Origin of the sequence: Amycolatopsis sp. NPDC024027, from assembly GCF_040638975.1 — a bacterium.
GTDB lineage: Bacteria > Actinomycetota > Actinomycetes > Mycobacteriales > Pseudonocardiaceae > Amycolatopsis.
The window spans coordinates 66,153-122,575 of record NZ_JBEZYY010000001.1 but is presented as its reverse complement, the minus strand read 5'-3'; the positions used below and the strand labels follow the sequence as shown (position 1 = coordinate 122,575).

At 72.1% G+C, this 56,423-nt stretch carries 49 protein-coding genes (1 of these 49 only partly in view); 23 read left to right on the top strand and 26 right to left on the bottom strand.

What is annotated here, in order from left to right; genetic code table 11:
* A protein-coding gene (locus AB0F52_RS00555) for an AsnC family transcriptional regulator (protein ID WP_360163030.1) crosses the window boundary here: on the bottom strand, positions 1-759 show its 5' portion. 189 nt of this gene lie to the left of the window's left edge; only the first 759 of its 948 coding nucleotides appear in the window; its start codon is at positions 757-759; its stop codon lies beyond the left edge, outside the window.
* Between the two features lie 109 nt (positions 760-868).
* Here AB0F52_RS00555 and AB0F52_RS00550 point away from each other — a divergent pair, with 109 nt between their 5' ends.
* Positions 869-2,218, top strand: a complete 1,350-nt coding sequence (locus tag AB0F52_RS00550) for an MFS transporter (RefSeq protein WP_360163027.1) — start codon at positions 869-871, stop codon at positions 2,216-2,218.
* Here the strand turns inward: AB0F52_RS00550 and AB0F52_RS00545 are convergent.
* The 5 genes from AB0F52_RS00545 to AB0F52_RS00525 form a co-directional block, all read right to left on the bottom strand.
* Positions 2,196-2,603, bottom strand: coding sequence for a hypothetical protein (locus AB0F52_RS00545; RefSeq protein ID WP_103336986.1), 408 nt, complete (start codon positions 2,601-2,603; stop codon positions 2,196-2,198). The genes AB0F52_RS00550 and AB0F52_RS00545 overlap by 23 nt on opposite strands.
* Positions 2,604-2,646: 43 nt before the next feature.
* On the bottom strand, positions 2,647-3,516 hold the full coding sequence (locus tag AB0F52_RS00540; protein ID WP_360163024.1) for an oxidoreductase: 870 nt from the start codon (positions 3,514-3,516) through the stop codon (positions 2,647-2,649).
* 265 nt (positions 3,517-3,781) lie between these two features.
* Complete coding sequence (locus tag AB0F52_RS00535) at positions 3,782-4,495, bottom strand: MerR family transcriptional regulator (protein ID WP_360163021.1); 714 nt, start codon at positions 4,493-4,495, stop codon at positions 3,782-3,784.
* 24 nt (positions 4,496-4,519) lie between these two features.
* On the bottom strand, positions 4,520-5,944 hold the full coding sequence (locus AB0F52_RS00530; RefSeq protein WP_360163018.1) for a serine hydrolase domain-containing protein: 1,425 nt from the start codon (positions 5,942-5,944) through the stop codon (positions 4,520-4,522).
* A gap of 57 nt (positions 5,945-6,001) precedes the next feature.
* Positions 6,002-7,153 carry a glycoside hydrolase family 3 N-terminal domain-containing protein gene (locus AB0F52_RS00525; RefSeq protein ID WP_360164555.1) on the bottom strand — a complete coding sequence of 384 codons (1,152 nt, stop codon included), beginning with the start codon at positions 7,151-7,153 and terminating at the stop codon, positions 6,002-6,004.
* Positions 7,154-7,336: 183 nt separating this feature from the next.
* On the opposite strand from AB0F52_RS00525, the gene AB0F52_RS00520 reads away from it, so the two are divergent.
* The 5 genes from AB0F52_RS00520 to AB0F52_RS00500 are packed head-to-tail and all read left to right on the top strand — an operon-like array spanning position 7,337 to position 12,317.
* Entirely contained in the window at positions 7,337-7,915 is a 579-nt protein-coding gene (locus AB0F52_RS00520) for a LuxR C-terminal-related transcriptional regulator (RefSeq protein ID WP_360163015.1), read from the top strand.
* 9 nt (positions 7,916-7,924) lie between these two features.
* The gene (locus AB0F52_RS00515; protein ID WP_360163012.1) at positions 7,925-9,190 is read left to right on the top strand and encodes an ABC transporter substrate-binding protein; all 1,266 of its coding nucleotides are present in this window, start codon (positions 7,925-7,927) and stop codon (positions 9,188-9,190) included.
* A 6-nt stretch (positions 9,191-9,196) separates the two neighbouring features.
* Positions 9,197-10,102: a sugar ABC transporter permease gene (locus AB0F52_RS00510; RefSeq protein WP_360163009.1), complete on the top strand. Its 906-nt coding sequence runs from the start codon at positions 9,197-9,199 to the stop codon at positions 10,100-10,102.
* On the top strand, positions 10,099-10,923 hold the full coding sequence (locus AB0F52_RS00505) for a carbohydrate ABC transporter permease (protein WP_360163006.1): 825 nt from the start codon (positions 10,099-10,101) through the stop codon (positions 10,921-10,923). The genes AB0F52_RS00510 and AB0F52_RS00505 overlap by 4 nt, the downstream gene beginning before the upstream one ends.
* Positions 10,920-12,317: a GH1 family beta-glucosidase gene (locus tag AB0F52_RS00500; RefSeq protein WP_360163003.1), complete on the top strand. Its 1,398-nt coding sequence runs from the start codon at positions 10,920-10,922 to the stop codon at positions 12,315-12,317. The genes AB0F52_RS00505 and AB0F52_RS00500 overlap by 4 nt, the downstream gene beginning before the upstream one ends.
* Here AB0F52_RS00500 and AB0F52_RS00495 read toward each other — a convergent pair.
* Both AB0F52_RS00495 and AB0F52_RS00490 read right to left on the bottom strand, forming a co-directional pair.
* Complete coding sequence (locus tag AB0F52_RS00495; RefSeq protein ID WP_360163000.1) at positions 12,276-15,905, bottom strand: BTAD domain-containing putative transcriptional regulator; 3,630 nt, start codon at positions 15,903-15,905, stop codon at positions 12,276-12,278. The genes AB0F52_RS00500 and AB0F52_RS00495 overlap by 42 nt on opposite strands.
* Positions 15,906-16,209: 304 nt before the next feature.
* The gene (locus AB0F52_RS00490; RefSeq protein WP_360162997.1) at positions 16,210-19,467 is read right to left on the bottom strand and encodes a BTAD domain-containing putative transcriptional regulator; all 3,258 of its coding nucleotides are present in this window, start codon (positions 19,465-19,467) and stop codon (positions 16,210-16,212) included.
* A gap of 170 nt (positions 19,468-19,637) precedes the next feature.
* Between AB0F52_RS00490 and AB0F52_RS00485 the strand changes: the two genes are divergently transcribed.
* Genes AB0F52_RS00485 through AB0F52_RS00470 form a run of 4 tightly spaced genes read left to right on the top strand, consistent with a single transcriptional unit; the run spans position 19,638 to position 22,148 of the window.
* Positions 19,638-19,883, top strand: a complete 246-nt coding sequence (locus AB0F52_RS00485) for a WXG100 family type VII secretion target (RefSeq protein ID WP_360162994.1) — start codon at positions 19,638-19,640, stop codon at positions 19,881-19,883.
* On the top strand, positions 19,880-20,125 hold the full coding sequence (locus AB0F52_RS00480) for a hypothetical protein (protein ID WP_360162991.1): 246 nt from the start codon (positions 19,880-19,882) through the stop codon (positions 20,123-20,125). The genes AB0F52_RS00485 and AB0F52_RS00480 overlap by 4 nt, the downstream gene beginning before the upstream one ends.
* Positions 20,126-20,171: 46 nt before the next feature.
* Complete coding sequence (locus tag AB0F52_RS00475; protein WP_103337000.1) at positions 20,172-20,774, top strand: response regulator transcription factor; 603 nt, start codon at positions 20,172-20,174, stop codon at positions 20,772-20,774.
* A 48-nt stretch (positions 20,775-20,822) separates the two neighbouring features.
* Positions 20,823-22,148 (top strand): amidase family protein, encoded by a 1,326-nt coding sequence (locus tag AB0F52_RS00470; protein WP_360162988.1) that lies wholly within the window; start codon positions 20,823-20,825, stop codon positions 22,146-22,148.
* A gap of 57 nt (positions 22,149-22,205) precedes the next feature.
* On the opposite strand, the gene AB0F52_RS00465 is transcribed toward AB0F52_RS00470, so the two are convergent.
* The 4 genes from AB0F52_RS00465 to AB0F52_RS00450 form a co-directional block, all read right to left on the bottom strand.
* Positions 22,206-23,375 carry a cell division protein DivIVA gene (locus tag AB0F52_RS00465; RefSeq protein ID WP_360162985.1) on the bottom strand — a complete coding sequence of 390 codons (1,170 nt, stop codon included), beginning with the start codon at positions 23,373-23,375 and terminating at the stop codon, positions 22,206-22,208.
* 118 nt (positions 23,376-23,493) lie between these two features.
* Complete coding sequence (locus AB0F52_RS00460) at positions 23,494-25,488, bottom strand: SDR family oxidoreductase (RefSeq protein ID WP_360162982.1); 1,995 nt, start codon at positions 25,486-25,488, stop codon at positions 23,494-23,496.
* 102 nt (positions 25,489-25,590) lie between these two features.
* Positions 25,591-26,424, bottom strand: coding sequence for a class F sortase (locus AB0F52_RS00455; RefSeq protein ID WP_360162979.1), 834 nt, complete (start codon positions 26,422-26,424; stop codon positions 25,591-25,593).
* Positions 26,425-26,428: 4 nt separating this feature from the next.
* Positions 26,429-27,901, bottom strand: a complete 1,473-nt coding sequence (locus tag AB0F52_RS00450) for a hypothetical protein (RefSeq protein WP_360162976.1) — start codon at positions 27,899-27,901, stop codon at positions 26,429-26,431.
* A gap of 318 nt (positions 27,902-28,219) precedes the next feature.
* Here AB0F52_RS00450 and AB0F52_RS00445 point away from each other — a divergent pair, with 318 nt between their 5' ends.
* A complete protein-coding gene (locus AB0F52_RS00445; protein ID WP_360162973.1) occupies positions 28,220-29,053 on the top strand; it encodes a Bax inhibitor-1/YccA family protein in 834 nt (277 codons plus the stop codon).
* 154 nt (positions 29,054-29,207) lie between these two features.
* Complete coding sequence (locus AB0F52_RS00440) at positions 29,208-29,948, top strand: hypothetical protein (protein ID WP_360162970.1); 741 nt, start codon at positions 29,208-29,210, stop codon at positions 29,946-29,948.
* A gap of 61 nt (positions 29,949-30,009) precedes the next feature.
* On the opposite strand, the gene AB0F52_RS00435 is transcribed toward AB0F52_RS00440, so the two are convergent.
* Positions 30,010-31,230 carry an acetyl-CoA C-acetyltransferase gene (locus tag AB0F52_RS00435; protein WP_360162967.1) on the bottom strand — a complete coding sequence of 407 codons (1,221 nt, stop codon included), beginning with the start codon at positions 31,228-31,230 and terminating at the stop codon, positions 30,010-30,012.
* A 167-nt stretch (positions 31,231-31,397) separates the two neighbouring features.
* On the opposite strand from AB0F52_RS00435, the gene AB0F52_RS00430 reads away from it, so the two are divergent.
* From AB0F52_RS00430 to AB0F52_RS00400, 7 genes are all read left to right on the top strand, one after another.
* Complete coding sequence (locus tag AB0F52_RS00430; RefSeq protein WP_360162964.1) at positions 31,398-32,375, top strand: pentapeptide repeat-containing protein; 978 nt, start codon at positions 31,398-31,400, stop codon at positions 32,373-32,375.
* A 51-nt stretch (positions 32,376-32,426) separates the two neighbouring features.
* Positions 32,427-32,582, top strand: a complete 156-nt coding sequence (locus tag AB0F52_RS00425) for a hypothetical protein (RefSeq protein ID WP_360162961.1) — start codon at positions 32,427-32,429, stop codon at positions 32,580-32,582.
* A gap of 116 nt (positions 32,583-32,698) precedes the next feature.
* Positions 32,699-34,069: a cystathionine beta-synthase gene (locus tag AB0F52_RS00420; protein ID WP_360162958.1), complete on the top strand. Its 1,371-nt coding sequence runs from the start codon at positions 32,699-32,701 to the stop codon at positions 34,067-34,069.
* Positions 34,070-34,312: 243 nt separating this feature from the next.
* Entirely contained in the window at positions 34,313-35,764 is a 1,452-nt protein-coding gene (locus AB0F52_RS00415; protein WP_360164553.1) for a hypothetical protein, read from the top strand.
* Positions 35,765-36,109: 345 nt separating this feature from the next.
* A complete protein-coding gene (locus AB0F52_RS00410) occupies positions 36,110-36,562 on the top strand; it encodes a hypothetical protein (RefSeq protein WP_360162955.1) in 453 nt (150 codons plus the stop codon).
* Positions 36,563-36,994: a hypothetical protein gene (locus tag AB0F52_RS00405; RefSeq protein WP_360162952.1), complete on the top strand. Its 432-nt coding sequence runs from the start codon at positions 36,563-36,565 to the stop codon at positions 36,992-36,994.
* 50 nt (positions 36,995-37,044) lie between these two features.
* A complete protein-coding gene (locus tag AB0F52_RS00400; RefSeq protein WP_360162949.1) occupies positions 37,045-38,202 on the top strand; it encodes a cystathionine gamma-synthase in 1,158 nt (385 codons plus the stop codon).
* Positions 38,203-38,213: 11 nt separating this feature from the next.
* On the opposite strand, the gene AB0F52_RS00395 is transcribed toward AB0F52_RS00400, so the two are convergent.
* Positions 38,214-38,687, bottom strand: a complete 474-nt coding sequence (locus AB0F52_RS00395; RefSeq protein ID WP_360162946.1) for a TIGR03618 family F420-dependent PPOX class oxidoreductase — start codon at positions 38,685-38,687, stop codon at positions 38,214-38,216.
* Positions 38,688-38,768: 81 nt separating this feature from the next.
* On the bottom strand, positions 38,769-39,041 hold the full coding sequence (locus AB0F52_RS00390; protein ID WP_103337016.1) for a hypothetical protein: 273 nt from the start codon (positions 39,039-39,041) through the stop codon (positions 38,769-38,771).
* A 95-nt stretch (positions 39,042-39,136) separates the two neighbouring features.
* Between AB0F52_RS00390 and ilvA the strand changes: the two genes are divergently transcribed.
* Positions 39,137-40,339, top strand: coding sequence for a threonine ammonia-lyase (gene ilvA / locus AB0F52_RS00385; RefSeq protein WP_360162942.1), 1,203 nt, complete (start codon positions 39,137-39,139; stop codon positions 40,337-40,339).
* On the opposite strand, the gene AB0F52_RS00380 is transcribed toward ilvA, so the two are convergent.
* From AB0F52_RS00380 to hppD, 6 genes are all read right to left on the bottom strand, one after another.
* Positions 40,324-41,169 (bottom strand): ferredoxin, encoded by an 846-nt coding sequence (locus AB0F52_RS00380; protein WP_360162939.1) that lies wholly within the window; start codon positions 41,167-41,169, stop codon positions 40,324-40,326. The genes ilvA and AB0F52_RS00380 overlap by 16 nt on opposite strands.
* 2 nt (positions 41,170-41,171) lie before the next feature.
* The gene (locus AB0F52_RS00375; protein WP_360162936.1) at positions 41,172-42,062 is read right to left on the bottom strand and encodes a hypothetical protein; all 891 of its coding nucleotides are present in this window, start codon (positions 42,060-42,062) and stop codon (positions 41,172-41,174) included.
* Positions 42,019-46,143, bottom strand: a complete 4,125-nt coding sequence (locus AB0F52_RS00370; protein ID WP_360162933.1) for a hypothetical protein — start codon at positions 46,141-46,143, stop codon at positions 42,019-42,021. Before AB0F52_RS00370 ends, AB0F52_RS00375 begins: the two co-directional genes overlap by 44 nt.
* Positions 46,143-46,451, bottom strand: coding sequence for a type VII secretion target (locus AB0F52_RS00365; RefSeq protein ID WP_103337020.1), 309 nt, complete (start codon positions 46,449-46,451; stop codon positions 46,143-46,145). Before AB0F52_RS00365 ends, AB0F52_RS00370 begins: the two co-directional genes overlap by 1 nt.
* Positions 46,452-46,461: 10 nt before the next feature.
* The gene (locus AB0F52_RS00360) at positions 46,462-47,001 is read right to left on the bottom strand and encodes a YbaB/EbfC family nucleoid-associated protein (RefSeq protein ID WP_285986180.1); all 540 of its coding nucleotides are present in this window, start codon (positions 46,999-47,001) and stop codon (positions 46,462-46,464) included.
* A gap of 162 nt (positions 47,002-47,163) precedes the next feature.
* Positions 47,164-48,363, bottom strand: coding sequence for a 4-hydroxyphenylpyruvate dioxygenase (hppD, locus tag AB0F52_RS00355; RefSeq protein WP_360162928.1), 1,200 nt, complete (start codon positions 48,361-48,363; stop codon positions 47,164-47,166).
* Positions 48,364-48,471: 108 nt separating this feature from the next.
* On the opposite strand from hppD, the gene AB0F52_RS00350 reads away from it, so the two are divergent.
* The gene (locus AB0F52_RS00350) at positions 48,472-48,948 is read left to right on the top strand and encodes an Lrp/AsnC family transcriptional regulator (RefSeq protein ID WP_360162925.1); all 477 of its coding nucleotides are present in this window, start codon (positions 48,472-48,474) and stop codon (positions 48,946-48,948) included.
* A gap of 53 nt (positions 48,949-49,001) precedes the next feature.
* On the opposite strand, the gene AB0F52_RS00345 is transcribed toward AB0F52_RS00350, so the two are convergent.
* The 3 genes from AB0F52_RS00345 to AB0F52_RS00335 form a co-directional block, all read right to left on the bottom strand.
* On the bottom strand, positions 49,002-49,814 hold the full coding sequence (locus AB0F52_RS00345) for an MBL fold metallo-hydrolase (RefSeq protein ID WP_360162922.1): 813 nt from the start codon (positions 49,812-49,814) through the stop codon (positions 49,002-49,004).
* 48 nt (positions 49,815-49,862) lie between these two features.
* Positions 49,863-50,366, bottom strand: a complete 504-nt coding sequence (gene greA, locus AB0F52_RS00340; RefSeq protein ID WP_360162919.1) for a transcription elongation factor GreA — start codon at positions 50,364-50,366, stop codon at positions 49,863-49,865.
* Positions 50,367-50,561: 195 nt separating this feature from the next.
* Positions 50,562-51,017 (bottom strand): DUF4307 domain-containing protein, encoded by a 456-nt coding sequence (locus tag AB0F52_RS00335; protein ID WP_360162916.1) that lies wholly within the window; start codon positions 51,015-51,017, stop codon positions 50,562-50,564.
* A gap of 134 nt (positions 51,018-51,151) precedes the next feature.
* Between AB0F52_RS00335 and mca the strand changes: the two genes are divergently transcribed.
* Positions 51,152-52,072: a mycothiol conjugate amidase Mca gene (gene mca, locus AB0F52_RS00330; RefSeq protein ID WP_103337027.1), complete on the top strand. Its 921-nt coding sequence runs from the start codon at positions 51,152-51,154 to the stop codon at positions 52,070-52,072.
* Complete coding sequence (locus AB0F52_RS00325; protein ID WP_360162912.1) at positions 52,069-52,398, top strand: hypothetical protein; 330 nt, start codon at positions 52,069-52,071, stop codon at positions 52,396-52,398. Before mca ends, AB0F52_RS00325 begins: the two co-directional genes overlap by 4 nt.
* A gap of 84 nt (positions 52,399-52,482) precedes the next feature.
* Here AB0F52_RS00325 and AB0F52_RS00320 read toward each other — a convergent pair whose 3' ends face one another.
* Both AB0F52_RS00320 and AB0F52_RS00315 read right to left on the bottom strand, forming a co-directional pair.
* A complete protein-coding gene (locus AB0F52_RS00320; RefSeq protein ID WP_360162909.1) occupies positions 52,483-54,975 on the bottom strand; it encodes a polynucleotide kinase-phosphatase in 2,493 nt (830 codons plus the stop codon).
* The gene (locus tag AB0F52_RS00315) at positions 54,972-56,339 is read right to left on the bottom strand and encodes a 3' terminal RNA ribose 2'-O-methyltransferase Hen1 (RefSeq protein ID WP_360164551.1); all 1,368 of its coding nucleotides are present in this window, start codon (positions 56,337-56,339) and stop codon (positions 54,972-54,974) included. Before AB0F52_RS00315 ends, AB0F52_RS00320 begins: the two co-directional genes overlap by 4 nt.
* Positions 56,340-56,423: the final 84 nt, after the last annotated feature.

Genomic DNA, 56,423 nt, shown 5'->3' with positions numbered 1-56,423 from the left:
GAGCGTCCGGCCCACCCGGTCCAGCTGGGCCGGCGCCACCGCCATCCAGAGCAGCGCCTGCGTCGTCACGCCCAGCGGCTCCGGGGCGATCTCCAGGTCGAAGAACACAGTGCCGCCCGCCTGGAGGTCGGCCAGGCGGCGCGCGACGGTTGCCGCCGACCAGCCGGTCGCCGTGGCCAGCTCGGCCAGGCCCGCGCGGCCGTCGCGCTGCAGCGCCGCCATCAGGGCGTCGTCGGCGGCGGTCAGCGGCTTGCCCGGGCCCGCGTGCACCGGCGTGAGGGCCGCGATCTGGGCCGCGTCGAGGGCGTTCGCCCGCCCGAGCCACGCCGTCGGGCCGCCGAAGTAGCGGTGTAGCAGCTGGTGCGCCGAGACCGCCGTGATGCTCGCCGTGCGCGGGATGTCGCGCAGCAGCAACGCGTGGTCGCTCGCGGCCGGCGTGTGCACGTTCACGCAGATCTCCGTGCCGCCCGACATCAGCTTGATCCACGCCGTGTCGGCGCGGCGGGCCAGCGCCTGGGCGAGGTCCTGCGCCGTGTGCGGGGTCGCCGTCAGCCGGACCATCCACTCGGCCTGCCCCGCCCGCTGCGGGTCCGGCAGGCCGACGACGCGCAGCGACGCCTCCGCGCGAAGCCGCCGGTAGCGCCGCGCCACCGTCTGCGTCGAGACGCCGAGGACGTCGCCGATCTTCGTGAACGGCGCCCGGCCGTCGATGTGCAGCGCGTGGACCAGTGCGCGATCGACGGCGTCCAGCGTGGTCATATCTCTCATTGAACCGCATGGAACGGAAGAAATCAGCTAACCAAAGCCAGAATATGGAACGTGGAGCGGCGGAGTTGTCAGGGTGGGCTTCGAACGAAAGGAGCCACCTTTGCCCACCATCACGCGTGACCGGCGGCGCTGGGCCGCACTGGCCGTGCTGCTCGTCGCCGAGGCGATGAACCTGCTCGACGCCACGATCGTGCAGGTCGCCGGCCCGGCCATCCACGCCGACCTGGGCGGCCCGGCCGCCGGCATCCCCTGGTTCAGCGCGGCCTACACGCTGCCCTTCGCCGCCTTCCTCATCACCGGCGGCCGGCTCGGCGACATCTTCGGCCGGGCCAAGGTGTTCAAGCTCGGCGTGGCGGGCTTCGTGCTCGCGTCGCTGGCCTGCGCGGCCGCCCCGGCCGCCGGGCCGCTGATCGCGGCCCGCGCGGTGCAGGGGGCGGCGGCCGCGCTGATCATCCCGCAGACCATCGGCCTCATCCGGGCCCTCTTCGACGGCGACGAACTCGCCAAGGCACTGGGCACCATCGGGCCGGTCATGGGCTTGTCCGCGGTCACCGGGCCGCTGCTCGGAGGCCTGCTGACGCAGGCGGTGTCGTGGCGGGCGGTGTTCCTGGTGAACGTTCCGCTGGGGCTCGCGGTGCTCGTCGCCACGCGGCTGCTGCGGGAGGACCGCGCCGCCACCCGGCCCCGGCTCGACGTCACCGGCACGCTGCTCGTCGTCGGCGGGGCCGGGCTGCTCGTCTACCCGCTGATCGATCCCGCGGGGCTGGACTGGGGCCTGCTCGCGGCCGGGGCCGTGCTGCTGGTCGTGTTCGGCTTCCAGCAGCGCCGCGCGGCCGCGCCGCTGGTCGAGCCGAGCCTGTTCGCCCACCGCGGGTTCCCGGCGGCGCTCGCCGGATCGCTGCTGTTCTTCGCGGTGATGACCGGCCTGATGCAGGTCGTGCCGATGCAGCTCCAGCTCGGGTCCGGCGCCGACGTCCGCACCGCGGGCCTGACGCTGCTGCCGCTCTCGGCGGGACTCGCGGTGTCGTCCTACTTCGCCGGCGCCCGGTTGGTGCCGAAGTTCGGCTCACGCGTGATGTTCGCCGGGCTGGCTCTGCTGGTGACCGGCGTCCTCGCCATGGAAGCCGGCGGGGTGGGCGCCTACCCGTGGGCGCTGGCGCTGTGCGGGCTCGGGATGGGGACGTTCACGGTGCCGTTCTTCACCGCGGCCCTGAGCCGGGTCCGGCCGCACGAGACCGGCTCGGCCGCCGGGCTGCTCAACGCGGTGCAGCAGCTCGGCGGCACCCTGGGCGTCGCCCTGCTCGGCGGCCTCTACCTCGGCACCGGCACGGCGACCGCGGCGCTCGGCCTGGGTGCCGCGCTCGCCGTGGCCGCCGCGGTGGCGGTGGTTCCGCTCACTGCTCGCAAGGGGGGCAACGCCCCGGGACTCAGTAGTCGTCGCGGCCGGTGAACTGCTGCTCCAGCAGTTCGGCCGCGCCGGCGACCAGCTCGAGCGGGTCGGTGAACTCGTTGATGTCGAGGTTGATCAGCGGCAGCGAGTGCCGGAGCACGACGTGTTCGCCCATCACCGCCAGCCCGCCCACGACGATCGCCTCGCCGACCTCGGTCAGCACCTCGAGGAGGTCGACCTCGTCGTGGCGGGCGAACGGTGTGGCGATCTGCACCCAGTCCTCGCGCTGGTCGAGGATCTCGCGGGCGATCACCACGATCTGGGCGCGCTGTTCGGTGTCGGGATCGTCGCCGAAGACGAGGCGGATGCGCAGCTCGTCGGGCTCGTCGCGCACCACCCGGTACGACTCCCTGATGTAAGCGACCAGATCGCCCCACTCCGCCACGGCTTCTCCGTCCTCGTGCCTGTCCGAGCGCTCAGCGTAGCGATCAGGCGGCGCCGATCCGGTCCAGATCGGCGAGAACGTCGGCGGGCAGTTCGAGTTCGGCGGCGGCGAGGTTCTCCCGTAGGTGCCCGGGCGACGACGTCCCGGGGATCAGCAGCATCGACGGCGACCGCCGCAGCAGCCAGGCGAGCGCGACCTGCATCGGCGTGGCGCCGACCCGCGCGGCGCAGTCGTCGAGCAGCCCGGACTGCAGCGGGCTGAACCCGCCGAGCGGGAAGTAGGGCACGAAGGCGATCCCCTCGGCGGCGCACTTGTCGACGAGGTCGTCGTTCTCGCGGTGGGCGAGGTTGTACTGGTTCTGCACGCAGGCGACGGGCGCGATCGCCTTCGCTTCGTCGAGCTGCTCGGCGCTGACGTGGCTGACGCCGAGGTGCCGGATCAGCCCCTGCTCGCGCAGCTCGGCGAGCACCCCGAGGGGTTCGGCGAGCGACATCGGCACGGGGTAGTCGCCGGCGGCGTTGCTGAGCCGCAGGTTGACGACGTCGAGCGCGTCGACGCCGAGGTTGCGCAGGTTGTCGTGCACCGCCTCGGTGAGCTCCACGGCCGACAGCGCGGGCGGCCAGGCCTTGTCCGCGCTCCGCCGCGCCCCCACCTTCGTCACGATGACGAGCGATTCGGGGTAGGGGTGCAGGGCTTCCTTGATCAGGGCGTTCACGGTGTGGGGGCCGTAGTAGTCACTGGTGTCGAGGTGGGTGACCCCGCGGTCGACGGCCTCCCGCAGCACGGCGACGGCGGTGTCGTGGTCCTTCGGCGGCCCCCACACGCCGGGCCCGGCCAGTTGCATGGCGCCGTAACCCATGCGCGTCACGGGAAGTTCGCCGCCGAGGGTGAAGGTACCGCCGAGGTTCGCCATGCCGCTCCTTGCTCCGGGTGCCGTCGCCGGAAAGTCTAGCCGCGTCCGGCTTCCGTTTTTTGTCGGTGGCAACCGGTAGCGTGGAAATCGGGGGCTGCTCACGTCGCCACGCTGCTGTTTCCCTTGTGCCACAAGGGAGTTCGCGATCGAAATCTCTTCCCGAGGTTCACCCGATTCAGCGGTGACGTTCGAACTCGTGTTCGGTAACGTCGTTGGGGTGACTACGACGATTCCTTCCACACAACCGAAAACGCCGCCCGAGACCTCACTGCTCCACCATCAGCCGGGCAAGACGATCCCAGGCCGGCGAAGACCCGCCGGGCAAGGACTGCGCGGCCAGCCGGGCCATGGCCGGATTGCCGGCCGCGGCGGGTTCCGGCCGCCCGGCGAACCAGTTCCGCGTGCGTTCCGCGAGCCCGGGCAGGCGGGGATCATCCGGCGCCCAATCGTAAGCAGCGTCGTGTTCGAGGCAGAGGGCCCGGAATTCGGCGTCCGCCAACAGATCCCGCTTCTCGGCGATCCACCGGGCGGCGTCCTCGGGCGAGGCCGTCCGCATGAGGATCCAGCCGTCGCGTTCCAGGCGCAGGTGGCGCTCGCTGACGCCGAGCTCGCGCAGGTCGTCCAGATACCCGGCGACCTCCGGGGAAACGAAGAGCCGGTCGCCGCCGCGCAGCTGGGCGAGCTGGTCGCGGGTCCGCCGCAGTTGCGCGATGCGCTCCTCGAGGTCGTCGTCGATTTCGGCGATGGCGGTCGCGAGCGTGGCTTCGTCGGCGTCGAGGAGGTCCTTGATCCGGGCCAGCGGCACCCCGGCGGCGGCCAGCGTCCGGATCTTGACCAGGTCGATGGCGTGCTGCGCGGTGTAGCGCCGGTAGCCCGACGAGTCGCGGCCGGGTTCGGCGAGCAGGCCGCGCTCGTGGTAGTGCCGCACGGCTTTGACGGTCACTCCGGCGTAGTCCGCGAGCCGGCCGATCGTGATCATGCGCGCATCCTTCCAGGGCGCCGGTCAAACCCGCCGGGTCAGGCGGCCGCCGCCGTTGCGGAAGCGCGCCCGGCCGTCGCGCAGGTCGTGGTAGGAGACGAGCAGGAGGCGGAGGTAGCCGTCGAACGTCTCCGGCGGGTAGCCGGCGGGCGCGAAGAGCCCGGGGCGGATCGGCACGTAGTACCGCGGCGGCGCCGAGGTCGCCCCACCGGCGAACGCGGTGAAAATCCGCTCCTGCGCCTCGTCCGCCGGCTCGTACGTCATGCGCTCTTCAAGCCGGCCGTCCACGACGCTGACGTCGATGCGGAGCTGGTCGGAGCGGTAGGTGCCCACGTAGGGCGCGAGGTCCACGTCCGGCTCGGGCTCGGTGAGCACGGCAGGCACCGGAACTCCGAGGTGGTCGCGCAGGAGCAGTTGCAGGATCCGGTCCTGCAGCACGATGGCGCCGGGGGTGTTGCCGAAGGCCGTGAAGACCAGGTCGTGCCCGGGCGCCACGCACAGGATGGCCACGCCACCGGGCGAGGCACCCGACATGGCCAGCACGGTCGTGTCGCCGAAGGGGTACCGGACCCAGCCCAGGCCCATCGGCGGGACGTTCGGCGTGGCCATGTCGTGCGACACCCGCTGCATCAGCGCGACCGACTCGGCCGAGAGGACGCGGGCGCCGGCGGGCGACACACCGCCCGCGAGGTGGGTGCGCCCGAACGCGAGCAGGTCGGCGACGGTGCCGATCGGCGTGCCGCCGGCCGGCCCCCAGGTGTCGGGCAGCATGAACATGTCCGTCGGCCGGGCAGTCGTGGCGGCGGGGTCCGGGAAGTGGCCGATCGCGGTACTGCGCAGGATGGCCTGCGCGGCCGAGGTGCCGGCGGCCGTCAAGCCGGCGGGGGCGTAGACGTCGCGGGCCAGGAGCTCCGGGAAGCCCACGCCGGTCACCACCTCCAGCAGCCGGCCCGCGACGATCATGCCGCCGTTGGAGTAGCTGAGCTGCTCACCGGGCTCGAAGAGCGTGCCGCAGCTGCTTGCCAGGCCCTCGACGTACGTCTTCAGGGCGTCGCGGCCCGATCCGCCGGGGAAGTAGAGGTCCGCGTCGATGCCGTTGGTGTGCGAGATCAGGTGCCGGACGAGGATCCGGTCCGCCGCGCCGGGCGTGCGCAGGGCGAATTCCGGGAGGTACTTCGCCACCGGTGCGTCCAGGTCCAGGAGCCCGCGTTCGACCTGCTGGAGGACCAGCGTGGTGGTCAGGACCTTGGTCACCGAGCCGAAGAGGAACCCGGTGTCCTCGCGCATCGGGGCCCCGGTGGCGGCGTTCGCGGTGCCGTGGGCCAAGACGATCTGGTCGCCCGCGTGGTGGATGCCGGCGACGAACCCGGGAATGTGGTCGGCCTCGCAGCGGGCGGCGATCTCTTCGCGGATCCGGGCTTCGATGGTGTGCAGTGCGTTCTCGGTCATGCGAACCATCGTCGAACCCTCCCCCAGGGGCAGGGTCAAGCCGGATGTCCCGGAACTTCAGCAGAGCCCCTTGCCCCGCACCACCCGGGCGACCGATTCCTGCACCCGCGTCTTCGGCAACTCGCCGGCCTGCACGGCCTTCACCAGCCGGTCCAGCACCTCGTCCACCCGGCCCCCGGAGGACCACAGGGCTTCGTCCGCGCCGGCCTGCAGCGCCTTCAGCACCGCCTCCGGCAGCGAGTACTGCGCGGTGATCGCCTTCATCGCCCCGAGGTCGTCCGTCACGATCGGGCCGGTGAACGCGAACTCGCCGCGCAGCAGCTGGTACGCGGCCGGCGAGAGGGACGCCGGGAGGCCGCTGGTCAGGCCCGGTACGTCGAGGTGGCCGACCATCACGGCGACCGGGCCGTAGTCGGCCAGGCCGCGGTACGGCACCAGGTCGACCGCGCGCAGCTTGTCGAGCGGCGGCGTGACCACCGTGCCTTTGTGGGAGTCGCCCGAGCCGTGGCCGTGGCCGGGGAAGTGCTTCAGCACCGGCTGGACACCCGCGTCGCGAAGGCCCTCGGCGAACGCTTTCGCGTACGTCTTCACCCGCGCCGGGTCCGGGCTGAACGACCGGTCGCCGATCACGTCGTCGTCCGGGGCGCCGGTGACGTCGGTGTCCGGGGCGAAGTCCACCGTGACCCCGCGGGCCCGCAGCTGGCGGCCCCGCTCGGCGGCCAGCGCGCGGACCTCGTCGGGCGACTTGGTCGCGGCCATCGTCCGGGCCGAGGGCAGCTCGCCGTCGAGGTCGTCGATGCGCTGGACGCGGCCGCCTTCCTCGTCGACCGACACCGCCACCGGCACCCGGGCCACGGCCTGGACCGCGGCCAGCGAGCGATCTTTCAACAACGCTGTTGCGTTACCCCCGACGAAGATCCCGCCCACCTGGTGATCGCGCACCAGGGACACCGTGGCCGCCGGGTTGTCGCCGGAGACGCCCACGACGACCAGCTGCGCCACCTGGGCGCGGACGTCGAGCCCGCCGACCAGCGGCGCGCAGTCGTCCGGCCGTTCGAGACGCGAGGTGGGGGTGGGCGCCGCGGGAGGAGGAGCCGCCGGCGGAGGAGGAACCGGCCGATCGGAGGTCAGCGGCACCGCCAGCCCGGACACGATCCGCGGTTGCAGGCCCGAGACCAGCAGACACCCGGCCACGATGGAGAACGCCACCCCGAGGGCGGCAAGACTTCGGCGGTTCATCGGTCCCTTCACTCGTTGATGTGTCGCCTCGACCGTAGTCGACGGCCAAACTTCACGGTGTGAAGAATGGGTTCGCCGACGTTAGAGAATTCGTGAAGGCGTCCTCAGCAGACTGGCCCGAGTCAGGTTTCGTCGTGGGCGGGGAGGGGTTCGATGGACCAGGTGCGAGTGGCGGCATGGGCGTCCGACCCGATTGCCCTGACCGGGCTGACCAACCACCTGAAATCCCGCCCGGAGCTGCTGGTCCTGCCGCGCGCCCGCCGGGGTGAGGCGGCGGTGCTGGTGTTCGCCGTCGGGGAGGTCGACCGCGAGGCCGTCGCCGCGCTGCGGGCGGCGTCCGCCGAGTCGCCGGCCGCGATCGTGCTGGTCGCCGGGCACGTCGACCCCGAGCACGTGGGCGTGCTCGCCGACTGCCACGTCTCCGCCGTGCTGCCGCGGACCGCGCTCGACCGGCTGACCGCGAACGTGCTCGCCGCGGCGCGGGGCCGCTCGTCTTCGCTGCGCGAGCAGGTCGAGGCCCTGGCCAACGAAGGCGGCGGGGCGGTACTCACGCCGCGCGAGGTGGATGTGCTTCGCCTGATGGCCGAAGGCTGGGACACTGCCGAGATCGCGGGCAAGCTCTGCTACTCGGAGCGGACCGTGAAGAACGTCATCTACGCCATGACCAACCGGCTCAACCTGCGCAACCGGCCGCACGCGGTCGCGTACGCCGTGCGGGCCGGTGTGATCTGAGGAAGCCTGTTGCGAACGATCGCCCGCCGGACCGCCATCGTGGTCGCCGCGTTGCTCCCGCTCGCCGCCTGCACTCCGGGTGACGCTGGTGACGCCGGGGGGAAGACGAAGCTCACCATCGCGACCTTCGGTGAGTTCGGCTACGCGCCCCTGATCGCCGAGTACGAGAAGCTGCACCCGGACATCACGGTGCAGAACCGCGTCACCGACTTCGACACCCACCACAAGGGGCTCGCGACGCAGCTCGCCACCGGGCGTGGCGCCGCCGACGTCGTCGCGATCGAAGAGCAGTACATGCCGCAGTACCGGAAGGCGAAGGACAAGTTCGCCGACCTCGCCGGCTACGGCGCCCGCGAGCTCGAAAAGCAGTGGGCGCCGTGGAAGTGGGCGCAGGGCACCGACGGCGCCTTCGTGCTGGGCCTCGGCACGGACATGGGCAGCCTCGCCCTCTGCTACCGGCGCGATCTGTTCCAGGCGGCCGGCCTGCCGGCCGATCGCGAAGAGGTCGCGAAGCTGATGCCCGACTGGGCCGCCTACGCCGCCACCGCCGAGCGGTTCACCGCTCAGACGCCGAACGTGAAGTTCGCCGACTCCGCCGGGACCGTCTACACGGCGATGCTCAACCAATCGCCGGAGAACTACTTCTCCCAGCGTGACGACTCCTTCATCGCCGACCGCAACCCGAGCGTGCGCACCGCCTTCTTCCTCTCCGGTGGCCTCGCCGCGAAGGGGCAGACAGCGGCGGCGACCACGTTCACCCAGGCGTGGAACGTGGCGATCAAACAGGGTTCCTTCGCCACCGTCGCCTGTCCCGCTTGGATGCTCAGCCAGATCAAGGAAGCCGGCGGGGACGCCAACCGCGGCAAGTGGGACGTCACCACCGTGCCCGGCAAGAGCGGCAACCAGGGCGGCTCGTTCCTCACCGTGCCGAAGCAGGGCGCACACCAGAAGGAGGCGTACGAGCTCGCGCGCTGGCTGACCGCCCCGGAGCAGCAGAAGAAGCTCTTCCTCTCCGACGGCATCCTGCCCAGCGAGCCCGCGGTGTACGAGGATCCGGAGGTCCTCGCGCACGCCGACCCGTACTTCGGCGATGCGCCGACCGGGCGGATCTTCGCCGCTTCGGCCGATCAGCTGCGCCCGAACTACCGTGGCCTGCGCGACGCCGACGTCCGGCCGGAGTTCGGCCGCGCCCTCGGGCGGATCGAGGAACGGACCGACACCGTCGACCAGGCCTGGACGAAAGCCGTCCAGCAGGCCCAAGCCGCCCTGAAGTAGCCGCTCGTGCAGCACCGGCTCGCCCGTTGGGACCGCAAGGTCACGCCGCTGCTGTTCGTCGCGCCCTTCTTCGCCCTGTTCGTCGTCTTCGGCGCCTTCCCGCTGCTGTACACGGCATGGGTTTCGCTGCACGACTGGAACCTGCTCGAAGGCGACCGGGGCACCTTCGGCGTCGCCAACTACGGCGACCTGCTCACCGATCCGCACTTCTACAACGCGCTCGCCAACACGGTCTCCATCTTCCTGCTGGCCGCGATCCCCGAGTTCCTGCTGGCCCTGGGCATCGCGGCGCTGCTCGACCGGCCGCTGCGGGCCGCGACCTGGTGGCGCACCGGGGTGCTGCTGCCGAACGTCGTGTCCGTCGTCGCCGTCGGGCTGGTGTTCGGGCAGCTGTTCAGCCGCGATTACGGCGTCGTCAACGAGGTCCTCGGCTGGTTCGGCGTCGCGCCGGTCAACTGGCGGGCGACGACCTGGTCGTCGCACCTCGCCGTGGCGAGCATGGTGCTCTGGCGCTGGACCGGCTACAACGCCCTGATCTACCTGGCCGCGATGCAGGCCGTCCCCGGCGACCTGTACGAAGCCGCCGAGCTCGACGGCGCCTCGCGGTGGCGGACGTTCTGGTCGATCACCGTGCCGGGCATCCGGCCCGCGCTGGCCTTCACCGCCATCGCCGGCACGGTCAACGGCCTGCAGCTGTTCGCCGAGCCGCAGCTGTTCGACGCCGGCGGCTCGGCCGGGACCGGCGGCAACGACCGCCAGTTCCAGACGCTGGTCATGTACCTGTACGAAAAGGGGTTCACGCACCTCGACGCGGGCTACGCGGCCGCGCTGACCTGGGTGATGTTCGTGATCTGCGCGGTGTTCGCGCTGGTCAACTACCGGCTGGTGCGCCGGTTCGTGAGGTCGGCGTGACCACGCGGCGCCGGCCGGGCGGCTGGGTGTACGCCGCGCTGACCGGGGTGCTCGGGGCGTCGGTGTTCCCGCTGTACTGGTCGTTCGTCGTGGCCACGCGGGACAACTCGGCGATCGGGGAGACGTCGCCGCTGCTGCTGCCGGGCGGGAACCTGGCCGGGAACGTGCGGCGCGTCTTCGGCACCGTGGATTTCTGGGCGGCCATCGGGAACTCGCTGATCGTCTCGGGCACCGTCATGGTGTCCAACGTCGTGCTGGCGAGCCTCGCCGGGTTCGCGTTCGCGCGGCTCGAGTTCCGCGGCCGCAACACGCTGTTCCTGCTGGTCGTCGGTTCGGCGATGGTGCCGGCGCAGCTCGGCGTCATCCCGCTGTACCTCGTCGTCGGCGATCTCGGCTGGTACGGGCGGCTCGAAGCGGTGATCGTGCCCGCGCTGATCAGCGCCTTCAGCGTGTTCTGGATGCGCCAGGCGTGCGAAAACGCGATCACCGCGGACCTCGTCGACGCCGCGACCGTCGACGGCTGCTCGATCCTGCGCACCTACTGGCACGTGGCCGTGCCCGCCCTGCGCGCGCCGGCCGCGGTGCTCGCGATGCTGACGTTCACGGCCACCTGGAACGACTACTTCTGGCCGCTGGTGGTCCTCGACCCCAACGAGACGCCGACCGTGCAGGTCGCGCTGTCGCAGCTGGCCAGCGGCTACTACACCGACTACGCGCTGATGCTCACCGGCGCGACCGTCGCCGTCGTGCCCGTCGTCGCGTTGTTCCTGCTGCTGGGCCGCCACATCGTGCGCGGCATCCTGAAAGGGGCACCGGTATGACCTTCCCGGCGGGTTTCCTGTGGGGCGCGGCAACCGCGTCCTACCAGGTCGAGGGCGCCGTCACCGAGGGCGGCCGCGGACCGTCCATCTGGGACACGTTCGCGGCGGCCGAAGGCAAGGTGCTCGGCGGCGCGACCGGCGCCGTCGCGTGCGACCACTACCACCGCTTCCCCGAGGACATCGGCCTGCTGGCCGACCTGGGGCTGAACGCCTACCGGTTCTCGGTCGCGTGGCCGCGGGTGATGCCGGACGGCCGGACCACGTCGGCGGCCGGGCTCGCCTTCTACGACCGGCTGGTCGACGAGCTGCTGCGCCGTGACGTCGTGCCGGTGCTGACGCTCTACCACTGGGACCTGCCGCAGGCGCTCGAAGACGCGGGCGGCTGGCCGGAGCGTGACACGGCTTCGCGGTTCGCCGACTACGCCGCGGTCGTGCACACCGCGCTCGGCGACCGGGTGAACCAGTGGACGACGGTCAACGAGCCGTTTTGCGCGGCCTTCCTCGGCTACGGCAGCGGCGTGCACGCGCCCGGCGTCCAGGACTACGACACGGCGCTGGTCGCGGCCCACCACCTGCTGCTCGGACACGGCCTGGCGACGCGCGCACTGACCGCGCAGGCCCGGCCGGGCCACGAGTTCTCGCTGGCGCTGAACTTCGCCCCGGCGATCCCGGACGGTTCCTCGCCGGCGCACGCCGAAGCGGCGCGGAAGTTCGACGGCATCCACAACCGGTTCTTCCTCGACCCGGTGCTGGGCCGGGGCTACCCGGAGGACGTCCTGGCCGACGTCGAGCACCACGGTGGCCGCTTCGCCGCGGCGGTCCGCGACGGCGACACCGACGTCATCGCCGCCCCGATCGACTGGCTGGGCGTGAACTACTACGCCCCGGCGCGCGTCACCCCGCTCGAAGACCCGCAGGCGCCGAGCAACTGCCCGTTGCCCGCGTTGCGCGGCTTGGACGTGCTGCCCGCACCGCCGCCGCTGACGGCGTTCGGCTGGGAACAGGCGCCGGCCAGCCTGACCGGCCTGCTGCGCTGGATCGACACGCGGTCCGGCGGGCTCCCGCTGGTGGTGGCCGAGAACGGCGCGTCCTTTGTGGACCGGGTGGTCGACGGCCGGGTGTTCGACGCGGCGCGGGTCAACTACTTCATGGAGCACCTCGGCGCGGTCCACGACGCCCTCCGCGCCGACGTCGACGTCCGCGGCTACTTCGCCTGGTCGCTGCTGGACAACTTCGAGTGGGGAATGGGCTACACGCAACGGTTCGGCCTGGTGCACGTCGACTTCGAAACGCAGCGGCGGACGGTCAAGGAATCGGGCCGCTTCCTCGGCCGGGTCGCGAAGGCCAACGGGCTAGGAACGCCGGCGGAAGGCGTCGGCGACCCCCGAGCGTGACGGCGTCTCCAGCTTGCCCAGCAGCCGCGCCACGTGCGCCTGGACCGTCCGGCGCGGCAGGGACAGCTCGGCCGCGATGTCCGGGTTGGACCGGCCCTCGGCGACCAGGCCGGCGATGCGGACCTCGATCGGCGTCAGCGACTCCCAGCCGTGACCCGGCCGGATCGGGGAGAACAGCGCACCCCGGCGGACGCCGAGGCGGCGCAGCCGGGTTTCCGCGCGCCGCAAGTCCCAGCGCGCCGCCAGCGCCGTGTACAGCTCGGCCGCCTCTTCGAACGCCGCGTGCGCCGCGTCCAGCCGGCCCGCGCGGGCCAGCAGCACGGCCGCGTCTTCGAGCGCCGAGGCCAGCTCGGGGCGGCGGCCGACCGCGCGGAAGTGCTCGGCCGTGGCCAGCACCGGGGCCGGGTCCTCGTCGATCAGCCCGCGGCACCACGACGCCGCCGCGTGCGCCCGCGCCGGACGTCGCTCCTTCGCCGCTTCCTCTTCGCACACCGCCAACGCCCGGCGGGCGCGGCCGACGTCGTCCTGCTCCATCGCCAGCCGCACGAACGCCGGCAGCCATTGGTGCCGCAGCATCATCGCCGCGTACGTCGGGTTCAGGATCGGCTCGAGGACGGTCAGCGCGCGGACCCGGTCGCCGCGCTGCTCGGCGGCCAGTGCGTCGGCGACCAGCAGGAAGTCGAAGCTCTCGCGCTCGGCACCGGTCGCCGGGGCGTACTCCTCCGCCGCGTCGAGGTGGGCCGCCGCCTGGGCCCGGTCGTCGCGGCGGCCCGCGATCAGCGCCGCGACGCCGTGCAGCAGCAGCGCCGCCGGGCCCGGCTCGCGCAGGCCGTAGAACGTGATCGCCGGGCCGTCCTCGATGACCGTGTCCAGCTCGACCAGGGCCTCGTCCCAGCGGCCTTCCCAGTACCGGTGCACCGCGGCGGACACCTGCAGCCCGACCGGCAGCGCGTGCCGCGCGGCGACTTCGCCCGCCGCACGCAGGGCGTCGCCCGCTTCGGCCAGGCGGTCGAGGTTCTGCAGCGTGAACACGCGGTTGTCGAGCAGGTCGAGGTGCAGGTCGGCCAGTTCGTGCTCGTCGCCGACGGCCTCGATGGCCGCGTCGATGTGGGCGAGCGCGCGGTCGTGCTCGCGGCGCACCGAATCGACCAGCCACAACGACTGCAGCGCGTGCGCGGTCAGGTAAGGGTCGCCGCCGGCGAGCGCTTTCGTTTCGTGCGCCGTCTGCTCCGCGGTGTCCAAATCGGACAGGCTGCCGCGCCGGAAGTTGGCCAGCAGCTGCCGGTGCTTGACCCGCCAGAGTTCCGGCACGGCCGGGTCGTCGACCCACGCGGCGAGCGTCGCGACGGCGCCTTCGGTGTCCCCGCGGCGGTGCCGCAGCGCCGCGAGCACGTGCCGCATCTCCTCGACGGCGTCCGGTTCGGTGGCGACGTCGAGGGCTTGCCGCGTCAGGGTTTCCGGGTTGCGTTCCAGCCGGAACAGCACCTTGACCAGGGCGACCAGCAGCGTCTCGCGGCGCGGATCGGCGGCGGAGCACGCGGCCAGCGCGCGTTCCAGCAGCTCGACGGCGATCAGCGGCGCCCGGGTCGAGACGACCGCGTGGTGCGCGGCGAGCCAGTCCAGCACCCATTCGTCCACTGTGGCCGGTGCCGCCACCAGCTGCTCGGCGACGCGCTTCACCGGCGCGCCGATGCCGGCGAGTGCCTCGGCGGCCTGCCGGTGCAGCGCCGCCCGCGTCCCGGCCAGCAGCCGGTCGTACAGCGCCTGGCGCAGCAAGGGGTGCCGGAACGCCAGCTGCGTCCCGGTGTCGATCAGGACGTTCGCCGCCACGGCTTCTTCCAGGGGCGCCAGCAGGTCGGACGGCCGGGTGCCGAGCACCGCGGCGACGTCGCCGACGGCGAACTCCATGCCCAGCAACGCACCCCAGCGCAGGACTTCCTGCGTTCGCGCGGTCAGGAAGTCCAGCCGCCGGTCGACCGCGGCGACCACCGAACGCGGTGCTTCGAACTCCGCCGGGTCGTCGACATCGGCCTGGCCGTCGCTCACCGCGACCGCGCCCGCCCGGCGCAGGACGTCGACCATTTCCTTGACGTACAACGGGTTTCCGGCACCTCGGGCGGCCAGCTCGCGCAGTCCCGGCCCGGGCGGCGCCCCGAGCTGGTCCTCGATCAGCCGGCCGACGTCTTCGCCGGTCAGCGGCCCGAGGTCGAGGACGACCCCGTCCCGGGCCTGGACGCCGCGCCGCAGCTGGGCCAGTTCGGCGCGGTCCGGCGCCGGGCGAGTGGCGGCCACCAGCAGCAGCGGCAGCTGCCGGGTCGCGGCGCAGAGCCGGTGCCAGACCAGCACGGAAGCTTCGTCGGCCCACTGCAGGTCGTCGAGCACCAGTACCTGCGGCGACTGCGCGCAGAGCTCGTCGACCAGCGCCAGCAGCCGGTCGACGGCGCCGAGCACCGGGTCGGCCGGCCCCCAGCTGCGCCGCGCCGGGCCTTCGCCCGCGAGTTCTTTCGCCACCCGCGCGCGCCGCGGGTCCGGCGAATGCGCGTCGATCGCCAGGCATTCCAGCACAACCTGCAGCGGGAACCGGGTGCTCAGCTCGTCGGCGGCCGCCCAGAGCCGCTGGAAGCCGGGGCCGTCCGGCAGCGAGGTGGTGAGCAGCGCGGACTTGCCGATCCCGGCGTCCCCTTCGATCCAGACGGCCCGGCCGCGCCCGGCCCGGACATCGGCGACGAGCTCGGCGAGCCGCGCGGTCTCGGTTTCCCGGCCGAACAGCCGGTGCCCGCTGACCACGACCGGCGCCGCGGGCGCGTCGAGGGCGGCGTCCTGGGCGAGGATCTGCCGCTGGAGCCGCTGCAAAGCGGGCCCGGGTTCGACGCCGAGTTCCGCGACGAGCGTGGCGCGGGCGTCGCGGAAGACGTCGAGGGCATCGGCGGGCCGTCCGCTGCGGTAGAGGGCGAGCATGAGCGATTCCCGCAGCGACTCCCGCAGGGGGTGCTCGCCGGCCAGCACCGCCAGCTCCGGCGCGAGGTCGAGGTGCCCACCGAGGGCGAGCACGGCTTCGGCACGCCGCTCGAGCGTGTTCAGCCGGAGTTCGGCGAGGTACTCGCGGTGCCGCTCGGCGAACCCGCCGGGGACGCCGGAAAGGGCCTCGCCCTGCCAGAGCGCGAGAGCGTCGTCCAGTTCGGTGACCGCGGCCCGCGGGTCACCCCGCTCGAGGTGCCGCTGCGCGCGTTCGCGGTGCCGTTCGAACAGGGCCGCGTCGAGCGCGTCTTCGCCGAGGAGCAGGGAGTACCCGGCGGGATCGGAGACGAGGACGCTGGCCGCCGACCAGCGCGACCGGTCCGGTTCGAGGGCACGCCGGAGCCCGGAAACGTAGGTGTGGACGCTGCCTTCGACGCTCGCGGGCGCGGAGTCGCCCCAGACGCCGGCGATCAGTTCGGCCCGCGGAACCGGCCGGCCGGAATTGACCGCGAGCACCGCGAAGATGGCACGTTGACGAGCGGGGCCGAGGCCGATTTCGGCCGCCCCGCGCCAGGCCCGCAGCGGGCCGAGCACGCCCACCCGCAGGCCGGGGTCCGCATCCCCTGGCATGTCGCTGCCGTCCCCTCTGGGGCGTGCGCCCCAGACCCCTTCCCCCAGGGACATCTCGGTACCGGCTACTCCGGTGACCTTACCGACGTGGCAACCCCACCCGAGGTTGCGCGCACTCGCGTGATCAGAGAGCCCACTCGCGTGATCAGAGGGTCGACACCCGTGATCAGAGGGTCGACACGGCCAGATCGGAAGGCCAACCGTGTCGACCCTTCAATCACGCGAGTTGACCTCTCAATCACGCGAGTCGACCCTTCAATCACGCGTGTCGGCTCCTCCAGCACAGCGGCAGCCGGTGCGGAAGTCACTTCCCGGCGGCGGCTCGCGGCCTCACCGCGGGTGCCCGCCGGATGCCGAACGGACCCATCCGGGCCTCCGCGCGCCGCACGTCCCACACCGCGCCCATCTCCGTGTACGCCGTCAACGCGGCCCGGAACGCCGTCCGTGCCTCCGCCAGCTCGCCCGACTCCGCCAGCAGGATCGCCGCGTCCTCGGTGGCCTTCGCGTGCTTGAGGAGCCGGCCGGCCACCCGGTAGTGCCCGGCCGCCGTCAGGACCGGCCCGGGATCGCCGGCCGCCAGGCCACGGCAGTGCGCGGCCGCCGCCGCGTGGGCCGGGGGGACCTCTCCCTCGGGCTCGAGCAGGCGCAACGCCTCCTGCACCCGCTGCCGGTCGCCGAGGGACAAGGCGAGCCGCACCAGGTCGGGGAGCCACTGGTAGCGGGCCGCCGGTGGGTGGTTGTCCTCCAGCAGGGGCAGCAACGCCGTCAGGGCCGCCTCCGGCCTGCCCTCCTGCTCCGCCAACAGGGCCCGCGCCGCGAGCAGGAAGTCTCCGCCGTCCGGCTCCAGGCCCGGTGGCCACTGCCGGCGGTCGGCCGCGTCCAGGTGCGTCCTCGCCTGTCCCGGTTCGCCTCGGTGCCCGGCGATCAGCGCGCCGACGCCGTGCACCAGCAGGGCCGAGCCCGGGCTGCGCAGGACGTAGGACGCCGTCTCGGCGCCGTCGCGGATCACCGCGTCCAGCTCGGCCAGCGCCGCCGGCCAGCGGCCCAGCCAGTAGTAGTGCACCGCGCCGGCCAGGTGCATCTCGCCCGGCACCGCGCGGGTCGCGGCGATCCGGCGGGCGGCGTCGAGCGGCTCGGCGGCGTCGTCGAGGCTGTCGAGGTTCGGCACGGTCAGGGCCGCGTCGTCCAGCGGGTGCAGCCCGGCCGGTGCCAGCGCCGTCTCGTCGCCGAGCTTCTCCAGCGTCGCCAGCAGTACCTCGTGCCGGCCGCGCCACATCTCCGGGACGTCGGTGTCGTCGAGGGTCCGCTTCAGCTCGGCGGTCGCCTCGGCGAAGTCGCCGCGGCGGTAGTAGACGTAGGCCAGGATCCAGCGCATCTCGGCCGCGCGCCTGCTGTCGGACGTCCGCGCGACGACCGAGCGCGCCTCGGCTTCGGGCTCCCGGCCGAGCCAGAACAGCAGCCGGGCCAGCGTCGCGGTCAGCGTCTCCCGCGCGTCCGGCGGCAGCGTGCCCTGGGTGACGGCGTGGCGCAACAGGTCGACCGCGACCCGCGGGGTCTCGGTGGCGACCGTTCCGATGTGCTCCAGCAGCCACCCGGTGACCCACGGGTCCACCTGTGCGGGCGCGGCGGCGAGCTGCTCGGCGACGCGTTCGGCGGACGCGCCCGCGGCGGCGAAGGCCTCGGCCAGCTGCCGGTGCAGCGCGACCCGCATCGCGGCGGGCGTCTTTTCGTAGAGCACCCGGCGCACCAGCGGGTGCCGGAACGCCAGCCGGTCGCCCGATTCGACGAGCACCCCGGACGTGATCGCCTCGTCGACCGCGCCGACCAGCGCCGTCGGCGGCCGCTCGGTGGCGACGGCGATGTCCGCCAGCGAGAACTCGGGCCCCAGCAGCGCGGCCCAGCGCAGGGTGTCGCGGGTCCCGCTGGAGAGGAAGTTCAGGTACAGCGTGATCCGCGAGCCCAGCGGCGGCGGGATCGTCTGGCGCGCATTGCCGTCCAGGTGCGCGTGGACGCCGTCGAGCACGATCATCGACTGGGCGAGCAGCGTCTCGACGATTTCCCGGACGTAGCGCGGGTTCCCGGCCGCGTAGGAGACGAGCAGCTGCAGCCCGGGCCCGGGTGGCGCGCCGGCCAGCTCGGTGGCCAGCTCGCGGGTGTCGTCCTCGGCCAGCGGCGGCAGGACCAGGACGGTGATGTCATCGTTGTCAAGCTCGGCCCGCAGGTCGTCGAGCGCGGCCGGTCGTGGCACCGGGCGGCAGGCGCCGACGAGCAGCAGCGGCAGCTGCCGCGTCTCCCGGCTCAGGTAGCGCCAGACGCGCAGCGTGGTGTCGTCGGCCCACTGCAGGTCGTCGACCACGAGCACGAGCGGAGCCTCCGCGCACAGCTCGCGGACCAGCCCGAGCACGTCGTCGACGGGATCCTCGCCGGACTGCCCGGTGAGCCGCGCGGCCAGCGCGGCCCGGCGCTCGTCGGTGGCGCGCGGGTGCACGCCCAGCGCGTCGAGCAGCGGCCGCAGGGAGAACCGCTGGTCCAGCGCGTCCGCGGCGGCAAAGGCCGGATGAAAATCGCGCGCCGCGGCGAGGAGTTCGGCGAGCAGTGCGGTCCGGCCGCTGCCCGGCTCGCCTTCCAGCCACACCGAGCGCCCCACCCCGGCACCGAGCCCGACGACGGCTTCGTGCAGCCGGTCGAGTTCGGCCGTCCGGCCGGCGAAGATCTCCGCCCGCTCCGGCAGCGCCGCGGCCGGTACCCGCGCCGGTCGCGACGGCGGGGGTTTCGGTGGCGGTGCCGCGGCGGGTTTCTCCAGCAGTTCGTCGTGCAGCCGCCGCAGGGCCGGCCCGGGTTCGGTGCCCGACGACTCGACCAGCCGGTCGCGGACGTCGGCGTAGACCGCGATCGCCTCGGTCCGCCGTCCGGCCCGGACCAGGGCCCGCATGAGCAATCCGCGCAACGTCTCGCGGAACGGGTGTTCACGGGTCAGCGCGGTCAGCTCGGCGACGAGTTCGGTGTGCCCACCCGATTCCAGCACGACCTCGGCGCGCCGCTCGGTGGTCGTGAGCCGGACCTCGGTGAGCCGGGCGCGCTGGGCGGCGGCGAACGGTCCGGGCAGGCCGGACAGCGGAACGCCCTGCCAGAGCTCCAAAGCTTCGTCGAAGGCCGCGCGGGCACCGCGGAGATCGCCCGCCGCGTGCTTGCGTTGCGCCTGCTCGCGCAGGGCTTCGAACCGGTGGACGTCGATCGCTTCGGCGTCGAGGCGCAGCGAGTAGCCGGAACCGATCGACGCGAGCAGCTGCGGGCCCTCGCCCTTGACCCGGCCGGGCTCGAGCGCGCGCCGCAGCCCGGAGACGTAGGTGTAGATGGAGCCTTGCGCGCTCTGCGGCGGCGCCTCGCCCCAGACGGCGTCGATCAGCTCCTCGCGCGAAACCGTGCGGTTCGGGTGCATCGCCAGTGCGGCGAGGACCGTACGGCGGTGCGCGGAGCCGAGGTCGAGCTCCGTGTCGCCCTGCCAGGCTTTCAGCGGGCCCAGCAATTGGAGTCTCGGTGCGGAGCCGTCCGCGGCCGACATCGGTCTCCCTTCGTGCGCGACGAATCGTCACGCGCCGGATGCCTGCCGTGAGCATACGCGGACGCCGTGAACCGGCAGGCAAGGATGGCGGACATTCGGGCAACGGCACCCGGCTGGGGTTCCGCGCCGCCACCGCGTGCGCCACGCTCGGGGAGCCGGAGAGGAGCGCGATGCCGACCGAAGACATGCAGCGGGCCGCCGCCAGCTTCGCCTCCGCCCTCGAAGGCGCCCGTTCCCGCCTTCGCGACGTCAACAGCGAGATGGCGATGGTGCAGGCCTCGTGGCGCGGTGAGGCATCGGTCCGGTTCGGCCAGGCGATGAACGACTGGGAGCAGGAGTTCGACGTGATCCTTTCGCGGCTGGCGGAGCTGCTGGAGACGACCGGCGGCCCGATGCCGCGGCCGCGCCTGCCGTGACCCGGCTCGACTTCCGGTTCGCCGATCTGGTGCTGGACCGGATGGGGGCGATCACCGGCGAGCTCGGCGAGCTGCTGGCCGATCTGGAGTCCCGGGTCGAGCCGGAGCTGGCGGGCTGGCCCCCGGAGGCGCGGGAGGAGTACTGGCGCGCCCAGCGCGACTGGGCCCGCGCGGCCGGCCGGATGCCCGGGTGCCTGGAGCGGGCGCGGGCGGCGTTCGGGGAGCTGTCTTCACGGGCGTGAAGACGGAATAGGGAAGGCGTGAAGACACGCCGTCCACACTGCGCCCATGAAGCCCGTCGAAGTGAGCGTCCTCGCCTCGGACCCGATCACGCACGCCGGCGCGGTGAGCCTGCTGGACAACCATCCCGACGTCCGGCTGACCGACCTGGTGCCGGACGTGCTGCTGGTGATGGAGGACCACGTCACCGAGGCCGTCCTGGGCGAGATCCGGGCGGCCAAGGCGTCCCACGTCGTGCTGGTCGTCGAGCACTTCCGCGAAAGCGACCTGATGGCGGCGCTGGAGTGCGGCGTGGTGGCGATCCTGCCGCGCCGCGAGACCGGCGGCGCCGAGCTGCTGACGGCGGTGCTCGCCGCGGGCGACGGCACGGCCCACCTGCCGCCGCGGTTGCAGGGCGCGCTGCTCGCGCAGGTGCAGCGGATGCGCAAGGACGTCCTGGAGCCGAACGGGCTCACGCTCTCGGGGCTGGCCGCCCGCGAGTGCGACGTGCTGCGGCTGGTCGCCGAGGGGTTCGGCACCGAGGAGATCGCGGCGAAGCTGTGCTACTCGGAGCGGACGGTGAAGAACGTCCTTTACGGCCTGATGACGCGCTGCGGGCTGAACAACCGCGCCCACGCCGTCGCCTACGCTCTGCGAGCCGGCGCAATCTGAGACGTTTTCTTTGCCACTGTCACCTTTTCGTGGGCTAGGGTCCCGATCATGGCGCTCACGGCAGTGGAAATCGCGGCCTCGGTCCGGGCCGGGAAGCTCGATCCGGTGCGGGTCGCCGAGGAGGCCCTGGACCGCATCGCCGCGGCGGACGGCGTCATCGGCGCCTTCCGCCGGGTGCGCGCCGAGGAGGCGGTGAAGGAAGCCGCGGAGGTCGCCGCGCGGCCCGATCTCGCGTCGCTGCCGCTGGCCGGGGTGCCGGTCGCCGTCAAGGACGTCACGGAGCTGGCCGGCGAGTACGCGTCGCACGGTTCGCTGGCGGGATCGTCCGCGCGGGCCGCCGCCGACGGCGTGATCGTGACGCGGTTGCGCGCGGCGGGCGCGGTGGTCGTGGGGCTGACGCGGGTGCCGGAGCTGTGCATCTGGCCGATGAGCGACACCCCGGACGGCATCGCCCGCAACCCCTGGGACCCGACGTACGCGGCGGGCGGCTCGTCGGGCGGCAGCGCGGCGGCGGTGGCGGCCGGCCTGGTCCCGCTGGCCCACGGTACGGACGGCATGGGCTCGGTCCGCCTGCCGGCGGCGATGTGCGGCCTGGTGGGGTTGAAGCCGGGCGCGGACCTGCTGGCCGAGGGTGGCTGGTTCGGCATGTCGGTGCACGGCCCCCTGGCCACGACGGTCGCCGACACGGCCCTGCTGGTTTCGGTGCTGGCTTCCGCTCCGGAGCTGGCTTCGGTGGCTTCGCCGTCTCCGGTCCGCATCGGCCTGTCGACGACGGTGCCGCTGCTGCACACTCCGGTCCCGAAGGAGCTGGTGGCGGCGGTCTCCACGGCCGCGGGCCACCTGGCGGCGGCCGGTCACGCGATCGCCCCGGCGGCCCCGCGGTACCCGGCGACGATGGTCCTGGGTATGACGGCCCGCTGGCTCGCGGGTCCGGCCGCCCAGGCGCGCGCCTTCGACGTATCGCGGTTGCAGCGCCGGACGCGGGCCCACATCCGCGCGGGACGGCTGGCCGAGCGGGCGGGCCTGATCCGGGAAAGCACGCGTGACCGGTGGGTTTCCCGGGCGGAGGAGTTCTTCGCGGCGCACGAGGTGCTGCTGACGCCGACGCTGTCGCACTGGCCGGTGAAGGCGGGCCGCTGGCACGAGAAGGGGTGGCCGGCGAACGTCCTGCCGTCGACGCGGCTGGCGGGCTTCACGGGCCAGTGGAACTTCGCGGGCTACCCGGCGATCACGGTCCCGGCGGGCCGGTCGGTGGTGTCGGGGCTGCCGACTTCGGTGCAGCTGGTGGCGCGGCCGGGAGGGGAGTCGCTGCTGCTGGGCTTGGCGGCCCAGCTGGAAGCGGCGAACCCCTGGCCCCGGACCGCGCGCAACTGAAAAGCCGCATCCGAAGACCTTTGATCTCCGAATGCGGCCATCACGACCTGGGAAAGCTCAGTTGCCCGGCTTGCTGCCCGTCGGCGACAGTGGCTTCGCGCCATTGCCGTTCGCGCCGTTGCCGTTCGCCGGCTTGGTCGCCGGGCCGTTCGAGTTCGCCGGCTTGGCCGTCTGAGGCGCCGGCTTCGGGGCCGCGGCCGGCTTCGGGGCCGGCTTCGGCGCCGCCGACTTCGGGATGGCCGGCTGCACCACCGGAACGACCGGTGCCGCCGGCGTGGTCGCCGACTCCGAGTCGCCGCCGACCAGCCGGGAAGCCTGCGGGATCACGGCCTCCTCCGGCAGCGTCGCCAGCTGCGTCTCGCTCCGGTTGAGGATGTCCTCCGCCATCGCCAGGCTCTTACGCGCCTGCTCGCGGATCTCCGCCAGCCGCTCGACCTTCCGGTTCGCCACCGTCGTCCGCTGGGCCGCCTGCGTGGTCGCCTCGTCCAGCCGCCGCTTGGCCTCGGCGGTCGCCTCGTCGAGCCGGCGCTTCGCCTCCGCCGTCGCCTCCGCGAGCCGGCGCTCCGCCTGGTTCTTGCTCGCCGTGCGCTGGTCGGCGACGTGCTTCTCCAGCGCCGCCTTCTGGGCCGCCTGGGACGCCTCGAACTCGCGCTCGAGCTTCCGGCGCTTCCGCTCGGCCTCGTTGTCCAGCAGCTCGCGCCGCTGGGCCGCCTCGACCGTCAGCCGCTGGACCTCGGCGCGCGTCTCCGCCAGCGCGCTTTCGTGCTCCGTGTGCAGCAGGTCGGCCTGCTTGTCCAGTTCCTCGACCAGCCTCGTGTACCGCTCACGCAGCTTCGTCGACGCCTCCGTCGAGGAGGCCCACGTCTTCTCCGCGGCCACCTCGGCGCGCTTGATGATCTCGTCGGCGCGGGCCTGCGCCAGCGTCACCGTGCGCTGCATCCGCTCGTCGAGGTCCTCGAGCCGCTCCGGCGGCTTCTTCAGCTCCTCGACGCGGGCTTCCAGCACCGCGACCTGCTGCCGGACGGACTCGATCTCGCGGGTCGCGGCGGCGGCCTGCGCGGCCGCGGCGTCGCGTTCGCTGAGCACCCGGCGCAGCTGGGCCTCGATGTGGTCGAGGTACTGCCGGACCTCGTTGCGGTCGAAGCCGTGCCAGGCCTGGGTGTACTCACGACGAAGGGGGAGGAGGCCGTTGAGGGCGGTTGCGGCGGGGTCGCGCTCAGGAACCATGGGCCCGACCGTACCCGGGCACCCGCCGCCTCCGCCTTCCGGCTTGACGAATCACCAACACGTGTCGCCGTGTCGCCGGAACGGCCTCACCCCGGAAACGCAGTGTCACCAGTGGAAGTCACCAGTGGAAGCCGCGCGAAAGCCGGGCCAGCGCCATCGCCGCGCGCGAGAGGTGTTTCTCGCCACGTCCGATCTTGAGTTCGCCCGAACCGCCCGCGGCGGTCGAATCCGGGAAGATCCGGAAACCCTGGTACGCGATCGCGTCGGTGAGTCCCGGCGTGAGCGTGTAGGCCAGCCCGATCGCCTGCCCGGCCGGGGTGCCGATGTGCTTCGGCCGCTCGACGAGCGCCGTCATCACCATGTTCGCGGCCTGCTCCGGCGACTTCGTCGGGAACGCGTCGTAGATCTTCGTCGGGCGGATCATCGGCGTGCGCACCAGCGGCATGTGGATGGTGGTGAACGTGATCCCGTCGCCGTGGGTCTCGGTCGCCGCGATCCGCGAGAAGTAGTCCAGCGCCGCCTTCGACGCCGCGTACGCCGAGAAGCGCGGCGCGATGCCCTGCACGCCGATCGACGACACGTTCACGATGTGCCCGAACTTCCGCTCCGACATGTGCGGCAGCACCGCGAGGATCAGCCGGACCGCGCCGAAGTAGTTGATGGCCATCGCGCGCTCGTAGTCGTGCATCCGGTCGTAGGACAGCTTGATCGACCGGCGGATCGACCGGCCGGCGTTGTTCACCAGCATGTCGATCCGGCCGTGCTCGGCCAGCATCGCGTCGACGGCCTTGCGCACCGAGTCCTCGTCGGTCAGGTCGGCCGGGTACACCGACGCCGTGCCGCCGGCGGCGACGATCTCGTCGCGGACCTCTTCCAGCTCGTGCTGGCGGCGCGCGACGAGCAGCGGGACGCCGCCCGCCGCCGCGACCTTCAACGCGGTCGCGCGCCCGATGCCCGAGGACGCGCCGGTGATGATCACGCGGCGGCCGTCGAGCTCGCCGCGCGGGCCGTGCTTGCGCGCGCGGAAGGGGTCGAGGTGCTCGCGCCAGTAGCGCCACAGCGTCGGCGCGTACTCCTCCAGCCGCGGGACCTCCACGGTGCCGGCCAGCGCCTTGCGCGTCTCGGCCGAGGAGAACACCGACGGGAACGCCATCGTGTCCAGCAGCACCGGCGGGATGCCGAACCGCTCCATGACGGCGTCGCGCGCGATGGTGACGCCGGGGATGTGCTCGGTCAGCTTGACCAGCCCGACGATCCGCTTCGAGAGGCCTTCGCCCAGCTGCACGGTGATCGTCGGCGCGCCCGCGGCCCGCGCGAAGGCGTTGTACACCGACACGACCGGCTGCGGCTCGGGATTGACCAGGTGGAAGGCGTGGCCGTCGAGACCGGGCTTGACCACCAGCTCCAGCAGCGCCTTGGCGACGTAGTCGACCGGCACGATGTTGGTGTCGCCCAGGTCGGGGCCGACGAGCGGCAGCACGTCGGGCAGCCCGGCGAGCCGGTTGATCGCGGGGAAGAGGTAGTACGGGCCGTCGATCTTGTCCATCTCGCCGGTCTCGGAGTGCCCGACGACGACGGCGGGCCGGTACACCCGCCACGGCACCTCGTCCTGTTCGCGGACGATCTTCTCGGCTTCGAACTTGGTCCGGTGGTACGGCGTGACCAGCCGCTGCCCGGCGTCGAACATCTCCTCGGTGAACACGCCTTCGTGGTCGCCCGCGACGGCGACCGACGACACGTGGTGCAGGCAGCCCGCGCGCAGGTCCGCGGCGAGGTCGACGACGGCCCGCGTGCCGTCCACATTGGCCTTGATGCTGGCTTCGTCGTCGGCGGTGAGGTCGTAGAGCGCGGCGAGGTGGACGATGTGGTCGACGCTCCCGCGCAGCTCCTCGCGGTCGGTCCCGGACACGCCCAGCAGCGGCTCGCCGAGGTCGCCGGTGATCAGCGTGACGCGGTCGGAGTGCGGCCACTGGTCGACCAGCGCGGCCAGTTTGGCCCGCGAGGACGCGCGCACGACGAGCGCGACGCGGTCGTCGTCGGGGCGGGAGAGCAGCAGCCGGGTGAAGTGACGCCCGATCAGTCCGGTCGCGCCGGTCACCAAGAACGTCGCCATTGTCTTCACACCTCTCGCCGCCACAGCCCTGACCCTGGGCATTCTGCTGCATGGCGACGCACACGACCACCGTTTCGAAACGTGATGTTACCCACGAGTAACTTAGGCCGGGTCGGCGATGACGACGCGGTTCTCCTCGTAGCCGTCCGATCCGCCGACCCAGCGGCCGCCGCACGTCACCAGCACCACGCGGTGCGGGCCGGACGGCCCGAACAGGTAGTCGGCGCGCGCCGCCAGGTCGCTCTTGTGCACGGTGACCAGCTGCGAGATCCGGTACCGCCACGTCTTGCCCGAACTGTCCACAATGGTCACTTCGGTGCCGATCCGTTCGGTCCACAGCTCGGCGAACGGCCCGGTCGCGCCCCGCCAGTTCACGTGGCCGGCGAACACGCTCGCGCCGCCGGCCGCGTCGAGTGACGCACCCCACCACGCCGCCTGCCCGAGGTTCGCGGGGACCGGTAGTTCGCCGCCCGGGCCGAGGTTCTGGCGCACCAGCGTCGCCGTCCCGCCGCCGGGCAGCCGCACGGTGCCCGGCGGCTGCGGCGGCGGGGACGGCGGTGCCCCCGGTGACGAGGGTGACGAGGGTGACGACGGCGTCTGCGCGGCCGGAGCGGCCGGGGTCGCGGAAGCGGTGGCCGTCGGGGACGGGGACGGCACCGGCGCCGCGGCTCCGGCCGCGCCCGAGGCGGGCAGGGCCGTGCCGGTCACGACGGTCATGGGCGACGCGGCGACCACGGCGGGGCCGAACTCCACCGCGAGCACCGTCGCCGCGCCGAGGACGAAGCCGGTGAGCAGCCGGCCCCGGCCGCGCTTGGGCGCGGGCGGATCCTGGTGGCCGCCCGGTTGCTCGTCGTCGACGGCCGCCCAGCCGGTGCCGTGGTGCCATTCGTCGACGAACCAGTCGTCACCCCGCCAGTCGCCGCCGTGGTTCGTCACGCCGTTACCGCCGGGACGCCCGCCGCGCGGCGACGCCGATGAGCCCGGCCGCCAGCAGCACGAGGAGGCCGAGCCCGGCCAGGCCCGGCACGGAGTAGCTCGTCTCGACGACCCCGCGTGCCTGCGCGACCGGCTGGTCGCCGGCCGGGATCGCGCGCGGGACTTCGTTCGGCTTGTTCGTCAAGGTCAGCGCGAGCGTCTCGCCCGGCTGCACGGTGCCGCACGCCGACGGCGGGTTCTGCGGGTCGTAGGCGTTCGTGTACCCCGGCGGCGGGCTCGCCTCGACGACGCAGATCTCCTGCGGGGTGCGGAGGTTCTCGACCGTGACACCGCCGGTCTTGCCGTCGGTGGTGACGACCGCGGGCTTGCCGTCGGCCCCGGTGAGCGGCTTGCCGTCCTGGCCGAGCGCCGCGGACGTCTTGTCCTTGCCGGTGATCCGCAGGACCGCCCCGCCGACGCCGGCGCCGGTGTTCGCGTCGGTCTTGGTCACCTGGACCTTGCCGGGCTTGGCGACGTTGACCACGCCCTGGGCGGTCAGTTCCTTTTCGCCGCCGGTGGAGACCACGCGCTGCACCGTCGTGTCCACCGGCAGCCGGACGTAGGGCCGGTCGGCGGGAGCGGACAGCGAGGCTGCCAGCTTCGGCTGGTCGCCGGTCGGGGTCAGCTTCACGCGCACGGTGCCGTCGGCGCCGGTCTTGAGCGTGACTTCCTTCGCGGCGGCCTGCGGGCTCGCGTTGCCCGCGGCGCTGTCCGTCTTCCCGTCGCCGAGGGTGGCGGCGGTCGCCGTCAGCTTCACCGGGACGTCCGGGATGCCTTTGCCCTGGGCGTTCTTCACGGTGGCGGTCCACTCGGCCGCTTCGCCGAGGTGCTGGTCGCCCTTGGGCGTGGTCACCGAAGCGGTCCACGGCCCGCGGTTGGCTTCAGCGTCCGCCTTCAGCCGCTTGACGGCGTCGGCCGCGGCCTCCAGGTGGTTGTCGGGGTCCTGCATGTACTGGAGGTGCCCGTCCGCGTCGTAGGCGATCTCGTCGGCGGGCAGGTCCACGTTCTTGTCGGCCGGGGTGCGCGGCGCCGCGGTCCACGAGTGCAGGAGGTGCGCGAGCGCGATCGCTTCGTTCTGGTCCTTGGTGTCGCCGTAGCGCAGCAGCAGGTATGAGATGTTCGCGGCGTCCTCGGCGGGCAGCTTCGTGCCCCACTTCGTGAGCAGCTCGTCGCCGGGCTTGTACTGCTCGTCGGTGTTCGGCGCCTTGAGCATGAAGCTCACGCAGAACACCTGCTGCCCGCCGACGACGTACGACCCGAGCCAGACCGTTTTGTCCTTGTCGCCGTCCTGGCCCCCGACCCGATGCCCGATGCCCTCCTGGGTCGCGGCCGAGGCCGGTGCGGCGCCGGCCGTCACGGAAAGGGTGCCGAGCAGGGCCGCGGCGACGAGACCGGCGAGCGCGCGAACACCCGCGCGCGGACGTGTTGACCACCCCATGGTGTCAATGCTCCTTAGTTCGACGCGCGGCAGCGCCCGGCGTCTCTGCAGGTCACACGACTGATCAAGTCCCCGACGCGCATTCGGTGAACATCCGAGCACGCGAGGTGAGCGTTGCGTCAAGCGGAGAAACTGTGTACCGCTCTTCGGGTGGCTGTCGCCGAACGGTCGTGTCGTCCCCTCGCTTACCGTGTCGTCCGCGGCCGGGGGAAGGCCGTCGAGTAAAGTTGTCTTTACTCGGCGGGAACCGCTCGTCCCCGGCGGTCGTTGAACCCGATGCAGCGATGATCCACGAAGCAGCAGATCCAGGAGGATCAGGTGCGTTCCAGTAGCAACCCGGCGTTCCGCAACCTGCCCGGCGGCGGAACCCAGACTTACGGGCAGTACGGGCCCCCGGTGGGCTTCAACCAACCCCAGGGCGGCGTGCCCGGGTACGACCCGGGCCGGGCCACCGCCGGCGAGGGCGACCGCCCGATGACCGTCGACGACGTCGTCGTCAAGACGGGCATGTCCCTCGGCGTCGCGCTGCTCGTCGGGGTGATCACGGGCATCTGGGCGCAGGTCCAGATCACGGAGACCGGCCGGATCTCCGGCGCGCTCCTCGGTGCGATGCTCGCCGGCCTGATCGTCGGGCTGGTCATCTCGCTGGTGATCATCTTCCGCCAGAAGCCCAGCGGCGCGCTGACGCTGACGTACTCGGCGGCCGAAGGGCTGTTCCTCGGTGCGCTGAGCGGCGTGTTCGAGGCGATCTACCCGGGCATCGCGCTGCAGGCGATCATCGGTACCGCGGGTGTCTTCGTCGGCATGCTGGTGGTCTACAAGACCGGCGCGGTCAAGGTCACGCCCAAGCTGACCAAGTGGATCGTCGGCGCGGCCGTCGGCGTCGCGATCCTGATGCTGTTCAACCTGATCAGCGCGCTGGCCTTCGGCTTCAACCCGCTGCGCGACGGCGGTCCGCTCGCCATCGTGTTCAGCCTCGTCTGCATCGGCATCGCGGCCTTCAGCTTCCTGCTCGACTTCGACCAGGCCGACCGGATGATCCGCGAGGGCATGCCGTCGAAGTGGGCCTGGTACACCGCGTTCGGCCTCATGACGACGCTGGTCTGGCTGTACCTCGAGATCCTGCGGTTGCTCTCGTACTTCCGTGAGTAACCTGGCTCACAGTTCCCCAGTGAAGGCGCTCCGTAATCGGCGGGGCGCCTTTTCTGTGGGTAATTCGTGCATTCGCGGACCCCGCTGCGGGCGGCGATCACCCTGCGTGTTTGATGAGCCGGTCGGTTCTCATTTCACATGTGTGAGGTTCACAGTGAGCGTTCCCCCTCCGGCCCCCGGGGGCCAGCAGCCGGTGGGTCAGCCCGATCCTTATGGACCGCCTCCGGGCGGCCAGCCGCAGCAGCCGCAGCAGCCGTACGGCCAGCAGGGCCAGTACGGGCCGCCGCAGGGCCAGCCGGGCCAGTACGGCCCGCCGCCCGGCCAGTTCCCGCCCGGTCAGCAGGGGTTCCCGCCCCCGCCGCCGGCCCCGCCGAAGCGCTCGAAGGCTCTCGGCCTGATCCTGGGTGGCATCGGCGCCGTCGTGGTGATCGGCCTGATCGCCGTGGCGATCGTCGCCTTCATGAAGTCGCCGGCCACCTCGAACGCCGGTGACTGCCTCACGATCACCGAGTTCACCCAGGGCGGTGACGACCCGGCGAAGGCCGACTGCAACGACCCGAAGGCGAACGTCAAGGTCGCCAAGAAGCTGGAGACCGCCTCCGAGAACTGCCCCGGCGGGTCCGACGCCGGCTACGACACCTACTCGGTCAGCGGCCGCAGCTCGTACAAGCTGTGCCTGATGATCAACGCGAAGCAGGGCGACTGCCTGGCGAACTTCACGTCGCGGACCCAGGGCTACCTGAAGGTCCCGTGCACCGACCCGACCAAGGACGGCGAGCTCGTCAAGGTCGTGACGGGCCAGGCCGACAAGAGCGTCTGCGAGGGCACCGACGCCACCCGCGTCGCGGTGTACCCGGAGCCGGCGACGACGATGTGCGTCAAGACGAACGAATAGCCGTGGCTTGACGAAGGCCCCCTCGCCGCGCCGGCGAGGGGGCCTTCTTCGCGTTGAAGGGTCAGGAAAGCCGCTCGATGATCAGCGCCATGCCCTGGCCGCCGCCGACGCACATCGTCTCGAGGCCGAACTGCTTGTCGTGGTGCTGCAGGGAATTGATCAGCGTCGAGGTGATCCGGGCGCCGGTCATGCCGAACGGGTGGCCGACCGCGATCGCGCCGCCGTTGACGTTCAGCCGGTCCAGGTCGATGCCGAGGTCCTGGTACGAGGGGATGACCTGCGCGGCGAACGCCTCGTTGATCTCGACCAGGTCGATGTCGCCGATCGACAGCCCCGCGCGCGAAAGCGCCTGCTTGGACGCCTCGACCGGGCCGTAGCCCATGATCTCCGGCGAAAGCCCGGTGACGCCGGTGGACACGATCCGCGCCAGCGGCGTCAGGCCCAGCTCGCGCGCCTTCGTGTCGGACATGACGACCAGCGCCGCCGCGCCGTCGTTGAGCGCGCAGCAGTTGCCCGCCGTGACCCGGCCGTCGGGGCGGAACACCGGCTTCAGGCCGGAGACGCCTTCCACGGTGACGCCGGCGCGCGGGCCGTCGTCCTTCGAGACGACCGTGCCGTCCGGCAGCGTCACCGGGGTGATGTCCTTGGCCCAGAAGCCGTCCGCGATGGCCTTCTCGGCCAGGTTCTGCGAGCGGACGCCGAATTCGTCCATCTCCTCGCGCGTGACGCCCTTCAGCCGCGCGAGGTTCTCCGCGGTCTGACCCATGGCGATGTAGACGTCGGGGACGTTGCCCTCGGTGCGCGGGTCGGTCCAGCTGTCGGCGCCGGACTCGGCGGTCGCCCGGGTGCGCGCCTCGGCGTCGGCGAACAGCGGGTTGTGCGTGTCCGGCCAGGAGTCCGAGCTGCCCTTCGAGAACCGCGAGACGGTTTCGACGCCGGCCGAGATGAAGACGTCGCCCTCGCCGGCCTTGATCGCGTGGAACGCCATCCGGGTGGTCTGCAGGCTGGAGGAGCAGTAGCGGGTGATCGTGCAGCCGGGCAGGTGGTCGTAGCCCAGTTCGACGGCGACCGCGCGGCCCATGTTGAACCCGGACTCGCCGCCCGGCAGGCCGCAGCCCAGCATCAGGTCGTCGATGTCGGCGGGGTCGAGCTGCGGCACCTTGGCCAGCGCCGCCCGGACCATCTGCACGGTCAGGTCGTCGGGCCGCATGCCGACCAGCGAGCCCTTGTTGGCCCGCCCGATGGGCGAGCGAGCGGTGGAGACGATGACGGCTTCAGGCATGACGTGACACATCCTCGTATCGCGAGCTAAGCAGTTGCTCACCATACTGCCGGGTACGACGTCCCGGTCAAAGCCGAACGCGATCAAGGCAACACTGCCGCGCGTAGCGCGTCCGTTGAGGGTGGAGGTGGGGGCATGGGCGGACACTCCTGGCACCATCGCTCTTCGTGCCGAACGAACTCGAACGGGTGCTGCGGACCAGGACGATCGTGCTGTGGGGCGCCGGGCTGCTGCTGGTGGCCGGGGTCGCCGCGGCGGTGCTGCTGACGCTGCTGGGCGGCGGCCGCCCGGAGGACTCGGCCCGGCTCGACGCGCTGAAGACTGCGGCCAACATCGTCGTCGGCACCGGGGGCGCCGCCGCCCTGCTGCTCGCCGCGCGGCGGCAGCGGTCGGCCGAGCTGGAGCTGCTGCAGAAGGACCACGACGCCACCGAGCGCCGGATCACCGAGATGTACGGCAAGGCCGCCGACCAGCTCGGCAGCGACAAGGCGCCGGTCCGGCTGGCCGGGTTGTACGCACTGGAACGGCTCGCCGCCGGGCACCCGGAGCACCGGCAGACGATCGTCAACGTCTTCTGCGCCTACCTGCGGATGCCCTTCGACGCCGGACACGACAAAGCCGGACACGACAAAGACGCCGGACTCGACAAAGAGGAGCTGCAGGTCCGCAAGGCCGCGCAGCGCATCCTCATGCTGCACCTGCGTCGCGGTCGCGCGGAGCAGCCGGGCGGGGACTTCTGGCCGGACACCGACCTCGACTTCTCCGGGGCCGAGCTGGTCGGGCTCACCCTCACGCACTGCACGATCCGGTCGATCACCTGCTACGGCGCGAAGTTTCTCGAACTGACGACCTTTCGCGGCACCGAATTCCGCACCAAGGCGGACTTCAACAAGGCGGAGTTCGCCGATCGCGTCGATTTCCGCGGAACCGCTTTCGGCGGCGAACGCGAAGGTTTCAACGGCGCCGTTTTCGCAGGTCCGGCCGATTTCGGCACGAAGTCCGCCGCCCGGCTCGCCGGTGCGGCAGCGAAGGAGGGGTTTCCCCGGACCTGGCCGGCGGACTGGGAAGAACGGCCGATCGCCGACCGTCCGGGCTGGGCGGAATTGACACGAAAGGACGAACCCGGGCAACCGGCGGCCCGATAGGATCGTCCCACTCGTGAAAGGTCGCCATTCCACGCGGGAGGTGAACTGGCGATGATGGTCCAGGCCGATTACTGGACGTGCCCGTCCTTCCGGACCGGCCGCACGGCCCTCGACGCCGGGCGGAACCTCCGGGACGGGATGACGGCTCAGCGTGCGGCGGCCCCCGGGCCGGTACCGGTGCGGACGAGCGGCTTGGTGGCCGCCTGAGGTCCCCGCCGGGCGGCCCGGGCCTCGCGCTCGCTGCCCGGCATTACCGACGCGCACCTGGAGGTCCGCCCGGTGGAGTGGACAACGCCACCGGTGGGCCGTTTAGGCTGGTGTCCGTGGAGTATGCAGAGCACATCGCAGACCTCGTGGGCAACACCCCCCTGGTCAAGCTGAACTCGTTGACCAAGGGGCTCAAGCCGCTCGTGCTGGCCAAGGTCGAGTACCTGAACCCGGGTGGCTCGGTCAAGGACCGGATCGCGCTGCGCATGATCGAGGCCGCCGAAGCTTCCGGCGAGCTGCGCCCGGGCGGCACGATCGTGGAGCCGACGTCCGGCAACACCGGCGTCGGGCTGGCCATGGTCGCCCAGCGCAAGGGCTACGAGTGCGTGTTCGTCTGCCCGGACAAGGTCAGCGAGGACAAGCGCAACGTGCTCAAGGCGTACGGCGCCCGGGTCGTGGTGTGCCCGACGGCGGTCGCGCCCGAGCACCCGGACTCCTACTACAACGTCTCCGACCGCCTGGTCCGCGAGATCGAGGGCGCCTGGAAGCCCAACCAGTACGCCAACCCGCAGAACCCGGAGAGCCACTACCGCTCGACCGGCCCGGAGCTGTGGAAGCAGACCGAAGGCAAGATCACGCACTTCGTCGCGGGCGTCGGCACCGGTGGCACGATCTCCGGCACCGGCAAGTACCTCAAGGAGGTCAGCGACGGCGCCGTGCAGGTGGTCGGCGCCGACCCGGAGGGCTCGGTCTACTCCGGCGGCAGCGGACGGCCGTACCTGGTCGAAGGCGTCGGCGAGGACTTCTGGCCGGACACCTACGACCGGGACGTCGCCGACGAGATCATCCCGGTCTCCGACGCCGACTCCTTCCAGGTCACCCGGCGCCTCGCGCTGGAGGAGGGCCTGCTGGTCGGCGGCTCCTGCGGGATGGCCGTCGCGGCCGCGCTGAAGCTCGCCGAGCGGCTCACCGAGGACGACGTCGTGGTCGTGCTGCTGCCGGACGGCGGCCGCGGCTACCTGACGAAGGTCTTCAACGACACCTGGATGTCCTCCTACGGTTTCCTTCCGCCGGACTCCTCGGGCGCGACGGTCGCCGACGTGCTCACCAAGAAGAGCGGCTCGCTGCCCGACCTGGTGCACTCCCACCCGAACGAGACCGTCGCCGAGGCCATCGCGATCCTCTCCGAGTTCGGCGTGAGCCAGATGCCGGTCGTCAGCGCGGAGCCGCCGGTGATGGCCGCCGAGGTCGTCGGCGCGGTCAACGAGCGCGACCTGCTCGACGCGTTGTTCACCGGCAAGGCGCAGCTGGCCGACCGGCTCGAGCAGCACATGTCCCCGCCGCTGCCGACGATCGGCGGCGGCGAGCAGGTGGGGGCGGCGATGACCGCGCTCGAGGGAGCCGACGGCGCGCTCGTGCTGGTCGACGGCAAGCCGGCCGGGGTCCTCACCCGGCACGACCTCCTGGGCTTCCTGGCCGGTCGCTGACCGGACCGGGAAGAGTCTTGATCGGCGGACCCGGCAGGGGCGTTACGAGCGCCCTGCCGGGTGATCCGATAGCGTGGGCGCAAATAGAACAATTTCGCGTCCTCGTCAAGGGGGTTCAAGACCCACATGAGTGCACCGCAGCCACCGAACCAGCCGTGGGGTGGCGGCCAGCCACCTCAGGGCCCGCCGAGTGGCCCCCAGCCGCAGCAGGACAACCCGTTCGGCAGCCCGGAACCGACCCAGGTGGTGCAGCCCGCCCAGCCCCACGGTGGTTCGCCGTTCGGGGAGACGCCGGAGCCGACCCAGGTCGTCCAGCCGGCCCAGCCGGGTGACGGCGGGGCGGGCGCGACCCAGGCGATGCCGCCGGTCGACGCGAACGCGACCCAGATGGTGAACCCGTTCGGCGGCGACGCCCCGGTCGGGGACTCGACGCAGCTGGTGCCCCCGGGCTCCCAGCCGCCGGCGATCCCGTACACCCCGCCGCCGAGCGCGGCCGACAACCCGGCCGCGGCCTTCGGTCAGCAGCCCGGTGGTTACGGCCAGCAGCCGGGCGGGTTCGGGCAGCAGCCGGGTGGCTTCGGGCAGCAGCCGGGCTTCGGTCAGCCGGGCCAGCCGCCGCAGGGATTCGGGGGCCCCGGCTTCGGTGGCCCGCAGCAGCCCGGCTTCGGCGGGCCGCAGCAGCCCGGTTTCGGCGGTCCGGCCGCGGGCGGCAACGGCCTGTTCGGCTACATCGCCGGCGGCCTGGTCGCCCTGCTGGCGCTGGCCGCGCTGATCTACTCGTTCGGCTACATGAGCGACGCGAGCGACTATTCGGCCCTCCTGGACCGCGCTCCCAACCAGGCGGCGGTCCAGCAGCTGCTGGACTCGGCCGGGCTCGTCGGGCCGGGCACGGTCTGGTTCTACGTCATCATGATCCTGCTGGGCTCGCTGATCTCGCTGGCCGGCGGCGTCGGGCTGGCGCTGGTGGGCAAGCTGGGCGGGATCCGGAAGTTCGTCCCGATCGCGGTCGTCGCGGGTGGCGCGGTGCTCACGCTGTTCGCCCTGCTGCTCAAGATCGGGATGACGCCGAACGCCGAGACGCTCGCGCGGGCGTCCGCCACCGAGCGGGACACGTTCGGCCTCGGCCTGCCGCCGCTGATCTTCGGCGTCCTCATCCTGATCGTCGGCGTCGCCGGGCTCATCCCGGCGACCCGGCAGTTCGTCGGCCTCGGCGACGGCGGTGCCACGCCGGGCGGGCCGCAGGGCTTCGGCGGACCGCCGCCGGGCTTCGGCGGCCCGCAGCAGCCGGGTGGCTTCGGCCAGCAGGGTCAGCACGGTCAGCCGGGCGGGTACGGGCAGCCCGGTGGGTACGGGCAGCCGGGCCAGCACGGCCAGCCTGGTCAGCCGCCGCAGGGCTACGGCCAGCCGGGCGGGTACGGCCAGCCGGGCGGGCCCAACCCGTCCAGTGGCGGGTTCCCGCAGCCGTCGAGCGGGGGCTTCCCGCAGCCGGGTCAGCCGGGCGGGTACGGCCAGCCGGGTCAGCCCGGTGGGTACGGGCAGCCGGGCCAGCCGGGGCAGCCGGGCCAGCACGGTCAGCCGGGACAACATGGTCAGCCGGGTCAGCCGCCGCAGGGCTGGGGTCAGCCGCCGGGCCAGCAGGGTCCGCCGAGCGGTGGGTTCGGCCAGCCGGGCCAGCCCCCGCAGCAGCAGTGGTGAGCTGAAGCGAGCCTTCGTGCCCCGGAGCCCATTCGGCTCCGGGGCACGCTGCATTTTCCGGGTCCGCTAATTGTCCGAAGAGGACAATTGGCGAGTGGCGCCACGGCCCGTAATCGCGTGAGAGCATTTCCGCCACTACCGCACAGAAATGATCTTGGGTTCCGCCGTCCGGCCGAATTCCGTTCTCATTCCGGACTGCTCCCCCCGATTCCCACTAGGGTGAACGCTGTTGCCCTGCGCTCGGCTGATGGGGGAGTTGTGACCGGTCCGCACCGTCATCCGGTGTCGCATTCGCATTCGTATTCATCGGCTCGGCCATCCGGAGTAACGGCGGTTCTCGCCGGCGTGCTCGGTTTTCCGGCCGCGGTCGCCGCGGGATACGTACCGGTCAAGACCTTCCTCGACATGCCGGCGGAATTCAGCCTCGGCGCGCTGCCGGGCTGGGTCCTGGTGGACTTCGCCGCCTACGTCGTCGCGGGCCTGGTGCTGCTCCTCGGTTCACTGGCGACGCTCTTCCGCGCGACGGCGGGAGCGGTCCTGCTCGGCCTGGGCGCGTTGCTGGCCATCGGCGCCCTGCTCACCGAGCCGATGTCGGTGGGCGTCCCGCCGGCCCGGTTCGCCGACGCGATGTTCACCCACGGCGGGTTCGCGATGGCCGACCGCGTCGGCTTGGCGGCGCTGGCGGTGCTCGTGCTGGTGCTGGCGTTCCTGCCCCCGACGTTCCGCTACCTGCGCTACCGCACGTCCGTGGTCCCGATGCTGTCCGGCCAGGGCGCGTACTCGTCCCGGAGCTGGTGAGTGGCGGTCACGGCCCCGCCGAAGCGGGGTACCGGACCGGCGGTCGCCGCGGGGGTGCTCGCCGTGCTCGGCGGCCTTTGGTTCCTGCTGGGCATCTTCTGGGCGAGCCTCGTCCTGGGGTTCGGCCAGCACGACCTGCTGGTCCCCGGCCAGATCGCCGACGCCGTCATCGGCCTGCTGCTCCTGCTCGGCGGAGTTTCGGTGCTCGCGTGCTCGGAAGCGGGCCGCGTGCTTTGCCTGGTCGCCGCCGTCCTCGCGCTGGTCGCCCCGATCGTCGGCTGGGCGCTCCGCTACCAGCGCATCCTCTTCCTCGTCGGCGGTCCCACCGGAATCGACCCCGATGTGCTGCGCGCGATCGTCATCGCGGCGCCGTTCGTGGCCCTGCTGGTGCTCGCCGCCCTGCCGGCCACCCGCCGCTGGACACGGCGCTGAGACCTATCCCACCTGACGGGAATGTCAGCGCCTCCCCGTACGCTGAACCGATGGTGGACGACTACTCCGTACTGGGCTTCGAGACACGCGCGATCCACGCCGGTCAGAAGCCCGATCCGCGCACCGGCGCGGTGATCGTGCCGATCTACCAGACCTCGACCTACGCGCAGGACGGCGTGGGCGGGACCCGCGAGGGCGACTACGAGTACTCGCGCACCGCGAACCCGACCCGGTCGGCACTGGAGGAGGCGCTGGCCTCGCTGGAAGGCGGCCGGCACGCGCTGGCCTTCGCGTCCGGCATGGCCGCCTCCGACGTGGTGCTGCGCAGTACCCTCCGTCCCGGTGACCACCTCGTGCTCGGCAACGACGCCTACGGTGGCACGTTCCGCCTGATCGACAAGGTGCTCAGCCTGTGGGGCGTCGAGCACACCGTCGCCGACCTCGCGAACCTCGACGAGGTGCGCGCCGCGATCCGGCCCGAGACGAAGCTGATCTGGTGCGAGTCGCCGACCAACCCGATGCTGGGCATCGCGGACATCGCGGCGCTGGCCGGGGTCGCGCACGACGCCGGTGCCCGCCTGGTGGTCGACAACACCTTCGCGACGCCGTACCTGCAGAACCCGCTGTCGCTGGGTGCGGACATCGTGCTGCACTCGACGACCAAGTACCTCGGCGGCCACTCCGACGTCGTCGGCGGCGCGATCATCACGAACGAGGACGAGCTGCGCGAGCAGTTCTTCTACCTGCGCAACGCCGCGGGCGCGGTGCCGGGGCCGTTCGACGCCTGGCTGACGCTGCGCGGCATCAAGACCCTCGCCCTCCGCATGGAGCGGCACAGCGACAACGCCGAGAAGATCGTCCAGGCCCTGGTCAAGCACCCGAAGGTGGCGAAGGTCTACTACCCGGGCCTGCCGGAGCACCCGGGCCACGAGACGGCGGCGAAGCAGATGCGCCGCTTCGGCGGGATGGTGTCCTTCAGCCACGTGGACGGCGAGCAGGCCGCGCTGGAGGTGGCTTCGCGCACGAAGCTGTTCATCCTCGCCGAGTCGCTCGGCGGCATCGAGTCGCTGATCGAGCACCCGGGCAAGATGACCCACGCGAGCACCGCGGGTTCGACCCTCCAGGTCCCGGCCGACCTGCTGCGCCTCTCGGTCGGCATCGAGGACGGCCGCGACCTGGTCGACGACCTGCTGGCCGCCCTGGGCTGAGTGCGCCCAGGTCAACTCACGTCGAGGCCGCCGCCGTAGAGCCGGTCCACCCGGAGCCGGATGACCACGCGGCGGTCCTCGACCATGTTCCGCAGGAACGCGGCCTCGTCGCCGGGGTCGCTGAACGGCGCCTGCATCGCGAGCAGCTCCCGGCCGGTCTCGTCCCCGGGCACCGCACTGACCGGTGACACCTCGGCCAGCCCTTCGGCGACGGCGAAGGCCAGGTGGTCGTCGCTGCTGACGTGCAGCGAAGCGTGCGGGTCACGCGCGAGCTGGCGGACCTTCGCGCGCCCCGCCGTGGACCCGATCCGCACCACGCGCTCGTCCGGATCCCAGGCGTAGGCGACCGTGGACAGGTGCGGGAAGCCGCCGCGGTTGACGGTCGCCAGTGCGCCCAGGCTGTGGGCGGCCAGCAGCCGGCTCGACGCTTCTTCGGTGGGCTTGGCGGGTCCGGGACCGCGGCCCGGCTCGTAAACGGTGGTCACCCGATGATCATCGGGGACCGGCGCACCCGGCGGAAGAAGGCACTTCCGTGTTCCCGGGGAACACGGAGGTAACCCGCCAGGTCAGGGGTTGTAGTTGCCGTGCACGACACCGCCGGGCGACGACGTGCCGGTGGCCGGCAGCTTCGCGCCGTCGACGCAGCCGCCGACCAGCTCGACGTGGCTGTCGTGGCGGATGTACTGGGCCGGGGAGCCGCACGAGGCGTTGTCCACGGTGATGTACGCGGCGCCCGTCAGCGCGGCGGCCGAGGCCAGCCCGATCACCAGCGGGAGCAAGCCGGCGGAGCGGGTGGCGCGAGCCCGTCGGGCCGTGTTCGCGTCGTTGCCCGATGCCATGGTTGCTCCTTGTTTACCGCCTGTTGACGCGACCCAGGGTACCCGGCTCACGGTCCGATCAACCTGTGGAGTTCCTGAGTGGCATAGTCCGGCCCATGGAACTCGTCACCCTCGAGCGGATCCAGGCCGCCCGGGAGCTCCTCAACGGAGTGACCCGGGTGACACCGATGGAGCACGCGCGCGACCTGCGCCGGCTCCACGGCGGGCCAGTGCACCTGAAGTGCGAAAACCTGCAGCGGACCGGGTCGTTCAAGATCCGCGGCGCCTACACCCGCATCCACGGCCTGACCGAGGCCGAACGCGAGCGGGGCGTCGTCGCCGCCAGCGCCGGCAACCACGCGCAGGGCGTCGCGCTGGCGTCGTCGCTGCTCGGCGCCAAGTCGACCGTCTTCATGCCGCTGCGGGCCCCGCTGCCGAAGCTCGCCGCCACCCGCGGCTACGGCGCCGACGTCCACCTGCACGGCGCGCTCCTGGAAGAGACGCTCCGGGCCGCGATCGAGTTCGGCGAGCGGACCGGGGCGGTGTTCATCCACCCCTTCGACCACCCGGACGTCATCGCCGGCCAGGGCACGGTCGGCCTCGAGATCCTCGAGCAGGTACCGGGCGTGAAGACCATCCTGGTCGCCACCGGCGGCGGCGGGCTGGTCGGCGGGGTCGCGTCGGCGGTGAAGGCGCTGCGCCCGGACGTCCGCGTCGTCGGCGTCCAGGCCGAGGAAGCCGCGGCGTACCCGCCGTCGCTGGCCGCGGGCGCGCCGGTGCGGCTGAGCACGACCTCGACCATGGCCGACGGGATCGCGGTCGGCGAACCCGGCCTGGTCAGCTTCGCCCACGTCGAGTCGCTGGTCGACGACGTCGTGACGGTGTCCGAGCAGTTCCTCTCCCGCGCCGTGCTGCTGTGCCTGGAGCGGCGGAAGCTGGTGGTCGAGCCGGCCGGCGCGGCGACGGTCGCCGCGCTGCTGCAGCACCCCGGCGTGTTCGAGCCCCCGGTGGTGGCCATCCTCTCCGGCGGCAACGTCGACCCGGTGCTGCTGCTGCAGATCATCCAGCACGGCATGACGGCGGGCGGCCGCTACCTGCACCTGAGGCTGCGGGTCCCGGACCGCCCCGGCTCGCTGGTCGGCGTGCTGTCCTGCGTCAGCGAACTGGGCGCGAACGTCCTCGACGTCGAGCACTCGCGCATCTCCGGCAGCCTGGACCTCGGTGAGGCCGACGTCGCGCTTTCGCTGGAGACCCGCGGCCCCGAGCACTGCAAGGAAGTCGAGGTCGCGCTGACGAACGCGGGCTACACGGTTGTCTGATCTTCCCCGGTGATCGCCGCCAGCGCGAGGTCCTTGGCGGGCTCGGAGACCTCCGAAGGCGCGGTGAAGCGGCGGGCCCGGATGTGGGCGACCAGGTCCGGGTCCGGCGGCACGCCGTGCTCCCGCAGGTAGTACGCCACCGCGCCGGGCCAGGCCCAAGCGCCGTCGGTGCGGAAGTTCATCGGCACCGCGTCCGGGCGGTCCGGCGCGAACGCGTCCGGGCCGTTGCTGCGCGAGGCCAGGATGACCGGCGCCGCGTCGAGGTACGCGAGCACCCGCTCGGCCTCCGCCGGGACCAGCTGCTGACGGCGCACGAGCGGCTTGCCCGACGCGTCGAGACCGTCGTAGATCCGCGGGGTCCGCACCGCACCCCCGGCCGCCGGCGGGGTCAGCCCGGCACGGTCGCGCAGCCAGCCCGGGATGTGTTCGTCGGCTCGCGGGAAGAACCGCAGCTCGTCCTGGAACCCCAGCGGCGGCGGCTGCTGCCGGAACGGCGGTTCGAGGTCGGGCCGCACGAAGTCGACGTGGGGGGACTCCAGTCCGGGCTCGAAGACCAGGATCGCGCCGAGCCAGGTACCGGCGCCGGGCCGGTACATGCCCGACCGCAGCACGCCGAGCAGCCGCACCACCTCCGGCGGCGGCTGCAGCACGCGGGGCCGCCCGTCCGGGCCGGTCACCAGCAGGTCGGCCTCGACGTGGCGGCCCGCGGCGCGGTATTCGACCCGCAGCTGCCCCCACCCCGGCGGCAGCTGGGCGGCCAGCACCGCGCCGATCTGCCGGACGAGCTCCTGCTGCTGCTCCGGCCGCAGCGGTCCCGGTGGCTGCGTCATGGTCAGGCCCCTTCGGCGCCTTGGCGCAGCCAGTCCGGCGTGCGCCGCTCGGAGCGGGGATAGCGCCGCAGCTCCTCGGCGTACGCCTCGGCGGGCGGCGGCTGCTGGAAGCCCGGGTCCTCGGTCGTGTTGAACTGCGCCTTGACCGAATCGGGGAACTTGACCTCGTACTTCACGCTCACCCACGTGCCCCGGCCGTCGGACAGCGAGGCGGCGCGGTGGCGGCGCAGCAGGTCGAGCACCTGCTCCGGCGGCGTCCACGGGTACACCGTCTCGGTGATCGTGTGCACGATCGCGCCGGACTCTTCGTGGTCGCCGACCGCGCGGTATTGCAGCTGCAAGTAGTCCCAGCCCGCCGGCAGCGCGAACGCCAGGTGGTCGTTGAGGTCGCGCAGCAGGTCGTTCGGTTCCTCGGCGGCCTTCCGGCCGCCGCTCTCGCCCTTGCTCTCCAGGTACCAGGCGGGCAGCCACTCGTCGTCGCGGTGGAAGACCTCGAAGTCCTCTTCGTAGATGTCGGCTTCGACCGGCGGGTCCCACAACGGGTCGAGGTCGTAGTTGTAGGTGACCTGGTACGCCCCGCCTGGTTCGACCGTCATCCGCAGGGAGAGCCAGGTCCCGCGCCCGGGCGAGTACTTCTTGTTCCGCAGCTCGTGCAGCAGCGGGCTGACGTCGGGTGGCGGTTCCACGCGCGCGGCGCTCCCGTCCGGCATGACGACCGCCAGCGAGATCTCCTCGACCGACGTGGTCAGCCGGACGGTCATGTCGATCCGCCGCCAGCCTTCCGGCGCGGCGTCCATCAGCCAGCCCGCGATCCAGCGGACCACCTGCCCCGGTTCCGCGTCCCGCAGGTCAGGTCCGGGTGGGGGGTACCACGGGGGCTGGGTTCGGGGCATTGCGGAAACTCCTGTAGTTGTAGGTGCGGGTGCCGTCGGGGTGGATTCTCTCGGACATCACGTGCAGGCGGTCGGGGGTCTCCCCGACCGACGGTGCGTCCGCGTAGACCCGGACCAGACCGTGCTGTCCGCCGCGGTTCTGGAACGTCTGGCGGTCGATCTCCATCTGCCGCCAGTTGTCCTTGTCGTTCTTCACGCTGTGGTTCTGGTAGTAGTCCTGCGGCACCATGCCGAGACGTCCTTGGAGACCACCGGTCCGCTGGTCGGCCGTGTGCCCGCCGCGGTTGACGCTGCTGCCGGGGTAGTCCTCCAGGCCGGCGTGCCCGAGGTCGCGCTGCACCCGCAGGTCCACCCGCCGCTCCGCCGGACTGGAGTAGTCGGGCCTCCACGAAACGGCCGCGTTGCCGTGCGCGTCGGAGTGGTACTGCATGTCGCCGATTTCGTACTTGACCCCGCGCACCGGCATGCCCTCGGGACGGCCCCCGTGCTGGTCGTGCCGGGTGTTCGCGTCACCCGTCTCCGGGTTGATCATGCCGCGTTCGTTGTCGTGCCAGGTCTTGATGTGCGTGAACTCCGGCGGGTTCTCCCCGTTGGTGTAGAAGGTGCCGTGCCACTGGTCGGTGCCGTCGGGCGCCCTCGAGTAGATCTCGTACCGGCTGTTGGGCCGGAGGTCCTCCGGCGGCGTGGCCCCGAAGGGACCGTCGCCGTCGTGGCTCGGGTCGTACCCGGTGATCCGGCGTTCGGTGATCGGCCGCTCCGGCGTGTCGACGGGCGGGTCGAAGTGGTCGAGGTCGAGCTCCGGCTGCCCGTGCGCGTCCGTCCGGAACTCGAAGTGGCCCTCGCCGGTGTTGACCCGGTACTGGACGTCGCCGAGCAGGTGCGAGGAATCGGGGTTGCCGACCAGCTTGTTCGGGTCCACGTCGGGGCCGACGCGGGTGTTCGGCACGTCGGCGTCGACGTGCGTGATCCGCGGTGGCTCGTCCCCGTTGGTGTAGACGCGGGTGAAACGCCCGTTTTCGCCGGTGATCTCGTACCGCGTGTTCGGTTCGAGGTGCCGCGGGTTCGCCGGGTCGAAGAACCGCTCGTTCCGCCCGAGCACCAGGTCCTGGTGGTGCTCGTACCGCGGTTCGTGCCAGCCGCCCTCGATGTCGTGCATGTCGGGGTGTTCTTTGCCCCGGCTGAGCGCGCTGTCGGCGTCGACGTCGTGCGCGTCCCCGTGGTGGGTGTCCGGCGCGAAGCCGTCGTCCCCGGCCCGGTGCACGGAGCCGTCCGGGCGGTGGGTGTTCCACTCGCCGTCCGGCGGGATCCGCGGCCGCATGCGCCCGTCGGGGCCGATCTCGTAGTCCGAGGAGAAGACGCGGCCGTGCGAGTCGGTCCACGCGGGCCTGGTGGGGGCCAGCACTTCGGTGTCGAGCTCGCGCGACAGCCGGTGCGCGAAGTCGTTCGAGCTCGCGTCGCACCCGATCAGCCGGACCGGGCGGCCGTCGTAGTCGGCGTTGCGGCGCAGGATGTCCGCGAACTCCTCCGGCGTGTACAGCCGGTCGCCGATCCGGGCGTGGCCGTCCGGCGTGACGTGCACGTCGACGGTGTAGCGCCCGTCCGGGTCGGGGTGCACGCGGTGCGGCAGGTCGCCCATCTCCGGGTCGCCCGCGTGGTACGAGCTACCCGACGGCGTGCTCTCGGCGTGCCGCGCGTTGACCTCGTCCGGGGTGAGCGGCCCGGAGTCGCCGGCGTGCAGGCCGCCGTCGGGGTCGTGGGGACCGTTCTCGTGCGGGCCCCCTTCGTGGGGACCGTGGCCGGGAGGGCCGCCGTCGGGACCGTGCGGGCCGCCGGGGCGGGCGCCTGGCGGGGCAGTGCCAGGACCGTGCGTGCCGGGCCGGGCGCCCGGCGAGGAAGCGTCAGGGCCGTGTGTGCCGGGGCCGAAGCCGCGGGCGGCCGGTGCGGGAGTGCCGGGGCCGTGCGTGCCGGGGCCGCCGGGCCGGGCGGCCGGTGCGGGAGCGTCGGGCGTGCGTGGCGCGGGGCGCCCTCCGGGCAGGTCACCGCTGGTGCGGGGCCGGGCGGGGGCGTCGACGTGCGCGCCGGGGCTGCCGGGCGTGCCCGTCCAGCCCGGGCCGCCGCCGGTGCGCGGCGACCCGCCGCCGGGACCACCGCCACCGGAAGTGCCACCGGGCCCGCCGCCGGGCGGCATACCGCCGCTCGGCATCGGCTGGCCGCCCGGCGCGGGCGTGCCGTCGCCACCTCGGGGCGACGGCACCTGGGTGCCCGGGTCACCGGTCCGAGGCGCGACGGGAGCGGTACCGCTGGCCGAGGTGCCATCGGCTCGCGGCAGCGCGGCACTGCTCGAGGTGTCGGCGCCGGAGTGCGTCCCGGGCGCATCCGACCGGGCGGCGGGCGAAGAGCCGGAGCGCGCGGGACCGCTCCCGTCGGCATGGTCCGGCGAGCCGGAGTGCGTGGGTGCCGGGCTGGTGTCGCCCCCGCGGGCCGGCGCGGGAGAAGTGTCCGCGCCACGGGCCGGGGAGGGGCCGGAGTCTCCGGTGTGCGAAGGGGTGCCGTCGCCGCCGTGGGTGGGTGCCGGGGTGGTGTCCGCGCCGCGGGCCGGGGATGGGCTGTTGTCTCCGGCGTGGGAGGGCGTGTTGTCGCTTCCGCGGGTGGGCGACGGGCTGGTGTCTCCGGTGTGGGAAGGGGTGCTGTCGCTTCCGCGGGTGGGCGAAGAACCGGAGTCTCCGGTGTGGGAAGGGGTGCTGTCGCTTCCGCGGGTCGGGGATGGGCTGGTGTCTCCGGTGTGGGATGGGGTGTCGTCGCTTCCGCGGGTGGGCGACGGGCTCGAGTCGCCGGTGTGTGAGCGCGTGCTGTCGCTTCCGCGGGTGGGCGAGGAACCGGAATCTCCGGTGTGTGAGGGGGTGTCGTCGCCTCCGCGAGTGGGCGACGGGCTCGAGTCGCCTGGGTGCGAAGAAGTCCCGTCGCCCGCGTGTGTGTCCCCGGTTCGGGACGAGTCACCCGACCGGGCGGAGGGACCGCTCTCACCGGCGCGGGCCGCCGACGGGCTGCCGTCCGGGTCGCCGCCGTGTGCCGTGCCGTCGCCATCGGCTCCGGAGGACCGTGAACCGTCTCCGTCGGCTCCACGCGACGAGGAACCGTCCGGCGAATCCGGATCCGCGTGACCGTCACCGCCGTCGGGCGAGTCGCCGTGCGCGCGGGCGTGGACTCCGCCCCCCTCGCCCTTGGGGATCTTGTGGACGAAGCCGCCTTCCTTGACCTTCAGCCCGTCCAGGCCGCTGACCTTGCCCAGCACCTTGCCGAAGACCTTGGCGATCTTCTCGAAGATGTCCACCAGCTTCGACAGCAGCGGCGAAACTTTCCGGATCGTGTCGGTCAGCTTCTTGAGCAGCTCGCCGATCTTCTTGCCCCACTTGGCAATGGCGGCCGACGCCTGCGCGACGACGACCGGGGTGCCGAAACCGAGGGAGAAGACCTCCTCCATCACCCACGCGATGAGCTTGCCGACCAGGTCGGCGATCAGCTGCCGCACCGTCTCGCGCACGAACGAGACGACCTGGCCCATGATCATCGTGACCGTGCTGATCGCGCCGGCCACCGTCGCCGCGCCGGACAGGGCTTCGCTGTGCTCGGCCGCGAACTTGCGGTACGCGTCCGCGCCCGCGCCGGTCCAGCCCGTCGTGCCGTTCTTGACCGCGTTGTCGAAGTCGGTCTTCCGCTCGCCGAGCGCCTTCGAGACGTTGCCCCAGGTGTCCGCATAGGACTGGATCACCGGCGGGTTGCCCGCGACGGAGTCCAGCATGTCCTTCAACGGCTGCACGTGTTCCATCAGGAACGACGCCACCGACGACATCAGGTACCCGAACGGGTCGATCGCCGCCCCGGCGATCTCGCCGGCCAGCGACAGCATGCCGAGGCCGCCGGAAACCCAGTCGCCGTCCTTGATCCCGTTGAACGCGTCCATCGACGACTCGGCGATGCCGATGCCGCCCGCCCAGCCGTAGTCGCCGTTGCCCGCCGTGAACGCGCCCGGCCCGTCCGGGTCCTTCTTGGCGTCGGCGACGAGCGGGTTCCCCTCCGGCATCAGGCACCGTCCACGGACTTGTTCAAGTCGTCGGCGACGCCGCCTTCGTACTTGTGGTAGGCCGCCGCGGCCTCGCGGACCTTGCCGGACACGGCCGTCATCGCCTGCACGGCGTCCTTGAGCGCGTCGATCCCGTACTGCTCCACCGGGTCGAGCAGCATCCGGAACGGCTGGCAGAGGATGCCGTACGCGTCGGTCGGCATGCTCACCTGGTTCGCCGCGTCGACGGCCTGCTGCAGCCCGTCACCGATGGCGTCGAGCTGCTTCGCGTGCGCCGTCAGGTCGGTGCTGAGTTCCACATCCGTCATCGGTTCCCCCTCAGGAAAGGATCGGTCCGCCGAAGTCGTCGTCGTCCTCGTCGCCACCCGGGCGGCGACGGCGGGGTGGCGGCGGCGGAGTGCGCGGAGCTGCGGGCGGCGGCTCCTCGGTGTCGTCCGGCAGGAACCGGCGGACGCGGTCGGGTTCCGGGAACGCCGGTTCGGCCTCGGGCGGCGGTGCGGGGAACGTGCTCTGCGCCTCGCGGACGATCTCCACCGCGGCCTGGTCGCCGGTGCCGGTGGTCTCGGTCATGGCCTGCTGCAGCAGCTCGGGGATCCGCGCCTGCGCCCGCTGCACCAGCTGCATGACCTGCGCCGACACCTCGGCCATCCGCTTGCCGGCCGCCGACTCCGCGATCACGAGGTTCTTCAGCAACCCGCGGGAATCGACGGTCACCTGCACGGACCCGTCCTTCGACCGCTCGGTGACCGACTGGCCCTGCATGCGATCGGCCAGCGCCTGGTACCGGGCGGCGTTCTCCTCGAGCCGCTTGGTCCAGTTGTCGATCATCGCGTCGCTGGCGTCGATGCTGTCCGGCATCACGGCCCCTTCTCTCGCTTCCCCACACTGACGGATCCCGGGTCCCGCCGGTTCCCGAAACACGCAGAAAGCCACCATAGGGGACCCGGAGGTCTCCTACGGTGGCCTTCGCAGTGTTATCCGTCAGAGGTTGCCGCGACTGTGCCTGATGGCGCCTCGGCGTTAAAGATTGCCTCGGCGCTCCTGCTCACGCTCGATCGCTTCGAACAGCGCCTTGAAGTTCCCCTTGCCGAAGCCGAGCGAGCCGTGCCGCTCGATCAGCTCGTAGAACACGGTCGGGCGGTCGCCGATCGGCTTCGTGAAGATCTGCAGCAGGTAGCCGTCCTCGTCGCGGTCGACCAGGATGCTGTGCTCCTTGAGCGTCTCGATCGAGACGCGGACGTTGCCGATCCGGGCCCGCAGCTCCGGGTCGTCGTAGTAGGAGTCCGGGGTGTCGAGGAACTCGACGCCGGCGGCGCGCATCGCCGTCACCGTGGCGATGATGTCGTTGGTGGCCAGCGCGATGTGCTGGCAGCCGGCGCCGCCGTAGAACTCGAGGTACTCGTCGATCTGCGACTTCTTCTTCGCCACGGCCGGCTCGTTCAGCGGGAACTTGACCCGGTGGTTGCCGTTCGAGACGACCTTGCTCATCAGCGCCGAGTACTCGGTCGCGATGTCGTCGCCGACGAACTCCGCCATGTTCACGAAGCCCATGACGCGGTGGTACCAGTCGACCCAGTAGTCCATCTTCCCGAGCTCGACGTTGCCGACGCAGTGGTCGACGGCCTGGAACAGCCGCTTCGGCGCACCTTCGGGCCGCTTGATCGTGCTCTCGCGCGGCTCGTAGCCGGGCAGGTAGACGCCCTTGTAGCGCGACCGGTCGACCAGCGAGTGGCGGGTCTCGCCGTAGGTCGCGATCGCGGCGACGCGCACGGTGCCGTGCTCGTCGGACACGTCGTGCGGCTCCTCGAGGACGGTCGCGCCCTGCGCGCGGGCGTGCTCGATGCACTTGTCGACGTCGGTGGTCTCCAGCGCCAGGTCGATGACGCCGTCACCGTGCTTGCGGTGGTGGTCCAGCAGCGGCGAGTCCGGCTTCACCCCGCCGCTGATGACGAACCGGGCCGAGCCGGACTTCAGCACGTAGGACTTGCGCTCGTAGTCGCCGGTCTCGGGTCCCGAGTACGCGACGAGCTGCATCCCGAACGCGATCTGGTAGTACCAGGCGGTCTGGGTGGCGTTGCCGGCGATGAACACCACCGCGTCCATGGCCTTGACCGGGAACGGGTCGGTCGAGGCGTCGTGGTCGACGAGCCCGACCAGCTGACGCAGCTGGTCATAGCTGACGTCGTCGAGGGCACCCTGGGGTTCGGCAGTCTGGGTCATACCCGAAGGATCAACCCAGCGAGGCAAGTTGAGCAATGGACTCGGATTTTACTGGGCAAGATGACCGGTGATCATGGGAGATCGGCCGTCATCATGGACAATCTGTGCATGCCGGAGAACCTGGATGCGCTGGATGCGCGACTGCTGCTGTTGCTCACCGACTCCCCGCGCCTGGGGGTGCTGGAGTCCGCGCGGCGGCTCGGCGTCGCCCGCGGCACGGTCCAGGCCCGCCTCGACCGTCTCACCGAGCGCGGCATCCTCGGCGGCTTCCCGCCGGAGCTCGACCTGGCGGCGATGGGCTACGGCCTGACGGCGTTCGCCGTGCTGGAGATCGCGCAGGGCCGTCGCGCCGAGGTCGCGGAGGCCCTCGCCGCGATCGACGAGGTGTGCGAGGTCCACGCGACGACCGGCCAGGGCGACCTGTTCGTCCGCATGGTCGCGCGCGGCAACGACGACCTGCAGCGGGTGATCGACAAGGTGGTCGGCGTCCCCGACGTCCTGCGCACGTCGACGTCGATCGCGCTGTCCACGCCGGTGCCGCCGCGGGTCCGCCCGCTGCTGGAACGCACGGCCCGGACGCAGTGAATGACTCATTCCTGTCGTCTGACGCCAGGAATGAGTCATTCACTGCGTTGCGGTCAGCCCTCGTTGGCCACGTGGGCCAGGTACCGCTTGGCCGAGCGCTGGACGACCTCGAAGCCGTCGGTCCGCACGACCGCGTCCCACCAGGCGCCGTAGATCGCCTCGAAGCGGTACCCCGCCAGCAGCTCCGCCGCGCGGCGGACGACGTGGGGCCGCTCCGGGATCAGGTTCGGGTAGCTGTACATGAAGCCGACGTGCGTGCGGTCGGGGATCACCTGCACGATGTCGCCGGACAGCAGCGCGCCCCGGCCGTCTTCGCCGTCCGGCCAGTGCAGCACCGTGCCGCCGGTGAAGTGCACGCCGAGGTTGATCAGCCGCAGGTCGTCGGCGACGTCGAGGGTGGTGCCCGACCACAGCCGCACCGCCGGGTCGGGCCGGCCGATCCACTGCTGGTCGCCTTCGTGCAGGTGGATCGGCACGTCGAACGCGTGCGCCCACTCCACCATCGTCGTGTAGTAGTGCGGGTGGCTGATCGCGATGCCGGTGATGCCGCCCAGGTCGCGCACCTGCTGGATCAGGGCGTCGTCCAGGTACGCCGCGCAGTCCCAGAGGAAGTTCCCCGAACCGGCCCGCACCAGCAGGGCGCGCTGGCCGATCGCGAACCCCGGGTTCGAGCCGACACCGACGATGCCGGGGCCCTGTTCCTCGATCCGCGGGGTGTAGGTGCCGCTTTCGCGGAGGGCGGACAGGTTCGTCCACTGTTGCCCGGACCGCGGGACGTACTGGCGTTCGTCCTCGCAGATCGGGCAGTCCTCACGGGCCACGGCGTACTGCATGCCGCAGGCCTGGCACATCGGTTCCGTGCTCACAGCTTTGTCCTCCCAGAATGTGAATCCCGGGAGGACACGCTAGCCGCGTTATCCGGCGTCGGTGTACGGAACCGCCTTGACGAGCGTCACCTTCTGGACCTTGCCGTTGGGCAGTTCGTATTCGCGGGACTCGCCCTCCTTGGCGCCGAGCAGCGCCTTGCCCAGCGGCGATTCCGGGGAATACACGTCGAGTTCGCCCTCGGCGCCCTCTTCGCGGGTGGCGAGCAGGAACTTCTCGTCCTCGTCGTCACCCTCGTACCGCACGGTGAGCACCTTGCCGGGGCCGGCGGTGCCGTCGTTCGCGGGCTTCTCGCCGACCTTGGCCGAGCGCAGCAGCTCCTGCAGGTGCCGGATGCGCGCTTCGGCCTGGCCCTGCTCCTCGCGAGCCGCGTGGTAACCGCCGTTTTCCTTGAGGTCACCTTCTTCACGGCTGTCGTTGATGCGCGCGGCGATGACCGGACGATTCTCGATCATTTCGTCGAGCTCGTGCTTGAGCCGGTCGTAGGCATCCTGGGTGAGCCAGGTCACCTTGGTGTCGCTCACGGTCACCATCTCCTCGTCGGGCCTGCCAGGCTTGCGTGTTCAAGCCGGCCCACGCGGGCCTAGGTGCCCGCGTGGCTGAGATAAAGGAAAAACACGGCCCGTCGCGGACCGTGCTGAGGGGTCAGAGTATCACGGCGCGAGAGGTCGACGCCCGTTATTTCCCCGCACCCTGGGCGTTGAGCGCGCGGTTCACCCCGTTGGCCGCTATGGGGTTGACAGATACCGTGGTATGGCGTACGAGCACCCGAAGACGTCGGCGGTCACCGGTTCCCCGATGCTCTTGATCGTCGTGGTGATCCGGTTGTGCTTCGCGCCGGCGGGGATCAGGAGCTCTTTGCGGCCGCTCTCGGCGCCGGTCTTGTCGCGGGCGCGGACGACGCACACGCCCGGCCTGCTGTCGTCGTCCCGGGTGACGTTGAGGGTGATTTCCATCGCGTTGCCCGGTTTCGCGCTGAACGCGACGCGCTCGGCGTCGATCGGCGCCGAGCCGAGGTTGACGTACGCGACCCAGGCGATCAGGCCGCTGACCAGCAGGGCGATGGCCAGGAAGTGCCACCGCCGCCAGCGCCGGGACGTCTGCGCGCGCCCGGTGCCGTACCGGCCTTCGGGCAGCGCGGGCGCACTGCCGCCGACGGCCGTTTCCGCCGGTCCGCCTGCCAACCCGGGCCTCCTGCTCGTTCTTGTCGTACCCGTGGGGACAATGGTGACGCGGGTACGTCTCGAGTATCCGCCCGCTGGGTGGGCGACCCGCAGGTGGGTCGCGGAATAAGGGCAGAAGGGGAGTCGTTCGGAGCATGGTGGACGCCGACGAGCTGAGGAACACCGCCAACCCGCGCCTGCGCCTGATGGCGGTGCACGCGCACCCGGACGACGAGTCCAGCAAGGGTGCCGCCACGATGGCGCGCTACGCCGCCGAAGGTCACGAGGTGCTGGTCGTCACGTGCACCGGGGGCGAAGCAGGCAGCATCCTGAACCCGGCCATGGACCGGCCCGAGGTGCTGGCGAACATGAGGGAAATCCGCCGGGAGGAGATGGCCCGGGCGGCCAAGATCCTCGGCGTGAGCCAGCACTGGCTGGGCTTCGTCGACTCCGGCCTGCCGGAGGGCGACCCGCTGCCGCCGGTGCCGGAGGGCTCGTTCGCGGTCGTGCCGCTGGAGGAGTCCACCGAGGCGCTGGTGCGCGTGATCCGGGAGTTCCGCCCGCACGTGATCACGACCTACGACGAAAACGGCGGCTACCCGCACCCCGACCACATCCGCACCCACGAGGTGTCGATGGCGGCGTGGGACGCGGCGCCGGACCCGAGCCGCTTCCCCGACGCCGGCGAGCCGTGGCAGCCGCTGAAGCTGTACTACATGCACGGCTTCTCGCGCGCCCGGATGGTGCTGTTCGACGAGGCGCTCAAGGAGGCCGGCCTGGAGTCGCCGTACACCGAGTGGCTGGCGAACTGGGACCCGAACCGGGGCGATGTGATGGAGCGGGTGACGACCCGCGTCGAGTGCAGTGAATACTTCGAGGTGCGGGACGAGGCGCTGAAGGCGCACGCCACGCAGATCGACCCGACCAGCCGCTGGTTCGCCGTGCCGCGGGAGATGCAGCGCGAGGTCTGGCCGACCGAGGAGTACGAGCTGGTGAAGTCGCTGGTCGACAGCACGTTGCCGGAGGACGACCTGTTCGCCGGCATCGCCGGCGCCGAGGAGAAGGTGAACACATGAGTCTGACGCTGCCGGCCGGCGTGGCCCTTCCGGTGACCGCGTCGGCCCTGGTCTTGACGCAGCAGCCGGGCAACGGCGACAACGGCGGGCAGGGGGAGGACTTCGGCAAGTCCTCCCCGGTCGGCTTCCTGGTGCTGATCCTGTTCCTCATCGCGGTGGCCTTCCTGGTCCGCTCGATGACCAAGCACCTCAAGCGCGTCCCGGCGAGCTTCGACGACCCGCCCGCGGAGGAAGCCTCGGCCGACGAGCCGCCGGCCGAGGCCGCGGCTCCGGCTGAGCCGGAGAAGCAGCAGCCCAACGGCGCCTCCCCGGCCAAGTCCGACTGATCCGGATGCAGTGAATGACTCATTCCTGGCGCCAGACGCCAGGAATGAGTCATTCACTGCATTTCGGCTCGGCGGCTCGGCGTCTCAGAGCCGCGGGTCCACCGGGTCCGACTCCAGCGCGAGCACCGCGAACACGCACTCGTGCACGCGCCAGAGCGGCTCACCGCGCGCGACGCGCTCCAGGGCTTCCAGGCCCAGGGCGTACTCGCGCAGCGCCAGCATGCGCTTGCGGTTCAGCCCGCGCTTGCGCAACCGCTCCAGGTTCTCCGGCAGCGTGTAGTCCGGGCCGTAGATGATCCGCAGGTACTCGCGCCCGCGCACCTTCACCCCGGGCTGGACCAGCCCGTGCGTCCCGCGGGTCAGGTTCGCCGCCGGCTTGACGACCATGCCCTCGCCGCCGGCGGCCGTCAGTTCTTCCCACCACGAGACGCCCCGGGCGACCGACGCGTCGTCCAGCAGGTCCACCTCGAGCGTCCGGGTCCGCTGGAACCGCGATCCCTGCAAAAGATCCAGCTGCGCGAGGTGCCAGGCGTGCGGCCGGTCGTGGTAGGCCTTCCCCTCGGACGCCAGCAGCTGGAACGGCGCCAGCCGGACGCCGTCCAGGCCCGACGTCGGCCAGCAATAACGCCGGTACGCCGCCCGGTAGGAGTCCACTGTGGAGGATCGCGAAGCCGTTCGTGCCAAGAGGTCGCCGACGTCGATGCCCCGCGCGACCGCCGTCGCCAGCACCGAAACCGCTTCCGGCAGCACGGCCTGGGCGGCCGCGCCCACCGACGCGTACTGATCCGCGATCAGCGAACCGGCCTTCGCGCTCCACGGCAGCAGCTCGGCGTCGAGCAGCAACCAGCCCGAGTCCAGCTGCTCGAACAGCCCGGCCGCCGCCGCGCGCACGTCGGCCAGGAGCGCCTCGTTCTGCGCGGCCGAGAAGAACGGGCGCCCGGTCCGCGTGTACACCGCCCCGCCGCCGCGGATCCCGAAGCGGCGGTACGCCACTTCGTCGTCCCGGCAGACCAGCACGACGGCTCGGGAGCCCATGTGCTTCTCTTCGCACAGCACGGCGCCGACCCCGGCCGCCCGGTACTCGGCGAACGCCTCCTCCGGGTGCTCCAGGTAATCGGAGCGCGACGACGTCGAACACGGCGCCATCGTCGGCGGCAGGTAGGCCAGCCAACGCGGGTCGACCGCGAACCGGCTCATCACCTCCAGCGCCGCCGCCGACTGCTCCGCCGAGACGCCGACCCGGCCGTGGTGCGCGGTCTGCACGATCCGCTTCCCGGTGACGTCGGTCAGCTCCAGCACCGCCGGCTCGCGCCCGGCCAGCGGCCGCGCCGCGTCCAGCGGGCGAACCGGCTCGTACCAGACCCGGTGCGCCTTCACCGAGACGACTTCGCGCTCCGGGTAGCGCAGCGCGGTCAGCTTCCCGCCGAACACGACGCCGGTGTCGAGGCACATCGTGTTGTTGACCCACTCCGGTTCCAGCGTCGGCGTGTGCCCGTACAGGACCATCGCCGACCCGCGGTAGTCACGCGCCCACGGCAGCCGCACCGGGAGGCCGTACTCGTCGGTTTCGCCGGTCGTGTCGCCGTAGAGCGCCATGCTGCGCACCCGCCCGGACGCGCGCCCGTGGTACCGCTCCGGCAGCCCGGCGTGCGCGACGACGAGCTTCCCGCCGTCGAGGACGTAGTGCGCGATCAGCCCGTCGCAGAACTCGTGGACGCGACGGCGGAACTCCTCGCTCTCCGCGCCGAGCTGCTCCAGCGACTCGGCGAGCCCGTGCGCGACGTTGACCTTCCGCCCGTGCAAGGCGCGCACCAGCTTCTGCTCGTGGTTGCCGCACACGACCAGCGCGCTGCCGGTCTCCGCCATCGCCATCACGCGGCGCAGCACGCCCGGGGTGTCCGGGCCGCGGTCGACGAGGTCGCCGACGAACACCGCCGTCCGCCCGTCCGGGTGCACGCCGTCGACGTACCCCAGCTCGGTCAGCAGTTCCTCGAGCTCGGCCGCGCAGCCGTGGACGTCGCCGATCACGTCGAACGGCCCGGTCAATGCACGCTTGTCGTTGCGCAGCGGCTCGACGACGATCTCGGCTTCGGCCACTTCGGCTTCGGAGCGCAGCACGTGCACGCGCCGGAAACCCTCGCGCTCCAGCGACTTCAGCGACCGCTGCAGCTCACCGCGCTGCCGCCGGATCACGTGGTCACCGAATTCACGGTCGGCGCGCGACGCGTTGCGGGCGGCGCAGACGGCCACCGGTAGGTCGAGCACGATCGCCGTCGGCAGCACGTCGTGCTCCTTCGCGAGCTTCACCAGGCTCGCCCGCGAAGCGCGCTGGACGTTCGTCGCGTCGATGACGGTCGTCCGGCCGGCCGCGAGCCGCTTCGCCGCGACGTAGTGCAGTGCGTCGAAGGCGTCGGCCGAGGCCGACTGGTCGTTCTCGTCGTCGGCGACGAGCCCGCGGAAGAAGTCGCTGGAGAGCACCTGGGTCGGCGCGAAGTGCGTGCGCGCGAACGTGGACTTGCCGGAGCCGGAAGCGCCGACGAGCACGACGAGCGCCATGTCGGGAACGGTCAGCTTCACGCGGCCACCTCCTTTTGGGTGGTGAAGACCGCCAGTTGGGTCGGCGGTCCCGATTCCTGGTCCTCCGGTCCGATCGGCAGGTACCGGACGTCGTAGCCGTGTCGGGTCGCGACACCGTCCGCCCAGGCGCGGAACTCGGCTCGGGTCCATTCGAACCGGTGGTCGGCGTGCCGGAAATGCCCCATCGGCAGGAACTCGAACAGCCGGTTGTACTCCGCGTTGGGCGTCGTGACGAGCACTGTGCGCGGCGCCGCGACCCCGAACACCGCGTGTTCCAGGGCCGGCAGCCGCTCCTCGTCGACGTGCTCGACGACCTCCATGAGCACAGCGGCGTCGAACCCGGCCAGCGCCGGGTCGGCGTAGGTCAGCGCGGACTGGCGGAGCGTGACGCGGGAGCCGTCCTTCAGCCGCTTCTCCGCGATGGTCAACGCACTGCTCGACACGTCGACGCCGACGATTTCGGTGAACGACCGCTCCTTTTCGAGGACGCGCAGCAGCGCGCCGGAGCCGCACCCGAGATCCAGCACGCGCCGGGCGCCCGCGGCCCGCAGTGCGGCGAGCACGCTGCCGTGGCGCTGCGACGCGAGGCTCTCCGGCTTGTCCGGCACCTCGGTGACCAGCGCTTCGGCCTCCGCCGGGACGTCGTCCGCCTCGGCCAGCCGCGAAAGCGCATACGTGACGACCGGCCGGCGCCGCTCCAGGTAGCGGTTCGCGATGAGCGTCCGTTCGGGGTGCCCGGCGAGCCAGCCCTCACCGGCGCGCAGCAGCTTGTCGGCCTCGTCCTGGCCGACCCAGTAGTGCTTGTCGCCGTCGAGGGCGGGCAGGAGGACGTAAAGGTGGCGCAGCGCGTCGGCGACCCGCTGGGTGCCGGTGAGCCGCAAGTCGACATAGCGACTGTCGCCCCACTGCGGGAACTGGGGGTCGAGCGGGATCGGCGTCGCCGAAACGCGCCAGCCGAGCGGCTCGAACAGCTTGTGCACGACCTCGGCCCCGCCCCGCGCGGACAGCGACGGCACGTGGATCGCCAGGTCGAAGGGCTCGTCGACCAGTTCCGGCCGCGCCGCGCACCGGCCCGCGAGCGCCGTCGTGAACGCGGCCCGCAGCGCGACCGCGAGGTACGAGCCCCCGGCGTACGGCCGGTCGTTGACGTACTGGGTCAGCGACGTCCCACCCCCGCGCACGAGCTCGATCGGGTCGATCTCCACGAACAGGGCCGCGGTGCAGCGGTCCGGCGCCGCTTCCGGGTAGAAGACGTGCGCGGTACCGGCGGACAGCTCGACCGACTGCGCCTTCTCCGGATGCTTGTGCAGGAGGAAGCCCAGGTCGGTGGCGGGGTTCCGGGTCGTGGTGATGGTCAGCAACACCGGCTCAGTGTGGCGGAGCGGCCGGTGACCGCGCGCCCGGACCGCCGTGCCGCTCGCCGGCCCCCTGGTGCGGTTCCGCACCGC

Coding starts and splice junctions, on each gene's coding strand:
- AB0F52_RS00540 (WP_360163024.1), bottom strand. CDS start 3,516: ATGGCGAACCTCGGCGGTACCTTCACCCTCGGCGGCGAACTTCCCGTG.
- AB0F52_RS00535 (WP_360163021.1), bottom strand. CDS start 4,495: ATGATCACGATCGGCCGGCTCGCGGACTACGCCGGAGTGACCGTCAAA.
- AB0F52_RS00530 (WP_360163018.1), bottom strand. CDS start 5,944: ATGACCGAGAACGCACTGCACACCATCGAAGCCCGGATCCGCGAAGAG.
- AB0F52_RS00520 (WP_360163015.1), top strand. CDS start 7,337: ATGGACCAGGTGCGAGTGGCGGCATGGGCGTCCGACCCGATTGCCCTG.
- AB0F52_RS00500 (WP_360163003.1), top strand. CDS start 10,920: ATGACCTTCCCGGCGGGTTTCCTGTGGGGCGCGGCAACCGCGTCCTAC.
- AB0F52_RS00495 (WP_360163000.1), bottom strand. CDS start 15,905: ATGCCAGGGGATGCGGACCCCGGCCTGCGGGTGGGCGTGCTCGGCCCG.
- AB0F52_RS00490 (WP_360162997.1), bottom strand. CDS start 19,467: ATGTCGGCCGCGGACGGCTCCGCACCGAGACTCCAATTGCTGGGCCCG.
- AB0F52_RS00485 (WP_360162994.1), top strand. CDS start 19,638: ATGCCGACCGAAGACATGCAGCGGGCCGCCGCCAGCTTCGCCTCCGCC.
- AB0F52_RS00475 (WP_103337000.1), top strand. CDS start 20,172: ATGAAGCCCGTCGAAGTGAGCGTCCTCGCCTCGGACCCGATCACGCAC.
- AB0F52_RS00470 (WP_360162988.1), top strand. CDS start 20,823: ATGGCGCTCACGGCAGTGGAAATCGCGGCCTCGGTCCGGGCCGGGAAG.
- AB0F52_RS00465 (WP_360162985.1), bottom strand. CDS start 23,375: ATGGTTCCTGAGCGCGACCCCGCCGCAACCGCCCTCAACGGCCTCCTC.
- AB0F52_RS00460 (WP_360162982.1), bottom strand. CDS start 25,488: ATGGCGACGTTCTTGGTGACCGGCGCGACCGGACTGATCGGGCGTCAC.
- AB0F52_RS00450 (WP_360162976.1), bottom strand. CDS start 27,901: ATGGGGTGGTCAACACGTCCGCGCGCGGGTGTTCGCGCGCTCGCCGGT.
- AB0F52_RS00435 (WP_360162967.1), bottom strand. CDS start 31,230: ATGCCTGAAGCCGTCATCGTCTCCACCGCTCGCTCGCCCATCGGGCGG.
- AB0F52_RS00425 (WP_360162961.1), top strand. CDS start 32,427: ATGATGGTCCAGGCCGATTACTGGACGTGCCCGTCCTTCCGGACCGGC.
- AB0F52_RS00400 (WP_360162949.1), top strand. CDS start 37,045: ATGGTGGACGACTACTCCGTACTGGGCTTCGAGACACGCGCGATCCAC.
- AB0F52_RS00390 (WP_103337016.1), bottom strand. CDS start 39,041: ATGGCATCGGGCAACGACGCGAACACGGCCCGACGGGCTCGCGCCACC.
- ilvA (WP_360162942.1), top strand. CDS start 39,137: ATGGAACTCGTCACCCTCGAGCGGATCCAGGCCGCCCGGGAGCTCCTC.
- AB0F52_RS00380 (WP_360162939.1), bottom strand. CDS start 41,169: ATGACGCAGCCACCGGGACCGCTGCGGCCGGAGCAGCAGCAGGAGCTC.
- AB0F52_RS00375 (WP_360162936.1), bottom strand. CDS start 42,062: ATGCCCCGAACCCAGCCCCCGTGGTACCCCCCACCCGGACCTGACCTG.
- AB0F52_RS00370 (WP_360162933.1), bottom strand. CDS start 46,143: ATGCCGGAGGGGAACCCGCTCGTCGCCGACGCCAAGAAGGACCCGGAC.
- AB0F52_RS00365 (WP_103337020.1), bottom strand. CDS start 46,451: ATGACGGATGTGGAACTCAGCACCGACCTGACGGCGCACGCGAAGCAG.
- AB0F52_RS00360 (WP_285986180.1), bottom strand. CDS start 47,001: ATGCCGGACAGCATCGACGCCAGCGACGCGATGATCGACAACTGGACC.
- hppD (WP_360162928.1), bottom strand. CDS start 48,363: ATGACCCAGACTGCCGAACCCCAGGGTGCCCTCGACGACGTCAGCTAT.
- AB0F52_RS00350 (WP_360162925.1), top strand. CDS start 48,472: ATGCCGGAGAACCTGGATGCGCTGGATGCGCGACTGCTGCTGTTGCTC.
- greA (WP_360162919.1), bottom strand. CDS start 50,366: ATGGTGACCGTGAGCGACACCAAGGTGACCTGGCTCACCCAGGATGCC.
- mca (WP_103337027.1), top strand. CDS start 51,152: ATGGTGGACGCCGACGAGCTGAGGAACACCGCCAACCCGCGCCTGCGC.
- AB0F52_RS00325 (WP_360162912.1), top strand. CDS start 52,069: ATGAGTCTGACGCTGCCGGCCGGCGTGGCCCTTCCGGTGACCGCGTCG.